This window comes from Nocardia mexicana NBRC 108244 (assembly GCF_001613165.1).
In the GTDB taxonomy this organism is placed as follows: domain Bacteria; phylum Actinomycetota; class Actinomycetes; order Mycobacteriales; family Mycobacteriaceae; genus Nocardia; species Nocardia mexicana.
Genome location: NZ_BDBV01000083.1, coordinates 1 through 54751 on the forward strand (window position 1 = coordinate 1; position 54751 = coordinate 54751).

Consider the following 54751-nt stretch of genomic DNA (forward strand, 5'->3'; position numbering starts at 1 on the left):
TTGCAGGTGACGTCGCTTGGCTTTCGCTTCGCGGCCGAGTCCCAGCGTACGGAGACGATCTGCCGGGGGCGAGTCGGCTCGCTCCTGCGTCGCATTGCCGGTGGGCTGGAGGTGAGCGGGTCGCCACGCATTTAATGGGAGGCATGAGCGAGGCGAGGCATGCGGTGATCTTGTTGACGCGGGCGGGGTGCGGTATGTGCACCGTCGCGCTCGAGCAGCTGCGGGGGATCTGCGCGGACTTCGGGATCGAACCGCAGGCCAGGGACGTGGATGAGGCGGCGGCGACCGATCCGGCGCTGCGGGCCGAATTCGGCGATCGCCTGCCGGTCGTGCTGCTCGACGGGCGCGAGCACAGCTATTTCGACGTCGACGAGGTGCGGCTGCGGGCGGACCTGAGCCGCTGAACTCCGGCGGGAACGGTCGGCCCGGGGCACGGCCCCGGCGCGTTGTGTGGAAACTCACCGGCAGTTGCGGGTTGAATGTGGCGGGTGAGGCCCGGGGCGGGTGCGCCCCCGAGTGACTGAATTCACCGACTTTGTGCAGGGCTTCACAAGCGGTTACGGTGGTGACACGCAAACCGACTGCTGCAGGCAGCGGAAGCACCCGACCCCCGATGTGCCGATACCGGCGTCTGCCCCCGGCGTCGGCGCGGTCAGCAGCGAACCGGACACCTATCCCCGGCCGGACGAGGAGCCGAACGACGTGACAGAGCAGCATGAGACGCCCAACGGTGGCGTCTCCGGCAGAGCTCTGCAGAAGGACATTCCCCAGGCGACTGTAGCTCGGCTGGCCACCTATCTCCGGGTGCTGGCCATGCTCGCCGACGAGGGTGTCCTCATCGTATCGAGTGAAGAACTGGCTGTCGCGGCGGGTGTCGGTTCTGCGAAGCTTCGCAAGGATCTGTCCTTCCTCGGGCCCAACGGCGTTCGCGGTGTCGGCTACGACGTGGCCAAGCTGCGGGCCCGCATCGAGGACGTGCTCGGCCTGTCCGAGGGGCACCGGGTGATCCTGGTCGGCGCCGGAAATCTGGGCCGCGCGCTGGTCGGCTACGGCGGCTTCCGGCGGCGCGGATTCAGCATGGTCGGCATCTTCGACTCCGATCCGAAGATCATCGGCGAGACCGTGAACGGGCTGGCGGTGCGCGACGTCGCGGAACTGCATGCCGCCGTCGCCGAGTTGGAGCCGACGATCGCGGTCATCACCGTGCCGGACGCGACGGCGCAGGAGGTCTGCGACGAACTGGTCGCGGCCGGTGTGCAGAGCATTCTCAGCTTCTCGCCGACCGCGCTCGGCGCCCCCTCGTCGGTCGAGGTCCGTCGCGTCGATCTCGCGGTCGAGATGCAGATGTTGTCGTTCGAGCGGGCGCGCAGCGCGGAGGCGGAAGCACAGGACGACGCACACGACGTGGCCGCGGGCGAGACCGTGACCGCCGTGTCCACCCCGATCGGCCGCCGCGTGGCGGACCGTTCGCACGTGGGCGTGAAGCATTCGGCAACGGAGCCAAACAGCAAGGGATCGGTGGTCGCACCATGAGTGTGCTTCTAGTCGGTATTTCGCATCGCAGCGCACCGGTCGCGGTGCTGGAGAAGGTCGCCGTCACCGAGGACGACCGGCCCAAGCTCACCGATCGAATGCTCGCGTCCCAGCACATCTCCGAGGCGATGATCGTCTCCACCTGCAACCGCGTCGAGGTCTACGCGGTCGTCGACGCCTTCCACGGCGGCCTGGCCGAGGTGGGCGACCTGCTGGCCAAGCACTCCGGGCTGCCGCTGCCCGAACTGACCAAGCACGCCTACGTGCGCTACAGCGAGGCCGCCGCCGAGCATCTGTTCGCGGTCGCGAGCGGCCTGGACTCGATGGTGGTCGGCGAGCAGCAGGTGCTCAGCCAGATCCGCGCCGCCTACGCCGCCGCCGACGCCCAGCAGTCGGCCGGGCGGACGCTGCACGAACTGGCCCAGCACGCGCTGCGGGTCGGTAAGCGGGTACACGCCGAGACCGGGATCGACCGGGCCGGCGCTTCGGTGGTGTCGGTCGCACTGGATCGAGCACGGACCGTGCTCGGTCAGGTGGACGGCCGCGCTGCCGTGGTGATCGGCGCGGGTGCGATGGGCGGTCTGGCGGTGGCGCATCTGGCGCGGGCCGGGGTCGGCCACATCACCGTCGTCAACCGGACCCTGGAGCGGGCGCAGCGGCTGGCCCACACCGCGGCCACCATGCACAATGCGTCGGCGTCGGCGGTCGATCTGTCCGGGCTCGTCGCCGCGCTGGCCGATGCCGACATCGTGATCACCAGCACCGGCGCGGTCGGCTCGGTGGTGACGCTGGCCGACGCGCACCGCGCGCTGAACGCCGCGCGGATCGGGCACCAGATGGTCATCTGCGATCTGGGCCTGCCGCGCGATGTGGACCCGGCGGTGGCCGGGCTGCCCGACGTCACGGTGATCGACATGGAGACGCTGCAGCGCGATCCGGCGGCCGGCGCGGCCGCCGACGACACCACCGCCGCGCGCGCCATCGTCGCCGAGGAACTCGCGAAATATCTTGCGGGCCAGCGCATGGCGGAGGTGACGCCGACGGTGGCGGCGCTGCGCCAGCGGGCCGCGGAGGTGGTCGAGGGCGAACTGCTGCGGCTGGAGTCGAAGCTGCCGAGCCTGGCCGATCCGGAGCGCGAAGAGGTGGCGCGCACCGTGCGGCGGGTGGTCGACAAGCTGCTGCACGCGCCGACGGTGCGGGTCAAACAGCTGGCCTCCACGCCCGGCGGCGATTCCTACGCCGAGGCGCTGCGCGAACTGTTCGCGCTCGAACCCGGTGCGGCACAGGCGGTGGCGGCGCCGATGGAGATCGCGGCCCTGGGCGAGCTGGCCGACGACTTCACCTCTGGTCATCACAGCGAAGGGCAAGGGCACACGGCATCATGACCAACGCAACGGTGCAGGAGCACACCATGACCGGACGCGGCACGGCCCAGGCGCCCTGGCGCATCGGCACCCGCGGCAGTCATCTGGCGCTGACTCAGGCGGGCACGGTCCGCGACGCGCTGATCGCGGCCGGGCAGCAGGCCGAACTCGTCATCGTGAAGACGGCCGGTGACAAATCCTCCGATCCGGTGGAGAAGATCGGCGTCGGCGTGTTCACCACCGCGCTGCGCGACGAATTGGCTTCCGGCGCAGTCGATATCGCGGTGCACTCGTACAAGGACCTGCCCACCGCGCCGGATCCGCGGTTCACCATCGCCGCGGTCCCGGTGCGGGAGGACCCGCGCGACGCGGTGGTCGCCCGCGACGGCATGGTGCTCGGCGAACTGCCGCCCGGTGCGAAGGTCGGCACCTCGGCGCCGCGCCGGGTCGCGCAGCTGCGCGCCCTGGGGCTCGGCCTGGAGGTCCTGCCGCTGCGCGGCAATATCGACACCAGAATCCGCAAGGTCGTCGACGGCGAGCTCGACGCCGTGATCCTCGCCCGCGCCGGACTGGCCCGTGTCGACCGGCTCGGCGAGGTCACCGAGGCGCTGGAGCCGGTGCAGATGCTGCCCGCCCCGGCGCAGGGCGCGCTCGCGGTCGAGTGCCGCGCCGAGGACACCGATCTCGTGACCATCCTGGCCGCCCAGGACGATGCCGCCGCCCGGGCCACCGTGCTGGCCGAGCGGTCGCTGCTGGCCGAGTTGGAGGCGGGCTGTACCGCCCCGGTCGGCGCACTGGCCGAGGTGGTCGAGTCGCTCGACGACGACGGCCGCGTTTTCGAGGAACTGTCGCTGCGCGGGTGCGCGGCGGCGATCGACGGCTCGGACGTGATCCGAGCATCCGTGGTCGGCTCGCTCGCGAATGCGGAGCAGCTGGGCCGCTCGTTGGCGCGTGAGCTCCTGGACCTGGGAGCCCGCGACCTGCTCAGCGCTGACGACAGCGCCCCTTCAGACCTCAGTAATCCCAGCCCAATGGAGAACTTCTAATGAGCCGAGCCACCAAGAAGCACCCCGGTCGGATCCTGTTCGTGGGATCGGGTCCCGGTGACCCGGCCCTGCTCACCGTCCGGGCCCGCGAGGTGCTGGGGCGGGCAACGCTGGCATTCACCGACCCCGATGTCGACAAGGGCGTGCTCGCCCTGGTCGGGACCGCGGTGGAGCCGAACCCGGACGGGGAGCTCCCGGTCGACGTGCGCCCGGCGCTCGGCGAACCGGCCGAGGTGGCCAAGACCCTGATCGCGGAGGCACGCAACGGCCACGATGTGGTGCGCCTCGTCTCCGGCGACCCGCTGACCACCGATTCGGTGATCGCGGAGGTCAATGCCGTCACCCGCTCCCATATGACCTTCGAGGTGCTGCCGGGGCTGCCCTCGGGCACCACCGTTCCGGCCTACGCGGGTATCGCGCTGGGCTCCAAGCACACCGAGGTGGATGTGCGCGGTGAGGTGGACTGGGCCGCGGTGGCCGCCGCTCCGGGGCCGCTGGTGCTGCACGCGACCTCCGGGCATCTGGCCGAGACCGCGAGCGCGCTGGTGGAGCACGGCGCCGCACCGCAGACTCCGGTCGCGGTGACGGTGCGCGGCACCACCCGCCAGCAGCGCACCATCGAGGCCACGCTGGCCACCCTGAATTCCGCCGCCTCCGAACTGGTCGGGCCCCTGGTGGTCACGGTCGGCAAGGAGGTCGAGAAGCGCTCGAAGATGTCCTGGTGGGAGTCGCGCGCGCTGTACGGCTGGACCGTGCTCGTGCCCCGCACCAAGGAGCAGGCGGGTGAGATGAGCGAGAAGCTCGTCATGCACGGTGCCATCCCGATGGAGGTGCCGACCATCGCCGTGGAGCCGCCGCGCAGCCCCGCGCAGATGGAGCGCGCGGTCAAGGGCCTGGTCGACGGCCGCTACCAGTGGGTCGTGTTCACCTCGACCAACGCGGTGCGCGCGGTGTGGGAGAAGTTCGGCGAATTCGGCCTGGACGCCCGCGCCTTCTCCGGCGTGAAGATCGCCTGCGTCGGCGAGGCCACCGCGGACAAGGTGCGCTCGTTCGGCATCAACCCCGAGCTGGTGCCCAGCGGGGAGCAGTCCTCGGAGGGCCTGCTGGCCGACTTCCCGCCCTACGACGACGTTTTCGACCCGGTCAACCGGGTGCTGTTGCCGCGCGCGGACATTGCCACCGAGACCCTGGCCGAGGGGCTGCGCGACCGCGGCTGGGAGATCGACGACGTGACCGCGTACCGCACGGTGCGCGCCTCGCCGCCGCCGGCCGAGACCCGCGAGATGATCAAGACCGGCGGTTTCGACGCGGTGCTGTTCACCTCCTCGTCGACGGTGCGGAATCTGGTGGGCATCGCCGGAAAGCCGCACGCGCGCACCATCGTTGCCTGCATCGGCCCCAAGACCGCCGAGACGGCCATCGAATTCGGCCTGCGCGTGGACGTGCAGCCGGAGATGGCACAGGTCGGCCCGCTGGTCGATGCGCTCGCCGAGCACGCCGCCCACCTGCGCGCCGAGGGCCTGCTGCCCCCGCCGCGCAAGAAGAGCCGCCGCAGTCGCTAGTTCTGGAGCGGAGCCCGTCCGGAGTCCGGCGGCACCGGCGAATACCGGACAGGCATGCTCCGGCCCAGCCGTCAGCGGCGAGCCCGCATCAGGTCGCGGACCAGGCGGCAGGTCTTGTCGGACGGTGGGCGGATGCCGACGATTTCCGCGGTGCGCCGGATCCTTTCGTTATCGGCCAGGCTTGCGCGATAGACCCCCGAGTCGAGCAGTGCGATGGCCAGCCGCATCGCCTTGAGCCGGCGGTTGTGCGTGACGTACCAAGATCGCGGCCGCCCCGGCGGCAGCGGCCGCTTGAGCAGTGGCACATAAGGCCGATCGATGATCGTCGGTGCGGTAGCCACGAGATCCTCCCCTCGCCATCGGAACCGAACCTCGGCGACACCGGGCCCGGAACCATCGAACACATCTTCGATTCTACCTCTCGGTACCGACAAAAACCGCTGGCCACAACGATTCCGAGGTCTGCCGAAATCCGCCCGCGGAGCGGGGCGTATCGTGCGGTTCATGACCGGAATGGACCGCCCGCGGCGGTTGCGTCGTACCCCTGCCATGCGGCGCCTCGTTGCCGAAACCACGCTCGAACCACGGCAATTGGTGCTGCCGATGTTCGTCGGTGACGGCCTCGAGGAGCCGCGCGAGATCGGTTCGATGCCCGGCGTGCACCAGCATTCGATGGATTCGCTGCGCAAGGCCGCCGTCGAGGCGGTCGCCGCCGGTGTCGGCGGGCTGATGCTGTTCGGCGTGCCGCGTCCGGAGGACAAGGACCCCACCGGCAGTCAGGCGAGCGCGCCCGACGGCATCCTCAACCGCGGCCTGCGCGCCCTCGCCGACGAGGTCGGCGACTCGACGGTGGTCATGGCCGACACCTGCCTGGACGAATTCACCGATCACGGCCACTGCGGCGTGCTGTCGGCCGACGGCGCCGTCGACAACGACGCCACCCTCACGCGCTATGTGGAGATGGCGCTGGCGCAGGCCGAGGCCGGGGCGGACCTGCTCGGTACCAGCGGAATGATGGACGGCCAAGTCGGCGCGATCCGCGCGGGCCTCGACGCGGCCGGTCGCACCGACACCGGCATCCTCGCCTACGCCGCGAAGTACTCCTCGGCGTTCTACGGCCCGTTCCGCGAGGCCGTCGGTTCCTCGCTGCAGGGCGACCGCCGCACCTACCAGCAGGATCCGGCCAACCGCCGGGAGGCGATCCGCGAACTGGACCTGGATCTGGCGGAGGGCGCCGACATCGTCATGGTGAAGCCCGCCATGTCGTATCTGGACATCCTGCGCGACGTCGCCGACCGCTCGACCGTGCCCGTCGCCGCCTACCAGATCTCCGGTGAGTACGCGATGATCACCGCCGCCGCCCAGCGCGGCTGGATCGACCGCCGCGGTGCGGTGATGGAGTCCCTGCTGGGCATCCGCCGAGCGGGCGCGGACATCGTGCTCACCTACTGGGCCACGGAGGCGGCGCATTGGCTGTCGTGATCGGTTGGCGCGGTCGTCGTGGCTCCGTCTGTCGGGGCCACGGAGGCGGCGCATCGGCTGTCGTGAAGCAGTCGGCCCGCGCGGTCGTCGTGGCTCCGTCTGTCGGGGCGACCGAGGCCGCGCACTGGCTGTCGTGAATCAGTGGAGTCCACCGGGGCGGCCCGGCCTCGTGGCGGTGCCCGACGATGTCCGCACCGCCGGTCAATTGTGGTGGGGCGTGGTCGGATTCGGTGTGGTCCGGCTGGTCGCGGGTGCCATCGACCGCTTCACCGGGCGGCGCAAGCTGGCGGAGGACCTCTACGACCAGGTGCACGCCCAGCAGCCGCAGGCCTCGCTCGCCCAGGTCGAGCTGATCGTCTCGGTGATGCAGGTGCTGATCGTGGTGTTCGGCCTGGCGCTGGCGGTGGGCGTGCTGGCGGTGGTGCACCAGCTGCGCCGCGGCAAGTTGTGGGCGCGCACGCTGCTCGATATCGCGGCCGCGGTGTTGGTGTTCGGGGCGATCGGGACGATGGTCGGTCTCGGCACGATGAACGGCATCGCGCCACTGCTCGCGGGAGCCGCCGCGATCCTGCAGGCCGTGCTGGCCGGCGGAGCGCTGTTCCTGTGCCGCAGAAAGGAATCCGAGGCCTACTTCCGGTTGAACGGCCGGTGAAGTGGGCACCGAATTTGCCCCCGACACGCCAGGATGTATCGTGAGGGCAGTCACAGAGGATTTGGGAACCGGATGTCGTTGCTCGGGCGTTGTACCCGGGATCGCGTTACGCGGATGGCTCCGGAGGAGCGGAGGCATCGATGCGCGTGGTGATTCAGCAGCCGCAAAGCCTTCGGCGAGATGTGCTGGTTCTGAGCCTGCTGATCCTGTTCGGATTGCTCACCCTCGCCGTTCTGCTGCTGCCGGGAGCGGTCGGCTGAACCCCCTCGCATGAACGAAGCTCAGGCCGCGCCCGAGGCGCTGTTCGCGGAGCCGGGCGCCCGCTGGCGCACGGTCGCCTACGGCCCGCTGCTGTGCCTGATCATCCTCGGCTTGGAACTCGGGTTGCGGGCGCGTGACGTGCACTGGTTCGGCTTGGCGTTCTGTGCCGCACTGTTGGCCGGTTTCGTGACCCTGCAGGTCGTGGCGGGTCGTCGGCACGTCAGCGTCGAACTCACCGACACCACCCTGCGCGAGGGCACCGAAACGCTGCCGCTGAGCAGCATCGCCGAAGTCCTCCCCGAGCACGACGAGGAGTCCTGGGACGAGGAGGACTGGCAGTCGGCTCGGGCGCTCGGCGAACTGACCGGCGTGCCCCGCCGCCGCAAGGGTATCGGCCTGAAGCTGCGGGACGGCGGCCTCGTGCAAGCGTGGGCGCGTGACCATCGCGGGCTGCGGGTGGCACTGAACGAGGCGCTCGATCGGCTGCCCGACTCCGGCGCCACCGTCCCCGATGCCTCCGGTTCTGCGGCGCCCGGTTCCGCGGCTCCTGGTTCCGCGGCTCCTGGTTCCGTCGAGTCCGGCCCCTCCGCACCCGAATCCGATGCACAGGAGGACGCGCGGTGATGCGTCGGTTGTGGATCGTCGTCGATCTCGTGCTGCTCGTGGTGTGCGTCGGCGCGGCCGTGCAGAGCTGGCGCCACGGGATCAGTACGACGTGGTTCGCCGCGGTGGGCGAGCAACCCGCCTTCGAGGCCACCCGCTATTCCGGTCCGTGGCTCGGCCTGGCCGCATTCCTGGTGGCGGTGGCCGGTCTGGCCGTCGTCGATCTGGTCGCCCGCGGCGCCCGGACCCGCTGACCCCCCGCCGGAGTTGATCTCGGCGCGGCGGCCCGCAGCGGTTGAGTGTCGCCGGAACCGGCGGACAATGGGCGGTATGAAGCGCACAGATCTCGTGAGACGGACCGCCCTCGCTGTGCTGGCCACGGGAGCCGTCGGCGCTGCCACCGTCGTCCCGGCCGCCGCCGCACCCGCGGTCCCGGCGCCCGCACCGCCCAGTGCCCCCGCGGTCTCGCCGCTGGACGTGCTGCCGACCCCGCTGAACTGCCTGCTGACCACGGGCTTCGCCGTGTTCTGCCTCGGCGTGCCGCTGTCGTGACCCGCGGGGCTCAGTTCCAGCGCTGGTAGATGTCGAGCACCCGGGAGCCGTGCGTGCCCGGCGCGTTGAGGTAGATCGTCACGGTGCCGTCCGGGTGGTCGGCGGCCTCGTTGATCACCTGGCGGAGCGAGGCGTGGATATTGCCGTTCTCGTCGCGGTAGAGCTGAGTATCGGGCTGCAGCCCCGCGCCCATGCGGCTCTGCGGAATCACCTTCGTGACGAGCGCGGGGACCGGACCGTCGGCCAGGGCCGCGGTCTCGTCGTGCGAGAGGTTCATTCCGATCCGCCCCTGATCGGGCTGTGCGACCGGGGTGCCCGCCGCGGCCGTAGTGGCACCGCCGAGCGCGGCGGCGATCCCGGCGATGAGCAGGGCTGTGCTGAGCAGGATGGTTCGCATGAAATCCCTCCCGGCCGTTAGCGAGTCGTACCTTCGAGCCTACGGACCAGCAATCGTTCAGCGACCGATATCGGGAGAAAGACGTCCCGGCGTGTTGCGCTTCCGGGCGATTCTTGTGAGAGCTGAAGGGGGTGGGAGCAAATCGCGGGAAACGCCCCCGGCCTCGGTGGACGCCGGAGTGCGGTGTGCCGTGGCTCACCCCACTACACCCTGTCGTCGACCGGCCCGGGCACAACTGCGACACTGGAGGCCGTGAGTTCCTCTCCGCGCGCGACCCAGCTGCCCGTGCCGGTCTCCGCCAGCCTCTTCGAACGCGCCGCCGCGATCATTCCCGGCGGCGTGAACTCGCCCGTCCGGGCCTTCAAATCCGTCGGTGGCACACCGCGATTCATCGCCTCGGCGCGCGGGTGCACGCTCACCGATGCCGACGGCAACGACTATGTGGACCTGGTGTGCTCCTGGGGTCCGATGATTCTCGGCCACGCGCATCCGGCCGTGGTGGAGGCCGTGCAGCGGGCCGCCGTCGACGGGGTGTCGTTCGGCGCGCCGACCGAGGCGGAGATCGAGCTGGCCGAGACCATCGCCGCGCGGGTCGATCCGGTGCAGCGGGTGCGGCTGGTGAACTCCGGCACCGAGGCCACGATGAGCGCGGTTCGGCTGGCGCGCGGCTTCACCGGCCGCAGCAAGGTCGTCAAGTTCGCCGGGTGCTATCACGGCCACGTGGACGCGCTGCTGGCCGACGCGGGTTCGGGCGTCGCGACGCTGGGGCTGCCGACCTCGCCGGGCGTCACGGGCGCGCAGGCCGCCGACACCATCGTGCTGCCGTACAACGATCTCGATGCCGTGGCCGCCGTCTTCGCCGAGTACCCGGACCAGATCGCCTGTGTCATCACCGAGGCCGCGGCCGGGAACATGGGCGCGATCGCGCCGGAATCGGGATTCAACGAGGGCCTGCGCGGCCTCACCTCCGCACACGGCGCGCTGCTGATCATGGACGAGGTGATGACCGGGTTCCGGGTGAGCCCGGCCGGGTGGTACGGCATCGACGGTGTCGCGGGCGACCTCTACACCTTCGGCAAGGTGATGAGCGGCGGACTTCCGGCGGCGGCCTTCGGTGGCCGCGCCGACATCATGAACCACCTCGCCCCGATCGGCCCCGTGTACCAGGCGGGCACGCTGTCCGGGAACCCGGTTGCCGTCGCCGCGGGCCTGGCCACCCTGCGCAACGCCGACGACGCGGTGTACGCCGCCCTGGATCGCAATGCGCAACGTCTCGGCACGCTGATCACCGAGGCCCTCACGGCCGCCGGTGTCGCCCATGTCGTGCAGTTCGCGGGCAATATGGTGAGCGTGTCCTTCGCCGACCGTCCGGCCACCGACTACGCCGCCGTCAAGGCCACCGAGACCTGGCGCTTCCCGGCGTTCTTCCATGCTCTGCTCGATCGTGGCGTGTATGCGCCACCGAGCGCATTCGAGTCATGGTTCGTCTCCGCCGCGCTCGACGAGGACGCATTCTCCCGCATCGCCGCCGCTCTGCCTGCCGCCGCCGCGGCCGCGGCGGCCGCCACACCCGAAGGATCCAGCGCGTGAGCGAACCCGAACAGCTCGAATCAACCCCCGCCGCGAAACCGACGTCCGATACGCCCGCCGCCGGCGCGGATTCCGATGCGGCAGTGACCCTTCCCGGCGATATCGCCTCCGACACCGAGACCATCGTGCACGTCATGCGGCACGGTGAGGTGCACAATCCGAAGGGGATCCTGTACGGGCGGCTGCCCGGATTCAGCCTGTCGGTGGCCGGCCGGTCGCAGGCCTCCAGCGTGGCCCGCGCCCTCTCCGAGCACGACATCTCGCTGGTCGTCGCGTCGCCGCTGCAGCGGGCGCAGGAGACCGCGGAACCCATCGCCGTCCAGCACGGTGTGGTCGTGCGCACCGACGACAACCTCATCGAGGCGGGCAATACCTTCGAGGGCCTGCGGGTGTCGGTCGGCGACGGCGCGCTCCGCAAGCCGCGGCACTGGTGGAAGCTGCGCGACCCGTTCACCCCGTCGTGGGGCGAGCCCTACCTGCAGATCGCGCATCGCATGCTGGCGGCGGTGAACAAGGCGCGGGTGGAGGCGGCCGGGCACGAGGCGGTGCTGGTCTCGCATCAGCTGCCGGTGTGGACGCTGCGCCGGTTCCTGGAGGGCAAGCGGCTGTGGCACGACCCGCGACACCGGCAATGCTCCCTGGCATCGCTGACTTCGCTGGTGTACCAGGGCGATACGCTCATCGACATCGTTTATTCGGAGCCTGCAGGGGAGTCGGATCCACGGGTGACCGGGGCATGAGACGGGGGCTGCCGGTCCTGCTGGCCTGCGCTGCCCTGGTGGCCGCGCTGGCCGGATGCTCCACCGGCTCGGACGCGGTGGTCTCCGGCGGCACCTTCGACTTCGTCTCGCCGGGCGGCAAGACCGAGATCTTCTACGATCCGCCCGCGAGCCGCGGCACCATCGGCAAGATGTCCGGCCCCGACCTGATGACCTCGGGTAAGAAGGTTTCGGTCGACGATTTCCCGAATCAGGTTGTGGTGCTGAATCTCTGGGGCCAGTGGTGCGGCCCGTGCCGTTCCGAGGCGCCCGCGCTGGAGCAGGTCTACGAGCAGTCCAAGGACCGGGGCGTGGCGTTCCTGGGCATCAATGTCCGTGATCCACAGCAGGACAAGGCCCAGGATTTCGTCACCGATGCCCGCGTCGGCTACCCGTCGATCTACGACCCGGAGATGCGCACCCTGCTCGCCCTCGGCGGCAAGTTCCCCACCAGCGTCATCCCCACCACCCTCGTCCTGGACCGCCAGCACCGGGTAGCCGCGGTCTTCCTCCGCCCACTCCTGGCCGAGGACCTCCAACCGGTAGTCGACCGCATCGCCGCGGAGGCCCCCCAGTGAGACCCTCCGCCGCGCACCACGCTTCACGCACGCCCTGCGTGTTCCCGCACCCCCTCCAGCGCCCTGCAGAGGGTGCGGGAACCCATAATTGGTACGGGAAAGCCACCCCCCTGCCTGGAAGCGCGGCGGCGCAGGACACTTCGCGCACCCTTTGCGTGCTCTCGCACCCTCTGCAGAGGCATGCAAGTGGTGCGGGAACGTGCAAGGGGTGCGTGGACCGGGGGTGGCGGGCGTGAGTGTGAGTGTGCTTGCGGGGGTGGGGGATTCGTTTCAGGAGACGGCGGCTTCGGGGCCGCTGGTGCTCGCGCTGGGGGCGTGCTTGCTCGCGGGGCTGGTGTCGTTCGCGTCGCCGTGTGTGGTGCCGTTGGTGCCCGGGTACCTGTCGTACCTGGCCGGGCTGGTGGGCGCCGAGGCGCCGCCGGTGACCGCTGCCGAGGCGAAGGGCGCGCAGACCACGTTGGTCGAGAAGGCCGGGCGGATGCGGGTCGCGGGGGCCGCGGGGCTTTTCGTGGCCGGATTCACGGTGGTCTTCGTGCTGGCCTCGGTCACCGTCTTCGGAGTCATCCAGACCCTGAACGTGAATCGTGAACTGCTGCAACGCATCGGCGGGGTCGTCACCATCGTCATGGGGCTGGTATTTCTCGGGTTGATCCCCGCGCTGCAGCGCGACACCCGGATGCATCCGCGGCGGTTGACCGGCGTCGTCGGCGCGCCCCTGCTGGGCGCGGTGTTCGCGCTCGGCTGGACGCCGTGCCTGGGCCCGACGCTGTCCGGTGTGATGGCCGTATCCGCCGGAACCGAAGGCGCCACGGCCGTCCGGGGCGTGGTGCTGACCGTCGCCTACTGCCTGGGGCTCGGACTGCCGTTCGTGATCCTGGCTTTCGGGTCGGCCAGCGCGCTGCGCGGCGTCGGCTGGCTGCGCTGCAATTCGCGCACCATCCAGGTGATCGGCGGGATCCTGCTCGTCGCCGTCGGCATCGCACTGGTCACCGGCCTGTGGGACCAGTTCGTCGGGTGGGTGCGCAATGTATTCGTCTCCCAGGTGACCCTCCCGATCTGACATGACAGCAACGATGACCCCCGCTCCCGCCCCGGCCCACCCGCCCCGCCAATCGCTCCCGCGCCGCGCATGGGCGCTGCTGCGCAACACCTGGCGCGGGCTGACCAGCATGCGCACCGCGCTGATGCTGCTGTTCCTGCTGGCACTCGCGGCCATACCCGGGGCATTGCTGCCGCAGCGCAGTCTCAACGCGCAGAAGGTCGACAAGTACATTGCGGACCGGGGCACGCTGGGGCCGTGGATGGATCGGCTGCAGCTGTTCGACGTGTTCTCCAGCTTCTGGTTCACCGCGATCTACGCGCTGCTGTTCGTCTCGCTGGTGGGCTGCATCGTGCCGCGGGTGTTCGACCACTACAAGGCCTGGCGCACACAGCCGGTCAAGGCGCCGCGCAACCTGACCCGGCTGCCGCACCACTACTCCACCACCGTCGACGGGTCGGCGCAGGACGTGATCGCCGAGGCCCGCAAGCAGTTGCGCGGGTGGCGGGTCGTCGAGCGCGACGGCCTCGCGGACGGTGAGCGGACGCTGTCGGCGGAGAAGGGCTACGTCCGCGAGCTGGGCAATATCGTCTTCCACCTGGCACTGGTCGCGCTGCTCGTGGCGATCGCCGCCGGGAAGCTGTTCGGCTACGAGGGCAACGTCATCGTCGTCGCCGACGACGGGCCGGGTTTCTGCACCACCTCGACCGCGGCATTCGACTCGTTCCGCGCCGGGCGGGTCAACGACGGCACCGGGCTCACGCCACTGTGCGTGCGGGTCAAGGATTTCCGGGCCGACTACCTGTCGAACGGGCAGGCCGAGATGTTCACCGCGGACATCTCCTATCAGTCGGGCGCGGACCTGGCGAACGACACCTGGCGTGACACCACGATCCAGGTGAATCACCCGCTGCGAGTCTCGGGCGACCGCGTGTACCTGGGCGGCCACGGGTACGCGCCGACCTTCACCGTCACCTACCCGGACGGTCAGACCCGCACCGAGACGACACAGTGGCGTCCCGACGACCCGACCACCTTCCTGTCCAGCGGTGTCATGCGATTCGATCCGCCCGGCGGCATGTTCGGCAGCGAGCAGGAGCGCCGCAAGCACCAGATCGCGGTCGAGGGCCTTTTCGCGCCCACCGCCCTGCTGCACGGCAACCTGCTGACCTCGTCGTATCCGGGGCTCACCGATCCCGCGGTGGCGATCGACATCTACCGCGGCGAGACCGGCCTGGACACCGGCCGGGCGCAGTCGCTGTTCGCGCTGGACTCCGAGATGATCAAGCAGGGCCGGCTGGCCAAGGAGCAGCGGGTGAATCTGCGCCCGGGCGAATCGGCGACGCTGTCCGACGGCACCAAGGTGACCTTCGACGGCGCCAAGGAGTACGCGAGCCTGCAGGTCTCGCACGACCCGGCGCAAGGCTGGGTGCTGGCGAGCGCGCTCACGATGATGGCCGGACTGCTGGTATCGCTGCTGGTGAAGCGCCGCCGGATCTGGTTGCGCGCCTATCCGGACTCCCGCGGCGAGGATGAACGACGTACTGTAGTAGAAATGGGCGGCCTGGCCCGGACCGACCAGGCGGGCTGGGGCAGCGAATTCGACCGCTTGCGGACCCGGCTGCTGGACAGTGACGCCCCCACCGCGCGGACCGACAGCACGAGAGAGTGACCATGCCGATCGACGAAACTCTCACCGGATACAGCAATCTCGCCTTCAAGACGGCGTTCGTCATCTACGTCTTGGTGCTGGCGATGCTGATCGTGCAATACGCGTCGGCGCGCAGTAAGCAGACGGCCGAGCGTGAACTCGTCACGGTCGGCGGCTCCGGGAGCGGTCCGGCCGCACCGGGCCGGGTGGAGGCGCCGCCCGCGCGTTCGCTGCCGGAGCGTTTCGGCAATATGGCGTTCTCGGTGCTGTTCGTCGCGATCGGTCTGCACCTGGCGTCGATCGTGTTGCGCGGCTTCGCGACTCACCGGTTCCCGCTGGGGAACATGTACGAGTTCATCACCATGGCGACCGCCGCGGCCGTCGTCACGGGCATGGTCTTCATGCACGACCGGCGGTATCGCTCGATGTGGGTGTTCCTGCTGGCGCCGGTGTTGATCCTGATGTTCCTGGCCGGTCAGGTGCTGTACGCCGAAGCGGCCCCGGTGGTTCCGGCGCTGAAGTCGTTCTGGCTGCCGATCCACGTCACCATCGTCAGCATCGGCAGCGGCATCTTCATGCTGTCCGGCGTGGCGAGCCTGCTGTTCCTGCTGCGGGTCCGCCAGCCCGAGGGCGGCGAATCGAACAATGTGCTGGGCGCCCTGGCCCGCCGCCTGCCGGACGCCCGCACTCTCGACCGCCTCGCCTACAAGACCACCATCGTCGGCTTCCCGCTGTTCGGCACCGGCGTCATCCTCGGCGCGATCTGGGCCGAATCGGCCTGGGGCCGTTTCTGGGGCTGGGACCCGAAGGAAACGGTCTCCTTCATCGCCTGGGTCATCTACGCCGCCTACCTGCACGCCCGCGCCACCTCGGGCTGGCGCGACACCAAGGCCGCATGGATCAACGTGGCAGGCTTCGTAGCCATGCTGTTCAACCTTTTCATTATCAACATCGTGGTGAGCGGGCTGCACAGCTACGCGGGATTGAACTGAGCGAGAGACGGTATAGCTTCGGCTGAGCCCGGCCTGGGCTCGCTGAGTTTCAGTCCTTCTTGTCGATGCGGAACACCGGACAGCGCGGGGCTGCGGCGGCGAAGGCGTCCGGGTCGGCGGATTCGACTACGCCCGTCTTGACGAAGAATTGGACGCCGTGGGGGACCTCGCGGGGGAAGGCGCGGAGGATCGGGGCGCGTTCCTCGAGGGGTAGTTCGACCAGGGTGACCCGCTCGCGCTTGCGGCCCTTGGCCAGTTCGCCCCAGCCTGCGGCGCGGGCGTTCTTCACCCAGTCGGCGGTCTCGAAACCGCCTACGACATAGGTGATTCCGTCCACGGTGAGTGGCGATACCGGGGTGGTGCGCAGTTCGCCGGACTTGCGGCCCGGCACCGACAGCACCCGCATGGTGCCCAGGGCCAGCCCGGCCCGCTGCAGGGTGATGATCACCTTGTTGAACGGCTTCAGCCGTCTGCGCATCCGGTCGATATCGGTTCTGCTCATGATTCCTTCTCCTTATTCTTTTGCGCCGAAGGCGTTTTCGGGTTCGGGCCACGGCACTCCGCCGTGCTCGATGTCAGTGGCGGTTTGCCTCAGCCAGTCGATCTCGCAGGCACGCATTCGCTGGAGGTACTCGGTCTCCAGCAGCACGACCCGCGGCAGGCCGTCCGCGACGGCCTCGAGTTCCATTGCGGCCCGCTCCGACTCGGCCGCCAGGTGGTCGGCCCGTTTGCGCAGCAGTGCAGCTGCATCGACCGGTCGCAACCCCGCCAGGTGCGCGAGTCCGGCTACGAACCGCGGGAATTCGTTCACCGGCTCACCGATGAACTCGTTCATCAAGTCGCGTAGCGTGTCTCGGCCCGCGTCGGTGATCGCATAGATCGTCCGCTCCGGCCGCGCACCGGCACGCGACGTCTCCGTAGGGGTGAGCAGCCTCGCCCGTTCGAGTCGCCCGATGGTGTCGTAGAGCGACCCGCCGCGCATCTTGACCGTGTCGGCAATGCGCCGCTCCCGCATCGTCACCTTCATCTCATACGGGTGGCGCGGTTTCTCCGCCAGCAACGCCAGCACCGCCAAGGTCAGCGGCGACCCCACGGCCCGCAGCGGTCGCTCCATGAATCCTCCATATAGTCGAACTCGTTTAGTCGAGTTCGACTATAAGGCGTCCTGCGTGTATCGGCAAGGTGTGCTTCGGGCGGTTCGCCGGTTCACGGCTAGGCTGCGGTTCCATGCAGACGGCCGGGTCGCGCCATGTGTGGTACGCCGCATACGGCTCCAACCTGTTCCAGCGGCGGTTCGACTACTACCGCGAGGGCGGCAACCCACCGGGTACCACCCGGACCTATCCGGGTTTCCGCGATCCGGCTCGACCGCGTGCGAGCCGCCCCTTGAAGCTGCCGGGGACCATCTACTTCGCGTGGGAGAGTCCCGTGTGGACGGGTGGGATCGCGTTCTATGCCCACAATCCTGCCGGCGGGTGGCCCGCCGGCGCTGCCGCGCGGGGATATTTGCTGACCGCTGAGCAGTTCAATGATCTACTCGCGCAAGAGATGTATCGGGTTCCCGGGGCGAAGCCGGATCTGGATCTGGGTGAGGTGGTGCGGAACGGTGCGGCCCGGTTGGGGGATGGGCGATACGAAACCCTGCTTCACGTGGCGGATTCGGACGGAATTCCGGTCCTGACCTTTACCTCGCCGTGGGATCCCGAGGTGGTGGAGCTGAACAAGCCGACACCGCGGTATCTCGGCATGCTGGCGGCCGGGCTTCGGGAATCGCACGGGTGGACGTCGGCGCGAATTCTGTCGTATCTCTCGGAACTACCTGGAGTGCAGGGTTTTTGGGACATCGATCAACTTGCTGAGGTGGTGAACGGTAGCTCATCGCGTGGGGCATAGATGCCCCACGCGAGAGTCACTCAACTGACCTCGAGGACGATCTTGCCGCGGGCCCGGCCCTTCTTGCTGAGTTCCAGGGCCGCGGCGGCCTGGGCAAGCGGCAGCACCGTATCGATGGGGACGGTGAGCTTTCCGGCGTCGGCCAGGTCGGCTAGTGCGGTGAGATCGGCGGCGGAGGGCCGGACCCAGACGAGGTGACCGCCCTTGTCCCGCACGGTGCCGTCGGCGATCGATGCGATGCGCGAGCGGTCCCGCAGGAGTTCCTGCGACGCGTCGATTACCCCGCTCCCGGCGAAATCGACTGCGGCGTCGATACCTTCGGGGACGAGCGCGCGGACCCGGTCCGCCAGGCCGTCGCCGTAGGTGACCGGCTCGGCGCCGAGGGAGCGCAGGAAATCGTGGTTGCGTTCGCTGGCGGTCCCGATCACTCGGGCGCCGCGGGCGACGGCGATCTGCACGCCGAGCGATCCGACACCACCGGCGGCGGCATGCACCAGCACCGTGTCGCCGGAGGACAAGCCGACGCGTTCGAACGATTGGTGGGCCGTGAGACCCGCGAGCGGCAATCCCGCCGCCTGCTGCCAGGTCAGCGCGGCCGGTTTGCGGGCCAGCGTGCGCACCGGCGCGGCGACCAGCTCGGCATAGGTGCCGTGCTGTACCTCGTCGCGACGGACGTATCCCGTCACCTCGTCGCCGACCTGATATTCGGGCACGTCCTCGCCGAGCTGCTCGATGACGCCCGCCACATCCCAGCCCGGAATCAGCGGGAAATGCGCGTACATCATCGGGTCCAGGTATCCGGCCAGAACCTTCCAGTCCACCGGGTTGACACCTGCGGCCTTCACCCGGATCAGCACCTGGTCCGGGCCCACCTTGGGGGTCGGCAATTCACCGAATTCCAGCACACCGGGTTCGCCGTAGCTGTCGGCAAGGATCGCTTTCACATGTCAGCCCAACGCCGCATTCTCGCTGGTAATTCCCCATGCCACCGCGTGAGACCGGCGACACTCGGGTATTTGCAGCCTGTGTCCCGAGGGCCGGCGGGCTCGTGCACATCGCCGCCGCGGACCTGTCGCCCGAAATTCGGTCGCTTCGATCCGGCCGCACTCGTTAGCGTCACGACCATGGCCTACGAACAGCCGCTGGCTTACGCCCTGGGATTGGAAGGCGTTGCGCTGCTTCGTGCTTTCGCCGGGGAGCACGGGCGGGAATTCACGCAGGAGCGGATCGCGGAGATTCGCCGGTTGCTCGACGACGAGACGCTAGGCCACGGCGTCGACGTCGACCATGTGGACACCGTCGAAGGCTACGGAATCTGGGCCGAGACCTACGACGGCCCCAATCCGGCCTTCGGATTCGACGAGCCGATGGTGCGCGAGGTCGCGGGGAGCCTGCCGCCCGGTACGGCGCTGGATGCGGCCTGCGGCACCGGCCGGTCGGCGGCGGTACTTGCCGATTGCGGACATCGCGTCATCGGCGTCGACAGCTCGCCGGACATGCTCGATCATGCGCGAAAGCGATTGGCGGACGCGGATTTTCGGGTCGGCGACCTGGATCGGCTGCCGGTCGAGGACGACGCGGTGGAACTGTTGACCTGCGCGCTCGCACTGTCCCACGTCCCCGACCTGGATCCGGTGCTGCGCGAATTCGCCCGCGTCCTCCGTCCCGGCGGGCACGTGCTGATCACCGACATGCACCCCGAGCAGGTGGCCCGCACCCACGTCCCGACGGTGCGCCGCCCCGATGGATCGGGTGCCCGGGTACGCGTCCACCAGCATCGGACCGGCGACTACGTGCGCGCCGCACTGGCCGCCGGGCTGGTCATACGCCGTTGCGAGGAACCATCGCTGCCGCCACCGGCCGACCTGCCCGAACCCACCGCCGACCCCGGCCCGTGGGAGGCCTGGCCCTGGTCCCTCGCCGCCCTGGTCCCCGAGGCCACCCACGCAGCGAACACCGGAGTCCCCGCAGTCATCCTCCTGCACCTCCAACTGCAGTAGCCCACGCCCAACTTCACGCACGCCCTGTTCGTTCCCGCACGCCCTGCAGGCCCACGAAGGGGGTGCGGGAACCAGCAGAGGGTGCGGGAAAAGTGGGGACCGGACCCGGAGGCGAACCCTGTGTGAAGGGCTCGTGCTCAGAGGGGGTGCTGGCCGAGTTCCGTGTTGGCGATGCGGACGGCGTCGGCGCCCGCGGCCTTCGCGTCGCGGCGGTCCCGGTTCGGGGTTGCCTCCCGCTCGCGGTCGACCCGGCCCTGCATGCGCTCGGTGTACGGAGAGGTCGCAGGGCCGGTGCCGGAGGCCGCCTGCGCCGCCTCGCGCGCGGTGTCGCGGTCGCGGCGGTCCTGGCGGCGGGCCGCGGCCTGCTGGCCCGCCCGCTTTCGACGCGCATCCTGCGACATGTGCTCCTGCTCGTGCATCGGTCACCTCCGGTCGCGTAGGGACCGATTCAGTATGCGCCGGATCAGCCGATCGCAGGACCGTGCGGCGGAATTACCGCCCTGGCGTGCGGAATCGTCGCACAGGCGGTGTGCAGGGCGGCGCGGGCGGCCGCGATGGCCGGATGCGTGCCGGTGCCGCGACGATAGGCCAGCCGGGTGCGGCGGCGCGTGGGCAGCGGGGTCAGAACGACGTCGCCGGGCGATTCCAGTGCGCCCAGTTCCGGGACGAACGCCACGCCCTGACCTGCGGCCACGAGGGCGAGCACCGTGCCGAAGTCGTCGGCCTGGTGGCGGATGTGTGGCGTGAAACCCACTGCCTCGCAAGCTCGTACGGTCATGAGGTGACAGAGGGTGCCGGGTGTGCTGGCAATCCACAGTGAGTGTCGGTGTGCCACAAGCGGTTCGGTAGACAGTGAAGCCAGGTAGACCGTTTCTTCCAGGAAAGGTTCGGTGTCCAAGCCGGTTTCGGGTGCGGTGGGCACATAGTCGTATTCCTGCACCAGGGCGATATCGAGCGACTCGGCGCGCAGTGCGGCCGGTGCACTCACCGGATCCAGCTCGGAGACGAGAAGTTCCAGGCGCGGGTGGTCGCGGCTCAGGGCCACGAGCGCGGGCGACAGCAGCGTGCGCACCGCGGTCGGGAACGCCCCGATGCGCAGGATTCCGGTGAGTTCCGTTCGGGCCGTGGCGAGTTCGGCGGAGGCCTGTTCCAGCACCGCCAGAATGGTTTCCGAGTGTTCGACCAGGCGCAGCGCCGCGGGAGTCAGGGTGACGCTGCGGCCGGTCCGCTCCAGCAATGCCACCCCGGCCTCGCGTTCCATGGCCGTCAACTGCTGTGATACCGCCGAGGGGGTGTAGGCGAGGGCCTCGGCGACCGCCGCGATGGTGCCGCGCTGGGAGAGTTCGCGCAGCAGGCGCAGCCGCCGGACCTCGAGCATCAGTTCATCTTACGCTCGGCGGCAGAAACCTGAAATAGACGTGAATCCCAGGATCGTCCAGGCTGGAGGTATGACGCTCTCCGGCCTGTTTGTTCCGTTGATCACACCGTTCACGGCCCGCGGTGATCTGGCGACCGACGCGCTGGAACGACTCGCGCACGAGGCAATCGATGCCGGTGCCTCCGGGCTGGTCGCCCTCGGTACGACCGGTGAGCCCGCGACCCTCACCGGGGACGAGCGCCGCCGCGTCGTCGAGGTGTGCGCGACCGTCAGCCGGGAGCGGCAGGTGCCGCTGGTGGCCGGGACCGGATCGAATTGCACGGCCGATTCGGTGCGGGCGTTCGCCGCGCTGGACGGTCGCGTCACCGCCGCGCTGGTGGTGGTCCCGTATTACACGCGGCCGTCCGAGGACGGTGTGGTCGAGCACTTCCGCAGGCTCGCCGCTGCCAGTCCCGTGCCGCTGCTGATCTACAACATTCCCTACCGCACCGGTCGTCCGCTCGGCGTCGAAACCCTGTGCCGCCTGGCCGATTTGCCCGGTGTCATCGGATTCAAGCACGCCGTCGGCGGTATCGATGCCGCCACGGTCGGATTCATGAGCAGATGCCCCGTCGACGTGTGCGTCCTCGGTGGTGACGATCTGTACGCCGCGCCGCTGCTGGCGATGGGCGCCTCGGGGGCGATTCTGGCCAGCGCCAATGTCGTGCCGGCTGCCTATGCCGAGATGACCGCCGCTTGGCGGCACGGGCCGCTGGAGCGGGCCCGGCATCTCGGCAATCTGCTCGCGTCGGTGTCGGAGACGCTGTTCGCCGAGCCGAACCCGGTGGTCATGAAGGGTGTTCTGGCCGCACAGGGACGCATTCCCAGCCCGGCGGTCCGGCTACCGCTGCTGCCCGCCACCGATACGGCGGTCGATGCCGCGCTGGCCGCACTGGACCGCAGCTATGCGGCTCCGATCTGATTCGTCACATAGGCGCCGCGATTACGCCGCGCAGAGACCTCGCGCAAGGAGTGAGGTCAGCGTTCGGTGCCGGATTCCCCGTCCCGATGCTGATGGTCGATGCGCCAGAGAAATTCGGGGTCGTCGTCCGGGCCGATGACCTTTCGCTGCGTGGGACCGGCACCGAGTCGATGCGAACGCTCGGGTCCGAACGCCTTCCAGCACAGCACCGCGACAGCTACGACCGCGATGAGTGCCAACAGGTACGTCACGTCACTCACCTCCTGTCATCGAGAGTAATCCGTGTCCGTACCTGCGGCACCGCACTCACGAGAAATCGGAGCTAGGAGTGGCTCGCCTCCGTGGTCAGGGACCTCAACAGCTGCATCACCTCGGACTCACGGAAACGACGGTGGCCGCCCGGGGTGCGCAGCGAGCCGAGTCGCCCGGCGTGCGCCCAGCGGGTGACGGTCTTCGGATCTACGTGGAACAGTGCCGCTACCTGGCCGGGGGTCAGGAGGCTCTCCTGGCCGTTGACGGAACCCAACGTGCGGCTCGCCGCGGTGATCGCAGTCATTCGCAAACCTTTCCGTAATCGACAGTTCCCTCATCAGATAGCGACATCGTTGCACTGACACCCCCAGGTACTCGAACGATCTAACGTTGGTAAAGGGGAAGTAATAGACAAATCGGATATGCGTACGGCTTGGCGGCGTACCCGCAGCGACTGTCCAGCGAATATGCGGCGATTTCTCTCGAGGCGGACAGCGGGCGGGGCGGTGATCCGGCGCGGCCGTCGCTTAGGCTGGTCGGCGTGAGTGATCCATCCCGACCGGACGGCGCTCCGGCCGATCGCGCCCAGGACTCGGCGGGCCGGCGGCTGGCGCGCAACCTGGTGCTGTACACCCTCGCCCGGCTGCTGCTGGTCGCGGTCATCGCCGCGGTCATCGTCGTGCTGGCGCGTTTGCTGGCGGTGGATATTCCGCTGATCGTGGCGCTGCTGTTCGCGTTGATCGTCGCCATGCCGCTGTCGCTGGTGCTGTTCAGGCGGTTGCGGACGCGGGTGAACCAGGACATTGCGGCCGTCGACGAGAAGCGCCGCACCGACAAGGCGCAGCTGCGGGCGCGAATGCGCGGCGAGGAGCCGCGGTGAAGTACTGCGATCGCAGTACTTCCCGACACTGGGTCGACAACGCGGTGCGGCTCATCGAGGCCGACGCCCAGCGCAGCGCCGACACCCACCTGCTGCGCTATCCGCTGCCGCGAGAGTGGGGCGTGCAGCTGTATCTGAAGGACGAATCCACCCATCCCACAGGCAGTCTCAAGCATCGGCTGGCGAGATCGCTGTTTCTGTATGCGATCTGCAACGGCTGGATCACCGCGGGGACGACCGTGGTGGAGGCCTCGTCCGGGTCGACCGCGATCAGCGAGGCCTATTTCGCGAAGCTGCTCGGCCTGGAGTTCGTCGCCGTGGTACCGGCCAAGACCTCGCCGGAGAAGATCGCTTTGATCGAGGCGCAGGGCGGGCGTTGCCATTTCGTGCAGCGGCCGCCGGAGATCTACACCGAGGCCGTGCGCCTGGCGGCCGAATCCGGCGGTCACTACATGGACCAGTTCACCTACGCCGAGCGCGCCACCGACTGGCGCGGCAACAACAACATCGCCGAATCCATCTTCCAGCAAATGGTGCTGGAGGATCATCCGGTGCCGGAGTGGGTCGTGGTCGGCGCCGGGACCGGCGGCACCAGCGCCACCATCGGGCGGTATCTGCGGTACCGGCGCCACGCCACCAGGCTGGCGGTGGTGGACCCGGAGAACTCCGCGTTCTACGGCGGATACGAGACCGGCGATGCGGGCTATGAGACCGGAATGCCCTCGCGCATCGAGGGAATCGGCCGCCCGAGGGTCGAGCCGTCGTTCCTGGACACGGTCGTCGACCGCATGATCGAGGTGCCCGACGCCGCCTCGGTCGCCGCCTGCCGGGTGGCGAGCGAGGTGCTGGGCCGCCGCGTGGGTGGCTCCACGGGGACCAACCTGTGGGGTGCGTTCGCGCTCATCGGCGAAATGCTGGCCGACGGCCGCACCGGCAGCATCGTGACCCTGCTGTGTGATGGCGGAGATCGTTACGCCGGAACGTATTTCGACGACGAGTGGGTCGCGCGCCAGGGTCTGGACCTTGCCGAGCCCGATGCGGTGCTCGCCGAATTCCGCCGAACAGGGCGCTGGGCGGGTTGAACCCGACCGTCCCGCTGCTGTAGCTCGAATGCGCCTCGCGTCTGTGCGGGCCCGGCGGAGCGCTGACTCGTGGCCTATGGGTCGGCTGTCGCGAGCCTGCGTGCGGATGGCCGCCAACTTTTGCTGGTAGCGAACGTTTCCCGCGATATGTCAATTTTTGTTGACGCGCCCGGGATGTCAACGTAAATTGACGTACATGAGTGAAGCAACAACGCTGGCGGCCGCCGCAGGCAGTCCCGACCCCAAGGTCGGGCTGCGCGCGGTGCTCGCGCTGCGCCGGTTGCTCGAGCGACTGGAGGCGATCCAGGTGGCCAATGCCCGAACCCAGGGCTGGTCCTGGCAGGCGATCGCCGACGCGCTCGAGGTCAGCCGCCAGGCGGTCCACCAGAAATACAACCGGAGAGGCGGGATCCGCTGATGTTCGAAAGATTCGACAAGGCGGCGAAATTCGCGGTCGTCGACGCCCAGGAGGAGGCGCGCGAGTTGCGGTCGCCGAGTATCGAGGTCGAGCACGTGCTGCTGGGCCTCGCGGCGAGCCCCGATGAAGCCTTGCGAAAGGTGCTGTCCGCCAAGGGCGTCACCGCGGAGGGCATTCGGGAGACCCTGTACGACAGGCTGGCCGGCGGCAGCAAGGTAACCGACGAACCGCTCGGCGAGGAGGATGCCGCCGCGCTGCGTTCCATCGGCATCGATCTCGATGCCGTCCGCGACAGCCTGGAGGCCACCTTCGGCGAGGACGCGCTCGACCGGGCCGTACCGGCCGAGGAGCAACCGCGCCGCGGCCGGTTCCGCCTGGGCGGCAGCATGAAGTTCGGGCATATCCCGTTCACCTCGGGTGCCAAGAAGGTGCTGGAACTTTCCCTGCGCGAGGCGATCTCACGCGGCGACGACCGTATCGAGGCCGGGCACGTCCTGCTCGGTGTGCTGCGCGCCCCGAACGCGACGACCCGGGAACTGCTGGGCGGCGCCGACGGAATGGCGGGATTGCGCCAAGCGGTGCACGACCTGCTCGATCGGGCAGCCTGACGACATGCAGGTGGGCCCGGTGGCCGCTACGCCCGGTCTTCGGGCGCGGCGGCCATTAGCATGTCGCCATGGTCCTCTTGCTACGCCTGATCATCAACGCGGTCGCGATCTGGCTCGCCGCCGCCTGGGTCGGCGACATCGAGCTGGTCAGCCCGGACGATCAGGGCACCGGCGCCAAGATCGTGGTGGTGCTGGTCGTGGCGGTGATCTTCGGCCTGATCAACGCCCTGGTGAAGCCGATCGTGAAGCTGCTGTCGCTGCCGCTGGTGATCGTCACGCTGGGCCTGTTCCTGCTGGTGATCAACGCCCTGATGCTGTGGCTCACCGCCAAGATCACCGAAACCACGGACTACGGCCTGCGGGTGCACGGATTCTGGGCGGCGGTACTCGGCGCCATCATCATCACCCTGGTCAACTGGGTGCTCGGCATCCTGGTGCCCGACAAGGACTAGGACAGCGCCAGGGCGATTGCGGTGAGGATCGACCACACCAGCATCGCCAGTCCGGTGTCGCGCAGCGACGGGATCAGGCCCGGCCCGTTCTGCCCGCCCCGCACGGGCGCGTTGGAGCGCACGGCGAGGGGCAGTGCCAGCAGCCCCGCCAGCGCCCACGGCGAGCGGACCACCAGCAGCAGCGACGCCGCGAACGGGACCATCAGCAGCACCAGATGCAGTGTGCGGGTGTGGGCGTCGCCGAGGCGCACGGCCAGCGTCGTCTTGCCGCTCACCGTATCGGTCGGGATATCGCGCAGGTTGTTGGTGACCAGCACCGCGCTGGAGAACGCGCCGACCGCCACCGCGCCGACGAGCCCGGCCCAGTCGAGCCGTTCGGCCTGTACGTATTCGGTGCCGAGCACCGCGATCAGGCCGAAGAACACGAACACCGCGATCTCGCCGAAGCCGCTGTAGCCGTACGGCTTCGCGCCGCCGGTGTAGAACCACGCCCCGGCCAGGCAGGCGGCGCCCACCAGCAGCAGCCACCACGCCGTGGTGAACACCAGCACCAGGCCGATCACCGCGGCCACCGTGAGGCTCGCGATCGCCGCGGTGCGCACCGCCGCCGGGCTCGCCACCTTCGAGCCGACCAGCCGCAGCGGTCCGACCCGCTCGTCGTCGGTGCCGCGGACGCCGTCGGAGTAGTCGTTGGCGTAGTTGACCCCGACGATCAGCGCCAGTGACACCAGCAGGCTGAGTACCGCCTTCCACCACACCGCGCCGCCCAGTGACGCGGCCGCGCCGGTGCCGACCAGGACCGGGGCGATCGCATTGGGGAGGGTGCGCGGACGGGCGCCTTCGAGCCATTGTGCAGCACTTGCCATGTTGGAAGCCTAATGCGCGCAGCGGACTCGGCAACCGGCCGCGGGTGGTGACACGTGATGTCGGTCGGTTGCGGTGGACCGCGCCTTGCGGAGTCGTTAGAATTACGTCGATATATCGACAATCTTCGAGGGGTTGGCGGACAATGAATGCGAGTGGTCGCGACTCTGCGTACCCGAAAACCACTCGACCGGTCACATACGATTGCGACGGCATGTTTCCTGATCACAACGGCTCTGCGGGCGCCGGGTCGGCGCACACCCGGCCGGATACGGGCCGGGATATCGAGCTGCCCGCCGCCGGTCGGATACAGGTGGCCCTGCTGGGCGAGGTCGCGGTGTGCCGCGAGGGAGAGCTGGCCCCGGTTCCCGGAGCGCGGGCGCGGCTGCTGGTCGCGGCGCTGGCCGTGCATCCGGGCCGCAGCCGCAGCGCGCAGGCGCTGATCGACGATATCTGGGGCGAACAACCGCCCCGGGCGCCGATGAACGCGCTGCACACGCAGGTTTCGAGGTTGCGGTCGGCGCTGCCGGAAGGGGCTCTGGAGATCGGCCCGGCGGGATACCGCCTGGTATTGCCGGAGGATCGCATCGACCTGTCCCTGGCCCGGCGGCTGCATCGCCGGGCGGCGGAACTGCTCGACGACGGTGATGCGCAGGGTTGTCTCGACCGGGTGGCGCAGGCACGGGCACTGTGGCGGGGCGAGCCGGGGTCGGATCTGCCGCCGGGGCCGGTGGCAGACGAACTGGCCGAGGTGTCGGCGGCGCGGTCGGCGGCCCTCGACACACTGGAAATCGCCGCTCGCGAGGCCACGGGGGACGTGTCCGGCGCGGTCGGGGTGGCCCGGCGGATCGCCGCGGCGGAACCGCTGGACGAGCCCGCCCACACCGCCCTGATGCGCCTGCTCGCCCTCGACGGCCGGGCCAACGAGGCGCTGGATGTGTTCGCGACGTTGCGGGCACGGCTGGGCGACGAACTCGGCACCGACCCGGGGCCCGCCCTGGTGGCGCTGAACACCGCCATCCTGCGCGGAGATCCGCTGCCCGGAGGCGATACGAGACGGGCACCGCGGCCCGAACGTAATCCCGCACAGCAGGTTTCCACGGCGCAACACGCGCTACTGCCGGAAGGCAGCCGGGAATCGTCCGCGCCCCAGGCGCTTTCGGCGATCGGCCTGCGAGCCGCGCCGAATCCGCTGCTCGGCCGCGACGCCGACCTGAACGCCCTCGAACGCCTGCTGCACACCTCGCGAGTGACCACGATCCTCGGTCCCGGCGGCACCGGAAAGACCAGGGTGGCCAATGAATTGGGCTCCCGGGTGGCGAAGGCTCAGGGGGTGGCGCTGGTCGAGCTGGCATCTCAGCGTCCCGCCCCGGAGGGACTGGACGCCACCTGCGCCGAGATCGAGGCCGTCATCGGCACCACGCTGGGGGTGAGCGAATACTCCCGCGACACGAATGTTCTGCGTCCGAATCAGGCCATCGACGGTCGTCGCCGACTGCGGGAGGCGCTGTCGCTGCGGCCGATGCTGCTGATCCTGGACAACTGCGAGCACCTGATCGATGCGGTGGCCGAGGTCGTCGCCGATCTGGTCGGCGCCTGCGACCAGCTGACCGTGCTCACCACCAGCCGGGCGCCGCTGGCGATCACCGCCGAGACCGTGTACCCGCTGCCGCCGTTGGCCATCGACGCGCACGGCTCGCCCGCGACCGACCTGTTCGCCGCCCGCGCTCGCGCGGTCCGGCCGTCGGTGCGCCTGAATCCCGAAGTGGTGGCGCGGTTGTGCCGCACTCTGGACGGCCTGCCCCTCGCCATCGAGCTGGCGGCGGCGCGGGTGCGCACCATGAGCGTGGAGGAGATCGAAACCAGGCTCGAACATCGGTTCACGTTGCTGCGCAGCGGCGATCGCACCTCACCGGAGCGGCATCGGACACTGCACGCGGTGATCGAGTGGAGCTGGAATCTGCTCGAACCCGAGCAGCAGGTGGCGCTGCGGCGGCTGTGCCGGTTCCCGGCCGGATTCACCTTGGCCGCAGCGGAATCCGTGGCCGGTGGAGCCGACCTGATCGATCCTGCCGGTGCGGTCGAGGGTTTGGTGAGTCAGTCCCTGCTCACCGTCCTCGCCGACGACGGTGCGACGCCGACGCGCTATCGAATGCTGGAAACGGTGCGCGAATTCGGCGAGGAACAACTGGCCGCCACCGGTGAGGCCGATCTCGTCATGCATCGGATGTGTTGCTGGGCACGGGAATTCGCACTGGATGCCGCGCAGCAGTATCACGGCGACGAGCAGGTCCGGACCGTTTTGTCGGTGGCGGCCGAGATGGACAATCTGGTCGCCGTGCTCCGGTACGCTCTCGATCGCGCCGACCCGGTGACGGCCTACGCGGTTTTCCCGGTGCTGGCCACCCTGTGGGTGATGCGCGGCGCGCATCTCGAGCTGACGAACTGGGCCCCCAGGGTCCTCGCGGTGCCGCCCGGACCGGTCCACACCCAGAGCGAGGCGGACCTGCAACTGCAGACCTGCGTCCTGATCGGTGCGCATCTCATGTTCATCGATGCGGAGCTGCGCTCCTTCGCGACGCTGCGCATCCGCGCCCGGCGGGTGCTGCGCTCGGGGGTGCCACTGACCCCGATGTTCCGATACCTCGGCGAACTGATCTGCCTGCGAACCTCTGTCACCGCATTGGCCCGCAAGCTCGCGGCGGGCACCCGCGATGCCGACGAGGGCGTGCGGACGGTGGCGTTCATGCTGCGCGCCAACATGCGCGAGAACAACAGCGACGTCCACGGCTCGACGCAGGACGCGGCCCGGGTTCTGAAACTGGTCGAATCCCACGACGTGTGGGAGACCGCGATGGCCTGCCAGCATCTGGGGCAGATGTCCGCCCAGGCGGCCAACTATTGGGATTCGGCGGGCTACTACCGCCGCGCGGCCGATCAGCTGCAACTGCTGCACTCCTACGAGGAGAGCGTGGAAATCCGCAGCTACCTTGCGGTCTCGCTGATCGGCGCCGGAATGCCGGAGCAGGCCCGGGCGGAGCTGGAACAGGCGCTGGGCATGGTGGACGACGGCACCGACCTCGACGACCCGGGGCCGCGGCCCAATCAGCGCCGCGGAACCGTGGCCGCGGGCCTCGGCGAACTCGAGCTGAGCGAGGGCGATATCGATCGCGGTCTGCGGCTGTTCCGGCGGTCGCTGGAGCTGTTCTCCTGGCCGACCCAGGCCTCGTCGCCGGGGCCGGGCGACATCATGGTGGCCAGTGCGGTCCTCGACGCGCACCTTCTCCACGGCCGCCTGGACCTGATCCCCGAGCTGCCGGAACAGCTGATCGAGGCCGCGCGGTCGCGGCTCGCCCACTACATCGATCTGCCGCAGATCGGCGCGGTCGCATGTGCGATCGGCTCGTATCTCGTTGCCGCCACGGCAGCTCCCGAGCCGGGCCTGACCCTGCTCGCGCTCGGCCCGAAGGTCGGTGGGCGCCAGGACTTTCCGTCCATGCGCTGGGAACGGCATCTGGAACTGCACCGGCCCGTCGTCGGTGACGCGGCGATAACGTCGGCGCGGCAGGCGGTGGCCGGGCTGAATCGGCGTCGCGCGGCGGAACGGGTCATGCGGCTGCTGGACGAGATCTCCGGCGACCGGGACGAATAAGGCTGTCCGCCGGTCGCTTTCGCGTCCGGCGGACAGCCTCGATGTGGTGTGGCTCACGCCCGGCGCATGTACGCCCGGATGGCCAGCGGTGCGAAGATCGCGATCACGGCGATCGAGCCGATCAAGCACCAGACCAGGTTGGCCGAGTAGACGTTGCCGTTCATCAACTCGCGGCAGGCATTGACCATGTAGTAGATGGGGTTGACCTTGTTCAGGCCCTGCATCCAGCCCGGCATCGTGCTGACCAGCGCGAAGGCGCCGGACATGAATGTCAGCGGGAACATGATCATCATCGAGATGCCCTGCACCGACGCGGCGCTCTTGCCGGTGACGCCGACCAGCGCCCAGATCCAGCTGATCGCGAACGAGCAGGCCACCACGACCAGGCCCGCGACCACGACACCGAGCACGCCGCCCTCGGGCCGGTAACCCAGGATCAGGCCCACCACGATGGTGAGGGTGGTGGCGATGCCGTAGCGCACCATATCGGCGATCAGCGCGCCCGCCAGGGCCGAAACCCGGGCGATGGGAAGGGATTTGAACCGGTCGAAGACGCCCTTGTCCATATCCTCACGCAGCTGCGTGCCGGTGACGACCGAGGTGAGCACCACGGTCTGCACCAGGATGCCCGGAATCAGCACCGGCAGGTAGGCCTGCACGCTGCCGCCGATGGCGCCGCCGAAGATGTAGGCGAACAGCGCCGTGAACAGGATCGGCTGGATCGTGACGTCGAACAGCTGCTCGGGGTTGTGCTTGATCTTCAGGATGCCGCGGTAGGCCATGGTGAACGAGTTCGCCACGGTCTGCCGGAACGAAATGTGGTTGCTTACTTCGGGAATCGCGGCACGTGCCGCGTGGCGCCCGGTCGGTGCGGGCGCGGTGAGTGTGGTTGTCACGCCGCACTCCTTTCGGTGTTGTCGGTGTCCTCGGCGCCGTGCCCGGTGATCGCGAAGAACACCTCGTCCAGGCTCGGCTTGCTGACGGTGATCTCGTCGACCCGGATGTCGTTGTCGCGCAACCGGATCAGAAGGTCGGCGGTGATGCCGGGGTCGTCCAGCGGGGCGGTGATGCGCCGCGCCTCGGGGCTGATGCTGGCCTCGACGAGCCGTCCGGCCGAATTCGACAGGAACTCGCCGATGAGCGTGCGCCCCTGCTCGATCCGCTCCGGATCGGCCAGCGTGACCTGCAGCGCCGACAGTCCGACCGAGGCCTTCAGCTCGTCGGAGGTGCCGTCGGCGATGACCTTGCCGCGGTCGATGACCGCGATCCGGTCCGCCAACTGGTCGGCCTCGTCCAGGTACTGCGTGGTCAGCAACACGGTCGCGCCCTCGCGGACCAGCCGCCGGATGGTCTCCCACATCTGGGCGCGAGTGCGCGGGTCCAAGCCGGTGGTCGGCTCGTCGAGGAACAGCAGCGGCGGGGTGGCGATCAGGCTGGCGGCCAGATCGAGACGGCGCCGCATGCCGCCGGAGAAGTTCTGCAGCGCCTTGTCGGCGGCCTCGGCCAGGCCGAACTCCTCCAGCAGCTCGGACGACCTGCGCTTGGCGTCGGCACGGCTCAGGCCGAGCAGGCGGGAGAAGATCACCAGATTCTCGGTGGCGCTCAGCTTCTCGTCCACCGAGGCGTACTGCCCGGTGACACCGATCAGCGACCGCACCGCGGTCGGTTCGGCCACCACGTCGTGGCCGAAGATTCGGGCGCTGCCCCCGTCCGGGCGCAGCAGCGTGGCGAGCATGCGGATGGTGGTGGTCTTACCGGCTCCGTTGGGACCCAGCACGCCGTACACGGCGCCCTGCGGCACCGCCAGGCTCACGCCGTCGACGGCTCGCTGCTCCCCGAAGACCTTGACCAGCCCGTCCGCCTCGATCGCGAGAGCATCAGCAGGTGCATAAGAAGTCATGACACACACTCTGGGACCCGCGTCTTGCACGCCCCTTGCACCGCTGTTGCACGCCCACGCAAGCCCACTTGCACGCCCGTCACCAGGTAGTTTCCGGCCAAAGCATGCCGGAAATGACAGGTGCGGTGCCGTCCGGCGTGCTTTCGGCCGGAATCAGTGTGGGGAGGCGGAGAGCAGATGTTCGCGGAGCTTGGCGCGGTCGGGCTTGCCGGGGCCGCGCATCGGGAGTTCGTCCAGTACGGCCAGTTCGCGCGGGGCGGCGATCGAGTCCAGGTCGCCGGCCACGTGTTCGCGCAATTCGTCGAGGGTGGGGACGGATCCGGCGGTCGGCACCACGGCTACCGCCACGCGCTGGCCCAGCCGCTCGTCCGGCAGACCCAGCACCACCACCTCGGCGACCGCCGGGTGGGTGGCGAGCACGGCCTCCACCACCTGCGGTATCACCAGCAGACCGCCGGTCATGATGGCCTCGTCCAAGCGGCCCTGGATGGCGAGCACGCCGTTCTCGTAGACCCCGGCGTCCTCGGTGCGGAACCAGCCGGGCTCGGCGAAGGCGGGATGGTCGGGCAGCCCGCGGTAGCCCTTGGCGAGCATGGCCCCGCCGAGCAGCACGCGGCCATCCTCGATGCGGACCCGGGCGCCGGTCAGCGGCACGCCCTCGTAGACACAGCCGCCACAGGTCTCGCTCATGCCGTAGGTGCGCACCACCGTGATCCCGGCCGCGCGAGCGCGGTCCAGCACGGGTTTCGGGGTCGGCGCCCCGCCGATCAGCACCGCGTCCAGCGAGGCCAGTGCCTCCGCACCGGCGGGCTCGTCCAGCGCCTTGATCAGCTGGGTGGGCACCAGCGAGGTGTAGCGGCGCGGACCGGTCATCCCCGCGATCGCGGTGGCCAGCCCACCCGGCAGGAACCCGCCCGAGACGTCCAGCACCACCGGATCGGTCCCCGCCTGAATGCCGCGCAACAGCACCTGCAGCCCGGCGATGTGATGGGTGGGCAGCGCCAGCAACCACTGTCCCGGGCCGCCGAGCCGCTCGTGCGTCGCATCGCCGCTGGCTCGCAGGGCGGCCGCGGTGAGCATCGCGCCCTTCGGCACCCCCGTGGTTCCGGAGGTCGTCACCACCAGCGCGACGTCGTCCTCGATCGGCTCGCCCGGGCCCAGGGCGCTCGACAGCCGGTGTGACTCCCGGCGATCACCGGTCGGCACCGGCAGCCATGCTGAACCGCTGCCCTCCAAGGCTTCTCGCAGATGCGGCAGGACATCCCCCACCGCGGCTCCGGTGGGCATGGGGAGGGTCCGCAGGGTGGTGCTCACGTTCGCGATCGTGTCATGTCATGGTCGGCGACCCGCGAACGGGTCCGCGCTTCCTTCGCTGGAGTAGGGAGGGAATCAGTCCGACGTCGGTGTCGCCAGCGGCCAGCCGCCGGCTGCCAACCGGGAGGCCACACGGGCGATATCGTCCTCGCCCGGCTGTTCCTTGGCAACTCGGGCGATCGCGTCCTCGATCTCGTGCCGGGCGATCTCGTCGTCCCCCGCGCGCTCGCGCACCAGCTCCTCGACGATGAGATGGACCTCGTAATCGGTGAGGCGGCGGTGCAGCACCGCCAGCAGCGCGACGTAGTCCGACTGCGGAATGCCCTGTGGATAACCGGCCTTCAGCCAGCCGAGGACCTTGCTCAGCACCGACCTCTCGGCCTCCGACCGGTCCGAGGAGGTATCCCTCGTTGTCCCGGCGTGCTCTTGGCCGGGATCTCGCGGTTCTGTGGTCACGGGATGTCCTTTCGGCGGTCAGCCCTGTCCGAACAGGTGGATGCCGAGCCGGGCAGCGAGAAAAGCCTTGGCGACGTACAGCACTCCGGTGCCGACGGCCGCCAGTACCACTGCGAAGCAGATCGCGGCGGCGGCCGTGGACGTTCGGCGGCGGGTGGCGGACAGCGTGGTCCCGGCGTCGCTGCCGGATGTGCTGCGGGACTGGAATCGTACGCCGAGCGCGAAGATCGCGGGCAGGCCCGCACCGAAGACGAGCGCGGCCAGGGTGACCTGCCACAGTTCGTTCGCCACCGTCAGAACCGTCTGCATCACGACCTCCTCGCCGATTCGCGCTGCGCCGCCGTGCCTTCGGACGCGGCGTGACCGTCGGACGAGTTGACCCGCGTCGTGTCGCCGGAGGGAGCGTCGGCTGTTCTCTCATCCGAGCGAGCGTCGGGTGCCGCACCGTCCGAAGGCGCATCGGGTGCGGTGCCGTCGGACGAGGCCGTGGGCGTCGTGCCGTCGGGCGGCGGGGGAGACCACTCGTCGTTGACGTTGGCGGCATGCACCGGTGCCCGCCGCGCCCGCAGCCACATGAATGCGGCCAGCGCCACCAGCAGCCCGAATACCACCAGCACGCCGGGCAATCCGCCGATGCCGTGGGCCAGCGCCCAGCAGATCGCACCGGCCAGCCCGGCCAGGGGCAGGGTGAACACCCAGGCCACCACCATCCGGCCGAGCACCGGCCAGCGCACCTCGGCGCCCGGCCGCCCCAGCCCCGTGCCGAGGATCGCGCCGGTCACCGTTTGGGTGGTCGACAGCGGCAGGCCGAAGTGGGCGGAGGTGAGAATGATCGCGGCGCTGGTGGATTCGGCGGCCATGCCCTGCGGCGGGGTGATGTCGACCAGGCCCTTGCCGAGTGTGCGGATGATGCGCCATCCTCCCAGCGAGGTCCCCGCCGCGATCGCCACCGCGCACGCCACGATCACCCACAGCGGCAGCGGATCCGACGGCGTGAGCGAGCCGTAGGCGATGAGCGCCAGGAAGATGATCCCCATCGTCTTCTGCGCGTCGTTGGTGCCGTGCGCCAGCGACACCAGGGAGGCCGATCCGACCTGACCCCAGCGGAAGCCGCGGGTGACCGATTTCTCGTCGCTGCCGCGGGTGATGCGATAGACCAGCCAGGTCGCGATCGCCGCGACCAGCGCCGCCACCACCGGGGCCAGCACCGCGGGCAGCACGATCTTGCTCACCACGCCCTGCTTACCGGCCGACCAGATGACGCCGTTCCAGCCCAGCGCGGCGATCGTGGCGCCGATGAGGCCGCCGAACAGCGCGTGCGAAGAACTCGACGGCAGGCCGAACAGCCAGGTCAGCAGGTTCCACAGGATCCCGCCGACCAGCCCGGCGAAGACGATCTCCAGCAGATCGGGACCACCGACCTCGTTCAGCCGGACGATGCCCTCCGCCACCGTGGCCGCGACCTCGACGCTGAGGAAGGCACCGATGAGATTCAGCCCGCCGGACAGCAGGACCGCCGTGCGCGGCCGCAGCGCGCCGGTGGCGATCGAGGTGGCCATCGCGTTGGCGGTGTCATGGAAGCCGTTGGTGAAGTCGAAGGCCAGTGCAGTGACGACGACGATGAGCAGAACCAGTAGTTCGGCGGTCACGTCTCCAGTGTGCGTTATTGATCCGTTAACGCGCTTGCCAGGTCGCCGTGAAAGTTGATACGTCGAGATGGTAAGGCGGCGTGCGTAGCCCGGAATTCGCCGATCGCGCCGATCAGTCCTGCGGCGGCCGGGTGTCGCGGCGGATCGGGTGTTCCGCCGGCACCTCCACCAGCACGATCGGCACGCCGTCGGGGTCCTGCACCCACATCTCGATCAGCCCCCACGGCTCCCGCACCGGCGCGCGATCGATGGCGATCTCGCGCCGCGCGAGTTCGGCCGCCGCATCGTCCGCGCTGCGCACCTGCAGCCAGATCGCGCCCGCGAAACCGGCGGGCGCGTCGGCGGCGCGGCCGTGCGCGGCCACCTCGATCAGCGACTGTCCCGCGAAGAACACGGTGCCGCCCGGGTACTCCCGCGCGATCGCCAATCCCAGCCCGTCCCGATAGAACGTCAGTGTTCGCTCGTAGTTCGCCGGTCGCAGGATGACGCGGCTGCTGAGAATATCCACAGCCTCGAGCCTAGGTCGAGACGCGGGACCCCACCGTCATTCCGGCGTGAAGAACCCGCCGGGACGACGCGTGGCTATCAGAAGTACCAGGGGTACGGCGACCAGTCCGGCTTCCGCTTCTCCAGGAACGCGTCGCGGCCCTCGACCGCCTCGTCGGTCATGTATCCGAGCCGGGTGGCCTCGCCCGCGAACAGTTGCTGGCCGACCAGGCCGTCGTCGGTGAGGTTGAACGCGTACTTCAGCATCCGCTGCGCCTGCGGGGACTTGCCGAGGATGTCGGTGGTCCACTCCAGCGCCTCGTCCTCGAGCCGGTCGTGGTCGACGACGGCGTTCACCGCGCCCATGTGATGCATCTGGTCGGCGGTGTAGGGGCGGCCGAGGAAGAAGATCTCGCGAGCGAACTTCTGGCCCACCATCTTCGCCAGATACGCACTGCCGTACCCGGCGTCGAAACTGCCCACATCGGCGTCGGTCTGCTTGAACCGGGCGTGCTCGCGGCTGGCCAGCGTGAGGTCGCACACCACGTGCAGGCTGTGCCCGCCGCCCGCGGCCCAGCCGTTCACCAACGCGATGACCACCTTCGGCATGAAGCGGATCAGCCGCTGCACCTCGAGGATGTGCAGCCGCCCGGCGCGGGCCCTGTCCACCGTCTCGGCGGTCTCGCCGCTGGCGTACTGGTAGCCGCTGCGACCCCGGATGCGCTGATCGCCGCCGGAACAGAACGCCCAGCCGCCGTCCTTGGGGCTGGGGCCGTTCCCGGTGAGCAGTACGGCGCCGACGTCCGACGTCATCCGTGCGTGATCGAGCGCGCGGTACAGCTCGTCGACGGTGTGCGGCCGGAATGCGTTGCGCACCTCGGGCCGGTCGAACGCCACGCGCACGGTGCCCTGGTCCACGTGCCGGTGGTAGGTGATATCGGTCAGGTCTTCGAACCCGGCGACGGGCTCCCACAGCTTCGGATTGAACGTCACGGGAGCCACAGTAATCTTTGGCGCCGCCTCCGGCGTCGCCGAAAACCTCCCAGGTGCGTCTCCTACTGGTGAGTTCGGTTGGACGGTGTAAGAACACGGGTTACCGTGCAGGTATGAGCGAGCGGGTAGAACCGGTTATCGACCGGAGCGCGATCGACGATGATCGCTACGAGAAACACGGTGGTTTCCCCAAGATCGCCGAGGCCGAACCCGGCCCGAATTTCGGGGCTTTCGTGGAGGCCATGCGCACGCTGCAGGACCTGGCGGTCTCGGTGGACTGCACCGATGAGGAGTACGGGCAGGCACTGGCGCAGGCGCGGCAGCTGATCGACTTCCTCGAGCCGTACCGGGCGCCGGAACTGCAGGGCCCGGCCGGGCGGGTCACGAAGCTGCCCGGTCGCGGCAGCCTGCTCATGCCGCCGTGGCGGGTGGTCGAGGCCGGGCCCACGGGTGTCCGGATGCGCGGACAGTTCCGCCGGTTCCACCTCGGCGGCAACAACGCGGTGCACGGCGGCGTGTTGCCACTGTTGTTCGATGATCTCTTCGGCTCGCTGGTGCACTATGCCGGACGCCCGATCAGCCGCACCGCATTCCTGCATGTGAATTACCGAAATGTCACTCCGCTGGAGACGCCGCTCCAGGTCGAGGGCACCGTGGATCGCATCGAGGGCCGCAAGACCTTCGTCTCCGCCCGCCTGCTGGACGAATCTGAAACATTGCTGGCCGATTGTGAAGGGCTCATGGTGCAGTTGCTGCCGTGGCAGCCGTAGCGGGTCGGACCCGTGTGTCAGGTTCGTCCGATGCGTATAGTTGCGTGCGCTCGCTCATCGTAAAACTATCCGGAGGAACCTGAAAGTGGTTGCAGCACTGTCTGAATCCCTGCTCGATGACGCCAAGCGTCCGGCCTTCATCGCCGATGCCCAGGAGGTTCTGGAAGCGGAGGTGTCGGGCAAGGGCGGCGCGTCCGGCCTGGCCGTGAAGGGTGCGTATGCGGCGGCGAAGAAGGTCAGCCCGACCATCGTGTCGGACGCGCTGGAGTCGTTCGCGCCGAAGTTCGTCGAGCAGCTCGAGCCGTACTGGGCCGAATACCAGGCCTCGGGTAACGGCCAGTTCGCCGACCTGCTGGTCAGCAAGCAGGACGAGGTCGCCGAGGCGCTGCTCTCGGTGACCGATGCCCGGGCCGAGAGCTCGTCGCGCCCGGCCCTCAAGAAGGCGTACTCCGCCGTGCGCTCCTCGGCGAAAAAGCACGTGACCGAGGCACTTCCGCGCGTGGGAGACCTGGTCCAGCGCCACGCCGGCTGATACGGCCGCGGGCCTTGTCGCCCGTCGTCAGGGCACTTGTTGCCCCGTCGTCCCGTAGGGACGACGGGGCCTACATCTCGCCCGCGGCCTTGCCGATGCGCCAGTAGCCGGTGAACGTGATGTCCGCCTTGGGAACTCCGCGTTCGTTGGCCAGGTGCCGACGCATCCCCGCGGCCAGCTTCTGCTCGCCCGCCACGAAGGCGTAGACGTCCTTCGCGGGCAGTTCCGCGGCGCGCACCGCCGCCAGGGCCGGTCCGCCGATCTCGGTGGTGGGGTCGGTGCGTGCCAGCCAATGCACCTGCACGCCTTCGGGTTCGCCCAGTTCCTGTTCGTCGTCCGGATGGGCGATCTCGATGAATGCCGCGCCACGCAGGTCCCGGGGCGCCGATCGCAGCACGCCCGCGATGGCGGGTAGCGCGGTCTCGTCGCCGACCAGCAGCGACCACGAACTGTATTGCGGCGCTTGGTACATGATGCCCTCGTCGAGCAGGCCCACCGGACTGCCGACGGCGGCGCTGCTCGCCCATTCGCACGCGGGCGTGTCCTCGCCGTGCATGGCGAAATCGATGTCCAGCTCGGCGGTATCGCCGAACTGTCCCCGTCCGGCCGGGCGGAACTCGCGCACGGTGTAGTTGCGCACTACCGGGCGGTGTTCCTTGCGCATCGCCAGATACTGCGCGTACCAGAGATTGCTGGCCGCGGTCGGTAGCCGCAGGCCGTTGCGGCCCGGCAGGAACAGCCGGAACCACTGATCGAATCCCATCGGCGTGAACCCGCTCAGCCCCGCGCCGCCCAGGGTGACGCGGACGAAATTCGGGCTGACCCGCTTGCTCGCTAGGACCTCGGCGGTGAGGATTTCCCGTTCCTCGGGCTTGAGGTGTTTGGTGCGCTTGGCCATGAGGGTTAGGTTAGCAAAACCTAACTTCTGGGTATAGGTGTGAGCGGGTCGACTCCCCACGGCAACTCACTGTCTGAGAGGCTGGGGGTGTGAATCCTTCGACAGCACAGGCGCAGGTCGTCGTGGACGAACTGGCGCGCGGGGGTGTGCAGGATGTCGTGTTGTGTCCCGGTTCGCGAAATGCCCCGCTGGCCTTCGCTTTACAGGCCGCCGACGCCGCCGGTCGGCTGCGGTTGCATATGCGCATCGACGAGCGCACCGCAGGATTCCTGGCGATCGGCCTGGCCGTCTCCAGCGGCCGCCCGGTGCCGGTGGTGATGACCTCGGGCACGGCCGTGGCAAACCTCGGACCCGCCGTGCTGGAGGCCAACTACGCCCGCCAGCCGCTGATCGTGCTGAGCGCGAACCGCCCCTACGAGATGCTGGGCAGCGGCGCCAATCAGACCGTCGAGCAGTTCGGCCTGTTCGGTAGCCAGGTCCGCGCCGCCATCAGCCTGGGCCTGGCGGAGGTCGAGGACGACTACCGGCGGCAGAACAGCGTGTGGCGCGCGGCGGTGTGCCGCGTGCTGGCCGCGGCCCGCGGCACCCGGTCCGGGAACGCCGGGCCCGTGCATTTCGATATTCCGCTGCGGGAGCCGCTGGTGCCCGACGCGCTCCCGGACGAGGTCTTCCCGGACGGGCGTGCCGAGCGGAGGCCCTGGACCGCAACGCAGTACGCGACGCTGGACGTGCCGCTGGACATCGACCTGACGCCGGACACGGTGGTCGTCTCGGGCCACGGCGCGGGGCACCGGCCCGAGCTGGCGCAGCTGCCGACGGTCGCCGAGCCCACCGCGCCGATGCACGGCCCCGCGCTGCATCCGATGGCGCTGTCGCTGCTGAAGCCGCGCCAGGCCATCATCACCGGGCGCCCCACCCTGCATCGGCAGGTGTCGAAGGTGCTCTCCGACCCGGATGTGACGGTCTTCGCGCTGACCACCGGACCGCGCTGGCCCGACGTGTCCGGCAATGTGGTCGGCACCGGGACCCGCGCGATCACCAGCGGTGCGCCGCGGCGCGAGTGGATCGAATTCTGTGCCGAGATGAATGCGAAGGCCTGCCAGGTGGTGCGGTCCGAGCTGGCCAACCACCCGAAGCCGACGGGGCTGCACGTAGCGGCCGTGGTCATGGACTCGCTGCGCGAGGGCGACCAGCTGCTGCTGGGCGCCTCGAATCCGGTGCGCGACGCCGCGCTGGTGTCACACCCGCGGCCGGGCGTGAAGGTGCTGTCCAACCGCGGCGTCGCCGGTATCGACGGCACCGTGTCGACCGCGGTCGGCGCCGCGCTGAGCCATCCGGGGCGGACCGTCGCGCTGATCGGCGATCTCACCTTCCTGCACGACGCGTCCGGCCTGCTGCTCGGTCCCGGCGAGCCGCGCCCGACCGATCTGACCATCGTCGTCGCCAACGACGACGGCGGCGGCATCTTCGAACTCCTGGAACAAGGTGACCCGCAGTACGCGGGGGTTTTCGAGCGCGTGTTCGGGACGCCGCACGGCATGGATCTCGCGGCGCTGTGCGCGGCCTACCGGATCCCGCATCGGCAGATCGACTCGGACGAACTGGCCGTCGAACTGGCCGGGCATGCGCACGGCATCCGAGTGCTGGAGGTGGCGACCGAGCGTTCCAGCCTGCGTGAGTTGCACGCGATGGTGCGCGCGGGGATCGATCGGTGACGCGGGCCGCTCGTCAGTAGGCGGCGCCCTCGTCGCCGTTCTCGTAGTCGTCGTCGATCGGCACCGGGATGGACTGGTCGATCACGTCGGCCTCGGCGGCCTCCCGTTCGGCCGTGCCGACCGGTGTATCGGTTTCGGTGTCGTCGTCCTCGGCACCGGGGTACGCGGGGACGGACTGTTCCATGTAATCGGCTTCCGGAACTGTGTCGATGGCGTCGGCATCGAGAGTGCGATCGGTCATCGGATGCTCCTTTCCGCTGGCGGGCCGATATGCCAGGCCGTGTGGTCGGCACCATCGAGAATGCGCCGACCGGACGGGACTGGCAACCTTTCCGCCAATTGTCCTCGGTCACTCGCCGGGGCGCGGTCCGCCGTCGGCCGGATACTCGACCAGCGCCAGCGTGCGCCCGGCCATGAACCGCGCGGTCCGCACGGCCGTGCCGGAACGTGTGATCTCACTGACCTCCACGACCCCGCGCGCGATGCGGACCTCGACCCGTCGCCCGGCCCGGGTCGCGGTCACCTCGTATTGACGCGACCCGTCGCCGGTATCGACGACGATTTCTACTCGATCACCCTTCATCCTCCAATTCTCCTCGCTACCAGCGGCTTTCGCTGCTAACGAGTGGGTTGCGACATCGGTCTGCACATGCAGGCGCAAGGCCGCCGGGCGCCGGAGCGATGAATTCCGGCGACTCGGCCCGTCTCTTCGAGCGAGTGCCCGCACAGCGGGATGTCATGTCGAGCAGGAGGAAATCATGACCGATCCGGTGTTCGATCTGGAGGCGGCCGCGACGGGACTGGAGGCGGTGGTCGCCGGTATCACCGACGATCAGTTGACGGCCCCGACGCCGTGTGAAGGTCTCACCGTGCGCGATGTGCTGATCCACGTGCTGGACCTGGCCGAGGCGTTCCGGCAGGCGGCGACGAAGGAGGCGGTCGGTCGCTCGGCGGCGCCGGAGACCGGGCCGCACCGGGCGCTGGCAGACGACTGGCGCACCCGAATTCCCGCGCAGCTGAAGGCCCTGGTGGCCGCATGGCGCGAACCGGGCGCCCGCGACGGAGACACCGAGGCGGGCGGAGTGGCGTTGCCCGCCGCCGTGATGGCCGTGATCGCCCTGGACGAGGTCGTCATCCACGGCTGGGATCTCGCTCGCGCCACCGGGCAGCCCTTCCGGCCCGCGGACAAGGATCTGACGATGCTGATGGAGTTGCTGCGCGACACCCCGCCCGAGGGCACGCCCGGCATGTTCGGCCCGACCGTGGGCGTCGCCGAGGATGCGCCGCTGTGGGATCGCGTGCTCGGACTCACCGGCCGCGATCCGTCGTGGACCGCCGCCTGAGCTGTCCCGCCGTCGCGCGGGCGGGGCCGTGGAAGTGCGGCGATTCGTACGGGCCCAGTAGGGAATCCGCCAGGCGCGCGGCGATGTCCGCGGTCAGCGGCAGGCGGGCGACGGCCAGGCGGTACCACAGGACGCCGTACGCCTGATCGACCAGTAGTTCCGGATCGGCACCTTCGCGCAGCTCGCCGCGGGCGCCGGCGCGGTCGAAGATGCGGTGCAGGATCGCGCGGCGGTCGCGGGCGAACTCTTCGAGCAGATCCGTTGTGGCCGGATCGGTCTGGGCCTCGGCGAGCACGGCGCGCAGCAGCGCTGCGGCCGTCGGTGTGGCCGCCGCGGTGAACGTCGCGGTCAGGAAGGTTGTCAGGTCGGCGCGCACGGCGCCGGTGTCGCGGTCGGGGGCGCTGCTGCGGGCCCACTCGGTCATCGCCTCCAGGAGCACCGCCCCCTTCGAGGGCCACCAGCGGTAGATCGTCTGCTTACTGACTCCCGCGGCGGCCGCGATCTCGGCCGTCGTCACCGCGGTTCCGCCCGACCGGGTCAGCAACTCGGTGGCCGCGTCCAGGATGGCCCGGCGGGCGGCATCGTTGCGGCGGCGGCCGGTGTGCGTGCGGGGGGAGGGGCTCGGCATGCGACCAGCCTAATGGTTGACGGAACCAATGGTACCCATAAGAATGTTTGTCGAGACTATTGGTACCTATACGAGTGGTGGCAGCATGACCTCGACAACCGCCAAGCGGCGCCGCGTGAGCTGGTATCACCGGCGCATCGCCAACCCCCTGATGCGACGACTGGTCGGCCATCTCCCCGGCCAGGCCCTGCTGGAAACCATCGGACGGCGCAGCGGTGGGCCACGGCGCACGCCGATCGGCGGCCGTGTCGTCGACGGCTCGTTCTGGATGGTCAGCGACCACGGCTTCGCCTCCGACTACGTGCGCAATATCGAGGCGAACCCCCGTGTGCGGCTGCAGATCCGCTCGCGCTGGTACAGCGGTACGGCACATCTGCTCCCGGAAGACGATGCCCTCGCTCGGCTGCGTCGGCTCCCGAAATTCAACAGCTGGAACGTACGGATTCTCGGCACCGACCTACTCACCATCCGGGTTGACCTGGATTGAGCTTGTGGTGAACAGGCCCGCGCGGGCGGCGACAGCGGCGGCGTCGGCGGCCGCTGTGGCGGCGTTGTCGTCTATCGGGTCGCCGCTGGCCAGGAGGCGGTAGTAGAGGGGGGCGGAGACGGCGGAAAGGACTGCGCGGGGGTTGGTTTCGGCGGGGAGTTCGCCTCGCTCGATAGCCGCGTGGACGCACGGTGACCACTCGGTGAGGCGGGTGTCGTAGAAGCGGTGCAGGGCCTCGGCCGTCTCGGGGTCGGAGGTGGCCGCCGCGACAAGGGATTTGAACAGGGGGCCCTGGCGGGGATCGGTGAGGGTCTCGGCCACCAGGCGGGCGTTGGCGAGTAGATCGCCGCGCAGTGAACCGGTATCGGCATGGGGGAGCGAGGTTTCCGCCATCTCCGTCAGGACGTCCGCGACCAGGCCCGCGGGTGTGCGCCAGCGCCGGTAGACGGTGGTCTTGCCGACGCCCGCCCGGGTCGCCACCTCGGCCAGGTCCAGGGCGGCGAAGCCGTGCTCGGCGAGCAGATCGCCCGCGGCGCGGAGCACGGCCTCGCGGACGCGGGCGGTGCGCCCACCGGGACGTAGTGAGCCGGGGGTCGTGTCGTAGGTCATAACGGGTCTCCAGTTCCATTAAGTCACTGCCTCGTGTACGGTCAGTGTAGTTAATGAAACACGGGTTCCGTTAGGAGAGTGTCATGGAATATCGGCGGCTGGGTAACTCGGGTCTGCTGGTACCGGCGTTGAGCTTCGGCGCGGGCACCTTCGGTGGTCGAGGCGAGCTGTTCAGCGCGTGGGGCGACACCGATGCGCAGCAGGCTCGCAGGCTGGTCGACATCAGCCTGGAGGCGGGCGTCACCATGTTCGACACCGCGGACGTCTACTCGGGCGGCGCCTCGGAGGAGGTGCTCGGTGCGGCCATCGAGGGCCGCCGCGACGAGGTGCTGCTCTCGACGAAGTCCACGCTGCCCATGGGTCCCGGGCCCTACGACGCCGGGTCGGGGCGTGCCCGGCTGATTCGTGCGGTGGAGGCTTCGCTGCGGCGGCTGGGCACCGAGTACATCGACCTCTTCCAGCTGCACGCCTTCGACGCCGCCACCCCGGTCGAGGAGGTGCTGCACGCCCTGGACGACCTGGTCCGGTCCGGCAAGATCCGCTACGTCGGCGCCTCCAACTTCGCGGGCTGGCAGCTGATGAAATCGCTTGCGGCAGCGGACGAGCACGGCCTGCCCCGCTACATCGCGCATCAGGTGTACTACTCGCTCGTCGGCCGTGACTACGAGTGGGAGCTGATGCCGCTCGGCCGCGATCAGGGCGTCGGGGCGATGGTGTGGAGCCCGCTGGGGTGGGGTCGGTTGACCGGCAAGATCCGTCGCGGGCAGCCGCTTCCGGAGGGCAGCCGCCTGCACAAGACCGCCGACGCCGGTCCGCCCGTGAACGACGAACTGCTCTACGACGTGGTCGACGTGCTCGACGAGATCGCCGCCGAGACCGGGCGGACGATCCCGCAAGTCGCGCTGAACTGGCTGCTCTCGCGGCCCACCGTCGCCACGGTCATCGTCGGCGCCCGCAACGAGGACCAGCTGCGCCAGAACCTCGGCGCCGTGGGCTGGCAGCTGACCGCCGACCAGATCGCCCGCCTGGACAAGGCGAGCGCCGTTACCCCGCCCTACCCCTACTACCCGTACTACCGCCTGCCCGACTTCGCCCGCCTCAACCCGCCGGCCGTCTGACTCCCGCCTCAGTACACGTCGCGCACGTATCGCTTCTCGGCCACGAGGCGCTTGCGGAAGGCCAGGGCCTCCTCTTCGTCCAGCTTGCCGTGGATCTGCGCGATGGTCAGGAGCGCCTCGTCGACGTCGCGGGCCATGCGGCTGGCGTCGCCGCAGACATACAGGTGTGCGCCCTCGGACAGCCAGGCCCACAGCTCCGCACCGTGCTCGATCATCCTGTGCTGCACGTAGATCCGCTCCCGCTGGTCGCGGGAGAAGGCCAGGTCCAGCCGGGTGAGGAAGCCGGTGCGGAACATGTCCTCGAGCTCGTCGCGGTAGTAGAAGTTGTCGGCCGCGTGCTGGTCGCCGAAGAACAGCCAGTTGGCGCCGCGGCAGCCGAGGGCCCGGCGCTCGTGCAGGAACCCGCGGAACGGCGCGATGCCGGTGCCCGGCCCGACCATGATCATCGGCGCGTTCGGATCCAGCGGCGGGCGGAAATGCGGTGCGCGCTGCAGGAATACGGGTACCGCCGCATCCTGGCAGCGGTCGGCGAGGAAGGTCGAGCAGACGCCGCCGCGGTCGCCGTAGCGCAGCACGCCGACGGTCAGCTGCACCTCGTGCCGATCGACGAGCGGGCTGGAGGAGATCGAATACTGGCGCGGCTGCAGCCTTTTCAGCGCGCCCAGCCATTCGACGAGGTCGGCCCGAACCGGGAAGTCGCGCAGCACGTCGACCGCCTGCCGGTCCCACAGGTAGCGCTCGAGTTCGTTGCGGTTGTCGCGGCGCAGCAGCTTGGCCAGCCGGGGGTTGGGATTGTGTTCGGCGACGAAGGTCAGCAGGTCGCGGCTGACCTTGGCGATGTCGTAGTGCGAGCGCAGTGCCTGTGCCAGCGGCACCTCCCGGTCGTCCAGCTCGACGCCGTGCCGTCCGTCCAGTCCGGTGACCTCGAGCCATTCGCTCACCAGCTCGTCGCCCACGGTCGGCCACACGCCGAGCGAGTCGCCGACCTCGTAGGAGGCATCGAGGCCGCGCAGGTCGAAACCGAACTGCCGCACCTCTTTTCCGGCTCCGGGGCGAGACAGCAGGGTGTTGCGGACCAGCGGCGCGGCCAGCGGCGAGTTGCGCGTGAACGGTGCGATGGTCCGCCGAGCGCGGCCGGGAGCGGGCGCGGCGGTGGAGCGCGCCAGCACCACGGCCGAGGCGCTCGAACCTCCGCCCGGGATTCTGGGTCCCGCAGCCGGGGCATTCGAGCGCACAGCGGGGGTACCCGAGCCCATAACCGGTGTGCTCGAGCCCATTGCTGGTGTGTTCGAGCCCATTACTGGGGTGCTCGAGCCCGTAACCGGGGTGCTCGAGCCCGTAACCGGTGTGTTCGAGCCCATCACTGGGGTGCCTGAGCCCATCACTGGGGTGCCTGAGCCCGTAACCGGGGTGCCTGAGCCCGTAACCGGGGGGCCCGAGCCCGTAACTCGGGTGCCCGATCCCGTAGCCCGGGCGCTCGGTCCCGAGCCGGGCGATCCTGTGCGTCCCGGGTCGCTGCCCGGTGCGGAATCGGAACCCGTTGTGGCGGAACCGTCCTCGAAACCGCCCCCGAGCGTGGCCAGCACCTCGTCGAGCCAGCGCGCGGACACCTCATCGTGGTCGGGCTCGCTGTCGACGCGCGGCAACAGGCGGGTGGCGCCCCGCTCGGACAGCGTCCGGTCCAGCGTGCGGCCGTGTCCGCAGAAGTCGTCGTAGGAGGAGTCGCCCAGGGCGAAGACCGCGAACCGCAGTCCCGTCAGCCGGACCGCGCTGTCGTGCAGGCGATCCCAGAAGTCGGCCCCGTTGTCCGGCGGGCCGCCGTCGCCGAAGGTGCTGGTGATCACCAGCGTGTCACCGGTGAGGTCGGTCAGCTCGCAGGAGTCCATATCGAGTAGCCGTGGGGCATAACCGGATTCGGACAGCCGAGCCGCGGTCGATGCGGCGAGCTCCTCGGCCGTGCCGGTCTGCGACGCCCACAGCACGGTGATCGGGCGTGGCGTCGGGTCGCCGTCGGCCGTCTCGAATTCTCCGGTCCGCGAGTACATCCCGGCCAGCAGCCCGTTGATCCACAGCCGACTGTGCGCGGACAGCGGAGCGGTCTCGGGCAGCGTCGGCTGCCCCTGCACCGGCAGGGCGTGCAGCGCCGCCAGATAGCCGCCGAGATAGATGCGTTCGGTCTCGGAGAGCGTCGGCGGTGTCGCCGTGTCCAGGCCGAGCATGGCGGACAGCGGATGCCCGGACCCGTCGGCGAGCGGGAGCGCGGGTTGCCCGGTGTCGGTCGAGTCCGCGGGCTCCGGCACGGTCGCGACCCGGCGCAGGGCGACCGCGCACGCCTTGAACTCCGGCTGCAGCGAATCCGCGTCGACCGCGTCGTTGGTCACGGCGTTGACGGTGAGGTATTCGCCCTGCTCGTCGTTCCAGTGGAAGGGTGCGAAGCAGTCGCCGGGCCGCACGCGATCGCTGATCTGCACGGGCAGCACGGCCCGCCCGCGGCGGGAGGCGATTTCGACCTGGTCACCGGCGGCCAGCCCCATCCGCTCGGCATCCTCGGGATGCACCTCCACGAACGGCTTTCCGTTCAGCTTGTTCAGCTTCGCCACCCGGCCGGTCTTGGTCATGGTGTGCCACTGGTGCGGCAGGCGGCCGGTGTTGAGCACGAACGGGTAGTCGTCGTCGGGCATTTCGTCGGGCGCCATATGCGGCCGCGGCCAGAACACCGCGCGGCGGCTCGGGGTGGCGAAGGCCAGCGCGGGCCGGTGTCCGTCCTGGTCGGTGAACAGCTCCTGGCTGACGCCGTCGTTGAGATAGCGGATGGGATTGCGGGGCCGCGCCGGATCGGGGCACGGCCACTGCGCGGGTCCCTCGCGCAGCGTGTCGTAACCGATGCCGCGCAGATCGTAACCCGTTGCCGGATTGGCGAATCGCCGGATCTCGTCGAACACCTCGGCGCTCGAGGAGTAGTCGAACCCCTCGAAGCCCATGGCCGTGGCCACCTGGGCGATCAGCAACCAGTCCGGCCGCGCGTCGCCCGGCGGATCGATCGAGCGCTGCAGCAGCGTGACGGTGCGCTCCGAATTCACCATCGTGGCATCGGATTCGGCCCACAGCGTGGCCGGGAGCAGGAGGTCGGCGTAGGCGTTGGTGGCCGTCTCGGTGTAGACGTCCTGCGCGATCACCAGGTCCGCGGCCTCCAGGCCCGCGATCACGGTCTTGCGATTCGCCACCGACGCAACGGGATTGCTGCAGACGATCCAGCACGCCTTGATCCGGCCCTCGGCCATACCGCGGAACATCTCGATGGTCCCGGGCCCGGACCGGTCGCGGATCGTGCCGGGCTCGACGCCCCATTCGGTCTCGACGAAGGCCCGGTCGCCCGCCGAGAGCACGCTGCGCTGGCCGGGCAACCCCGGGCCCATATAGCCCATTTCCCTGCCGCCCATGGCATTCGGCTGCCCGGTCAGCGAGAACGGCCCGCTGCCCGGACGGCAGATGGCGCCGGTCGCCAGGTGCAGATTGCACAGCGCGTTGGTGTTCCAGGTGCCGTGCGTGGACTGGTTCAGCCCCATCGTCCACAGCGACATCCACTCGCCCGACTCGCCGATCCACCGTGCGGCCGTGCGGATGTCGTCCTCGGACAGGCCGGTGATCTCCGCGACTCGGTGCGGCGGATAGTCGGCGAGGAACTCCTCCATCGACGCCCAGCCCTCGGTGTGCTCGGCGATGAAATCCTTGTCGATGTCGCCGTTTTCGACCAGCAGGTGCAGCAGACCGTTCAGCAGCGCGAGGTCGGTGCCGGGTGCGATCTGCAGGAAAAGATCCGCGTGCGCGGCGGTTTCGGTGCGCCGGGGATCGACGACGATCAGTTTGGCGCCGGCCTTGCGGCGGTCGGCCATGCGCAGATACAGGATCGGATGGCAGTCGGCCATATTGGCGCCGATCACGAAGAACAGGTCGGCCCGGTCGATATCGTCGTAGGAGCCGGGCGGCCCGTCGGCGCCCAGCGACTGCTTGTATCCGGTGCCGGCGCTGGCCATGCACAGCCGCGAGTTCGCCTCGATGTGCACGGTGCGCAGATAGCCCTTCGCGAGCTTGTTCGCCAGGTACTGCGCCTCCAGCGACATCTGGCCGGAGACGTACAGCGCGATGGCGTCGGGGCCGTGCTCGTCGAGGATCGACCGCAGACGCGCCGCGGCCTCGCGGACCGCATCGTCGACCGGTATCGGCACGGGGGATTCACCGCGTTCGGGCCGCCGGTGGGCCGTGGTCATCCGCCCCGGTGCCCGCATGAGGTCGGCGTGGGTGGCGCCCTTCGTGCACAGCCGCCCGGCATTGACCGGATGCAGCTTGTCGCCCTGGACCTTGGCGATCACCGGCGCGCCCTGCTCGTCGGTCGTGGTCTCGACGACGATGCCGCAGCCCACCCCGCAGTACGAGCACGCCGTTCTGGTCGTGCTCGAGCTGCCCGCGGCTGCATCCGACATGTATCCGATGATGTCCAGCCGGGATTGCGGCGAATTTACCGAAGGTTATCGCCAGGTGACGAAAGTGCTCACTCTTGGATAAGGCCGCTGTGAGATCGGCGAAATGCCTGGTCGGAAGCCGGTTCCAGCGTGCCGTGCGGCTGGTGCCGGTGCGGCGTGAGCAGTGTCACCCCAGCTTGTACGCCCGGTGCAGCGCGACGATTCCGTTGGTGAGATTGCGCCACTTCACCGCCGACCACCCCGCGTCGGCGATCCGCATGGCCAGCTGCGGCTGGTTCGGCCACGCCCGGATCGACTCGGCGAGATAGACATAGGCATCCGGATTGCTGCTCACCGTCCGCGCCACCCGCGGCAGCGCCCGCATCACGAACTCCATGTAGATCGTGCGGAACGGCGCGAACACCGGCGTGGAGAACTCCGCGATCACCAGCCGGCCACCCGGCTTGGTGACGCGCAGCAGCTCACGCAGGGCCTCGTCGGTATCGGCGATATTGCGCAGCCCGTAGGAGATGGTGACGGCGTCGAACGAATCGTTCGCGAACGGCAGCGCGGTGCCGTCGCCGGCCACCATCGGCACCTCGCGGAACCGCCCCGCGGCGAGCATCCCCTGGGAGAAGTCGGTGGCGACGCACCAGGCGCCGGACTTGGCCAGCTCCAGCGTGGACACACCCGTCCCGGCCGCCAGATCCAGCACCCGCTCACCCGGCCGCAGCTCCAGGGCCCTGCGGGTGGCCCAGCGCCAGTAGCGGTCCAGGCCGCCGGTCATCACCGTATTGGTCAGGTCATACCGCTTCGCGACCCCGTCGAACATGGACGCGACCTCGTGCGGCTGCTTGTCCAGCGATGCCCGAAACGACTCTGTTTTCGCCACGATCTCAGACACTAACGTGCACGTGCCGACGCGCGCACGAGACATCCGTCGCAGTCCCGGGTGCACCGCTGTCTCGGCGGCAGCACAGTTCCGGCGGCGACCGGTCAGCGCGACAGGATCCGGAACAACGTGGTCCAGGCATCCGGAGGGACACGACCCACCACCTGGTCAGCGTCGACTTCCGCTGCGGCACAGGCTCTTCGAACCGCGCCCGCCGGATACTCCCGGCGTAGCGAGGCGGCGAGCGAGCCGCCCACACCGGAGAATCCGAGCTCCACCATGCGGCGATACTCCCCGTCGGCGGCGTGCGGGAGGAGTGGCTCGGCGCGCCGCCGCATATGCAGCACGGCGGCATCGACCCGGGGCACCGGATGAAAACTGGTGCGCGCGACCTCGTCTCCCAATGCCATCGACACCCAGGGCCAATGATCGACGGTGAGTTTGGACCAGCGTCCGTAGGCGCCGGAATGCTTGCGGGCGAACTCGCGCTGGGTCAGCAGCGTGGCGCTGGTGAGGCGGCGTGCGGCCAGGCACCAGCGGACGATATCGGTGGTGCTGCCGAACGGCACATTGGCGACCACCGCGAAGGGTTCGCGCGGCGGCCGGACGGTCCGGAAATCCGCGTGGTAGAAGCTGGTTCGATCATTCGATGCGTAGCGTCGGCGCAGTCGCCCGACGTATCGGCCGTCCTTCTCGTAGCCGCGGACGCGGCCACCGGCCGCGAGAATGTGCCGGGTCAGCATGCCGTCGCCGGGGCCGATCTCGACGATCAGGTCGCCGGGCGCGGTGCCGGAGGCGCGCACGATCATCGCCGCGGCGCGGGCGTCGATCAGGAAATTCTGGGACAGCGTCTTGCGCGGGTTACGGACGCGCGACAGTGAGCGGGACATGGGTGTCCTCCGAACGGAGCGGTCGAATCAGGAAGAGTTGATTCGCCCGGACCCACGCCGAGGCGCACGAGAATCGGCCGATCGGCCGTCAGTGAGTTCTCCGGATTATCGGATGCGGAGAGCGATGCGATGCGCGGGCAGGGTCCAGGCTGCAACGCGCAGCCGCACGAAGTACGCGCCGACCGCGCATGCGCCGCTCACGCCTGGACCTCCCATGTCGCACAGCGTAAACCGCCGCCGTTATCAACCGCCACCGAATTTCCGACGATCATCGCTCCCACCGTCATCCCCGGCGCGCTCACCGTCATCTCGGCGTGCTCACCGTCATCTCGGCGCGCTCACTGTCATCCCCGGCATGCTCTTGGCCGGGGTACATACTCGGCAGTGGATTCCGGCCAAAGCCTGTCGGAAATGACGGTGGGGACGGGGGAGTGGTCAGGCGCTGCGGTACAGGCTGTCCGGGCCGGTGCCGAGCACATCCGCGTAATGGCCCAGCAGCTCCGTGCAGATCGCGGGCCAAGTGCGGTGCAGTACGGATTTGCGGGCGGAGGCGGAGAATCGCGATCGCAACTCCGGATCCCGCAGGGCCGCCACCGCACTGGGCAGCAGTTCGGCGAACCGATCCACCGGCAGCAGATATCCGTTGCGGCAGTGCGAAATCAGGTCCCGGGGGCCGCCCGCGTCCGGGCCGACGACCGGCAACCCGCAGGCCAGCGCCTCCTGCACGCCCTGGCAGAACGTCTCGTGCTCGCCCGGATGCACCATCACGTCGAGGCTGGCATAGGCCTGGGCGAGCTCCGCGCCGCCGAGTTCGCCGGTGAACACCGCCGACGGCAGCAGCCGGGTCAGTCGGGCACGCTCCGGGCCGTCGCCCACCACGACCAATCGGATATCCGGATCGTCGGCGAGCACGGCCAGCCGGTCCACATGCTTCTCCGGCGCCAGGCGCCCGACGAAACCGACGATCAACCGGCCGTCCGGCGACCACGCCTGCCGCAGTGCCGCGCGCCGCGCGGACGGCGTGAACCGCACCGTGTCGACCCCGCGTGCCCAGCGATGAACACGTGGAATGCCGTGTCGCGCAAGATCTTCGGCGGCAGCGGTGGAGGGCGCCAGGGTGCGCGCCGCGCGCATGTGGATGCGCCGCGTCCACGCCCACGCCGCCCGCCGCGCGGGGCCGAGCCCGTAGCTGGCGGCGAACCCGGCGACATCGGTCTGAAATACCGCCACGGCGGGCAGATCCAGCCGCAGCGCCGCCGCGACGCCCCCGGCGCCCAGCAGGAACGGCGATGCCAGATGCACCACCTCCGCGTCGAATTCGTCGATGGCCGCGGTGATCCCGGGCTGCGGCAGGCCCACCGGCAGCGAGCTGACCTTCGGCACCATCACCGCCGGGACCCGCAGCACCGGGAACCGGCCGTGCTCGCGCGGCGCGGGCGGCAGATTGCCGGGGGTGTCCGGCGCGATCACGAGCGCCTCGTGGCCATGGCGATCGAGGTGCTCGAGCACCTGCAGCACGGAATTGACGACGCCGTTCATATTCGGCAGAAACGACTCCGCGACAATCGCTACACGCACACTTCGAGTGTGATCACCGCAGGACGCAGGGCCGCCACGCCGACGTGACACGTACTCGAAGATCGAGCAAACAGTGCACGACGCGCGTCCGATTCAGTCCGGATCGCGCCGCTCCCACCGCCGCACCAACCACAGCGCGGGCAGCGCCAGCGCCCAGGCCACCACGATCACCGACAGCGCGGGAATGATCGCGACCCTGGCATCGCGCCCGGCGACGCGCACCAATTCCGGATCCTTCTTGCTGTATTCGACATTGATGCGTTCGCCCGCGGTCAACTTCGTCGGATACAGCACACCCACCTTCGGATTGCGCGTCACACCGTCGGGCGTCACGTAAGTGACCGCCGAACGCAGCCGCCCCGCCGACAACACCTCGGCGCTGGTGACGCCCTTGTCGGAGTTGATCAGCATGTCGTCGCGCCAGGCCGCCAGCACCAGCAGCACCGCCAGCACGCTCACCGCCGTCGCGGCCACCAGGACGCCGATCCTGGTGCGCCGCAAGCGCACCGGGCGACGCCCGATCCGCTGATCAGACTGGGTGGTTTCCGACACCGCACAAGGCTATGGCATGGCTCGGATAGCGTGTGCCCCATGTCCCGTAAATTCAGCTTCACCGTGTCCTACAGCGTTCCGGTAGAAGAGCTTCACCGGGCGATCACCAGCGACGACATGTGGCAGGCCAGGTTCGACGGCGCCGAAACCGCCACACTGGACCTGTCCCATCCCGACGGTCCGGGCACCATCCGCGTGCATATGACCGAGCGCGCACGTCAGGACAAGATCCCGACCATCGTCAGCAAGGTCCTCAAGAGCGAGCTCGAGCTCGAGCGCGTCGACAACTGGGGCCCGCTCGAGGGCGACACCGCCAAGGGCAGCTTCACGGGCGCCTCGAAGGGCGTCACCACCGAGATGGAGGGCACCTACGAGCTGCGGCCCACCGCGGAGGGCTCCCAGGTAGAGGTCGCCGGCACCGTCTCGGTCAAGGTTCCGCTGGTCGGCGGTGCCATCGAACCGCTGGCCGAGCAGCTGCAGCACCGGGTGGTCAACAGCGAGCGCAAGTTCATCGAGCAGTGGCTCGGAGCCAAGACCGACGCCTGAGCGCACCTACGAACAGGGCCGCGAACACGTCTGCAGGCATCGCCTGCGGAAGCTCGCGGCCCGCACGGGTCCTACTCCTGCGACCAATCGACCGTCGCGGGGTCGAACTCCCGCTTCTCCACCAGCACCAGCCAGTTCCCGGAGTTGTCACGCATGACCGCCTCGACCCCGTAGGGACGCTCGGACGGCGGCTGCACGAATTCCACACCCTTGGCCGACAACTCCTCATAGGCCTTCTGACAGTCGTCGGTGTTCAGGCCGAGCGCGCCCATGGTGCCGTTGCCGAGCGACCGGCGGATGGCATCGGCCATGGTGTCGTCCAGCGGCGGGCCGGGCACCATGAGCGTCACCTCCAACTCCGGATGCTCCGGCTGCGTCACGGTGACCCAGCGAAAGCCGCTGTCGCCCATGGAAACATCGGAGGACTCCACGAAT

60 protein-coding genes and 1 pseudogene (1 of these 61 cut by a window edge) are annotated in these 54751 nt (G+C 69.4%); 32 read left to right on the plus strand and 29 right to left on the minus strand.

Annotated features, from left to right (window positions below):
* Window positions 1-143 precede the first annotated feature (143 nt).
* From NM1_RS30610 to NM1_RS30630, 5 genes are all read left to right on the plus strand, one after another.
* Complete coding sequence (locus NM1_RS30610; RefSeq protein ID WP_068027943.1) at window positions 144-404, plus strand: glutaredoxin family protein; 261 nt, start codon at window positions 144-146, stop codon at window positions 402-404.
* Window positions 405-702: 298 nt separating this feature from the next.
* Window positions 703-1533: a redox-sensing transcriptional repressor Rex gene (locus NM1_RS30615; protein WP_068027946.1), complete on the plus strand. Its 831-nt coding sequence runs from the start codon at window positions 703-705 to the stop codon at window positions 1531-1533.
* The gene (locus NM1_RS30620; protein WP_068027794.1) at window positions 1530-2918 is read left to right on the plus strand and encodes a glutamyl-tRNA reductase; all 1389 of its coding nucleotides are present in this window, start codon (window positions 1530-1532) and stop codon (window positions 2916-2918) included. The genes NM1_RS30615 and NM1_RS30620 overlap by 4 nt, the downstream gene beginning before the upstream one ends.
* A gap of 26 nt (window positions 2919-2944) precedes the next feature.
* Entirely contained in the window at window positions 2945-3943 is a 999-nt protein-coding gene (hemC, locus tag NM1_RS30625) for a hydroxymethylbilane synthase (protein WP_068027952.1), read from the plus strand.
* Window positions 3943-5505 carry a bifunctional uroporphyrinogen-III C-methyltransferase/uroporphyrinogen-III synthase gene (locus tag NM1_RS30630; RefSeq protein ID WP_068027797.1) on the plus strand — a complete coding sequence of 521 codons (1563 nt, stop codon included), beginning with the start codon at window positions 3943-3945 and terminating at the stop codon, window positions 5503-5505. Before hemC ends, NM1_RS30630 begins: the two co-directional genes overlap by 1 nt.
* Before the next feature lie 71 nt (window positions 5506-5576).
* On the opposite strand, the gene NM1_RS30635 is transcribed toward NM1_RS30630, so the two are convergent.
* Window positions 5577-5846 (minus strand): hypothetical protein, encoded by a 270-nt coding sequence (locus NM1_RS30635; protein ID WP_068027955.1) that lies wholly within the window; start codon window positions 5844-5846, stop codon window positions 5577-5579.
* 163 nt (window positions 5847-6009) lie between these two features.
* On the opposite strand from NM1_RS30635, the gene hemB reads away from it, so the two are divergent.
* The 5 genes and pseudogenes from hemB to NM1_RS30660 all read left to right on the plus strand — a co-directional run bounded on the left by hemB (window position 6010) and on the right by NM1_RS30660 (window position 9055).
* A complete protein-coding gene (gene hemB / locus NM1_RS30640) occupies window positions 6010-6987 on the plus strand; it encodes a porphobilinogen synthase (RefSeq protein WP_068027958.1) in 978 nt (325 codons plus the stop codon).
* Between the two features lie 133 nt (window positions 6988-7120).
* The gene (locus NM1_RS30645) at window positions 7121-7639 is read left to right on the plus strand and encodes a hypothetical protein (protein ID WP_068027800.1); all 519 of its coding nucleotides are present in this window, start codon (window positions 7121-7123) and stop codon (window positions 7637-7639) included.
* Between the two features lie 270 nt (window positions 7640-7909).
* Window positions 7910-8377: pseudogene (mce1N, locus tag NM1_RS30650) on the plus strand (transport-regulating membrane protein Mce1N); the annotation flags it as partial.
* Window positions 8378-8520: 143 nt separating this feature from the next.
* Window positions 8521-8757: a hypothetical protein gene (locus tag NM1_RS30655; protein WP_147288957.1), complete on the plus strand. Its 237-nt coding sequence runs from the start codon at window positions 8521-8523 to the stop codon at window positions 8755-8757.
* A 76-nt stretch (window positions 8758-8833) separates the two neighbouring features.
* Window positions 8834-9055: a hypothetical protein gene (locus NM1_RS30660; RefSeq protein WP_068027808.1), complete on the plus strand. Its 222-nt coding sequence runs from the start codon at window positions 8834-8836 to the stop codon at window positions 9053-9055.
* A 10-nt stretch (window positions 9056-9065) separates the two neighbouring features.
* Here the strand turns inward: NM1_RS30660 and NM1_RS30665 are convergent, their stop codons facing one another.
* Window positions 9066-9452 (minus strand): hypothetical protein, encoded by a 387-nt coding sequence (locus tag NM1_RS30665; RefSeq protein WP_068027811.1) that lies wholly within the window; start codon window positions 9450-9452, stop codon window positions 9066-9068.
* Between the two features lie 252 nt (window positions 9453-9704).
* On the opposite strand from NM1_RS30665, the gene hemL reads away from it, so the two are divergent.
* From hemL to ccsB, 6 genes are all read left to right on the plus strand, one after another.
* Entirely contained in the window at window positions 9705-11042 is a 1338-nt protein-coding gene (gene hemL / locus NM1_RS30670; RefSeq protein ID WP_068027813.1) for a glutamate-1-semialdehyde 2,1-aminomutase, read from the plus strand.
* Window positions 11043-11176: 134 nt separating this feature from the next.
* The gene (locus tag NM1_RS30675) at window positions 11177-11782 is read left to right on the plus strand and encodes a histidine phosphatase family protein (protein ID WP_068027959.1); all 606 of its coding nucleotides are present in this window, start codon (window positions 11177-11179) and stop codon (window positions 11780-11782) included.
* Window positions 11779-12378, plus strand: a complete 600-nt coding sequence (locus tag NM1_RS30680) for a TlpA disulfide reductase family protein (protein WP_068027816.1) — start codon at window positions 11779-11781, stop codon at window positions 12376-12378. The genes NM1_RS30675 and NM1_RS30680 overlap by 4 nt, the downstream gene beginning before the upstream one ends.
* Before the next feature lie 238 nt (window positions 12379-12616).
* Complete coding sequence (locus NM1_RS30685) at window positions 12617-13438, plus strand: cytochrome c biogenesis CcdA family protein (RefSeq protein WP_068027960.1); 822 nt, start codon at window positions 12617-12619, stop codon at window positions 13436-13438.
* Between the two features lies 1 nt (window position 13439).
* On the plus strand, window positions 13440-15089 hold the full coding sequence (gene resB, locus NM1_RS30690; protein ID WP_068027818.1) for a cytochrome c biogenesis protein ResB: 1650 nt from the start codon (window positions 13440-13442) through the stop codon (window positions 15087-15089).
* Between the two features lie 2 nt (window positions 15090-15091).
* Entirely contained in the window at window positions 15092-16060 is a 969-nt protein-coding gene (gene ccsB, locus NM1_RS30695; RefSeq protein ID WP_068027821.1) for a c-type cytochrome biogenesis protein CcsB, read from the plus strand.
* Between the two features lie 49 nt (window positions 16061-16109).
* On the opposite strand, the gene NM1_RS30700 is transcribed toward ccsB, so the two are convergent.
* Together NM1_RS30700 and NM1_RS30705 are read right to left on the minus strand one after the other, a co-directional pair.
* Window positions 16110-16562, minus strand: coding sequence for a nitroreductase/quinone reductase family protein (locus NM1_RS30700; protein WP_068027824.1), 453 nt, complete (start codon window positions 16560-16562; stop codon window positions 16110-16112).
* 12 nt (window positions 16563-16574) lie between these two features.
* A complete protein-coding gene (locus tag NM1_RS30705; RefSeq protein WP_068027827.1) occupies window positions 16575-17174 on the minus strand; it encodes a PadR family transcriptional regulator in 600 nt (199 codons plus the stop codon).
* A gap of 113 nt (window positions 17175-17287) precedes the next feature.
* Here NM1_RS30705 and NM1_RS30710 point away from each other — a divergent pair, with 113 nt between their 5' ends.
* Entirely contained in the window at window positions 17288-17953 is a 666-nt protein-coding gene (locus NM1_RS30710) for a histone deacetylase (RefSeq protein ID WP_068027829.1), read from the plus strand.
* 20 nt (window positions 17954-17973) lie between these two features.
* On the opposite strand, the gene NM1_RS30715 is transcribed toward NM1_RS30710, so the two are convergent.
* Complete coding sequence (locus tag NM1_RS30715) at window positions 17974-18897, minus strand: NADP-dependent oxidoreductase (RefSeq protein ID WP_068027831.1); 924 nt, start codon at window positions 18895-18897, stop codon at window positions 17974-17976.
* Between the two features lie 180 nt (window positions 18898-19077).
* Between NM1_RS30715 and NM1_RS30720 the strand changes: the two genes are divergently transcribed.
* Window positions 19078-19953 carry a class I SAM-dependent methyltransferase gene (locus NM1_RS30720; protein ID WP_068027833.1) on the plus strand — a complete coding sequence of 292 codons (876 nt, stop codon included), beginning with the start codon at window positions 19078-19080 and terminating at the stop codon, window positions 19951-19953.
* Window positions 19954-20090: 137 nt separating this feature from the next.
* Here NM1_RS30720 and NM1_RS30725 read toward each other — a convergent pair whose 3' ends face one another.
* Complete coding sequence (locus NM1_RS30725) at window positions 20091-20372, minus strand: hypothetical protein (RefSeq protein ID WP_068027835.1); 282 nt, start codon at window positions 20370-20372, stop codon at window positions 20091-20093.
* A gap of 44 nt (window positions 20373-20416) precedes the next feature.
* Window positions 20417-21331 carry a LysR family transcriptional regulator gene (locus tag NM1_RS30730; RefSeq protein WP_068027836.1) on the minus strand — a complete coding sequence of 305 codons (915 nt, stop codon included), beginning with the start codon at window positions 21329-21331 and terminating at the stop codon, window positions 20417-20419.
* 70 nt (window positions 21332-21401) lie between these two features.
* Here NM1_RS30730 and dapA point away from each other — a divergent pair, with 70 nt between their 5' ends.
* Window positions 21402-22292, plus strand: a complete 891-nt coding sequence (gene dapA, locus NM1_RS30735; protein WP_068027840.1) for a 4-hydroxy-tetrahydrodipicolinate synthase — start codon at window positions 21402-21404, stop codon at window positions 22290-22292.
* A gap of 56 nt (window positions 22293-22348) precedes the next feature.
* Here the strand turns inward: dapA and NM1_RS30740 are convergent, their stop codons facing one another.
* Both NM1_RS30740 and NM1_RS30745 read right to left on the minus strand, forming a co-directional pair.
* Entirely contained in the window at window positions 22349-22543 is a 195-nt protein-coding gene (locus tag NM1_RS30740; RefSeq protein ID WP_068027844.1) for a hypothetical protein, read from the minus strand.
* Between the two features lie 71 nt (window positions 22544-22614).
* Window positions 22615-22848 carry a BldC family transcriptional regulator gene (locus NM1_RS30745; protein WP_068027847.1) on the minus strand — a complete coding sequence of 78 codons (234 nt, stop codon included), beginning with the start codon at window positions 22846-22848 and terminating at the stop codon, window positions 22615-22617.
* A 237-nt stretch (window positions 22849-23085) separates the two neighbouring features.
* Here NM1_RS30745 and NM1_RS30750 point away from each other — a divergent pair, with 237 nt between their 5' ends.
* From NM1_RS30750 to NM1_RS30770, 5 genes are all read left to right on the plus strand, one after another.
* Window positions 23086-23424, plus strand: a complete 339-nt coding sequence (locus tag NM1_RS30750) for a DUF4229 domain-containing protein (RefSeq protein WP_068027961.1) — start codon at window positions 23086-23088, stop codon at window positions 23422-23424.
* Window positions 23421-24506, plus strand: a complete 1086-nt coding sequence (gene cds1, locus NM1_RS30755) for an L-cysteine desulfhydrase Cds1 (protein ID WP_068027850.1) — start codon at window positions 23421-23423, stop codon at window positions 24504-24506. Before NM1_RS30750 ends, cds1 begins: the two co-directional genes overlap by 4 nt.
* A 196-nt stretch (window positions 24507-24702) precedes the next feature.
* Window positions 24703-24924, plus strand: a complete 222-nt coding sequence (locus NM1_RS30760; RefSeq protein WP_068027854.1) for a helix-turn-helix domain-containing protein — start codon at window positions 24703-24705, stop codon at window positions 24922-24924.
* Window positions 24924-25532 carry a Clp protease N-terminal domain-containing protein gene (locus tag NM1_RS30765; protein ID WP_068027856.1) on the plus strand — a complete coding sequence of 203 codons (609 nt, stop codon included), beginning with the start codon at window positions 24924-24926 and terminating at the stop codon, window positions 25530-25532. The genes NM1_RS30760 and NM1_RS30765 overlap by 1 nt, the downstream gene beginning before the upstream one ends.
* Before the next feature lie 68 nt (window positions 25533-25600).
* Window positions 25601-25984 (plus strand): phage holin family protein, encoded by a 384-nt coding sequence (locus NM1_RS30770; RefSeq protein ID WP_068027865.1) that lies wholly within the window; start codon window positions 25601-25603, stop codon window positions 25982-25984.
* On the opposite strand, the gene NM1_RS30775 is transcribed toward NM1_RS30770, so the two are convergent.
* The gene (locus NM1_RS30775; protein WP_068027867.1) at window positions 25981-26850 is read right to left on the minus strand and encodes a 1,4-dihydroxy-2-naphthoate polyprenyltransferase; all 870 of its coding nucleotides are present in this window, start codon (window positions 26848-26850) and stop codon (window positions 25981-25983) included. The two genes, NM1_RS30770 and NM1_RS30775, sit on opposite strands and share 4 nt — an antisense overlap.
* A 212-nt stretch (window positions 26851-27062) precedes the next feature.
* Here NM1_RS30775 and NM1_RS30780 point away from each other — a divergent pair, with 212 nt between their 5' ends.
* Entirely contained in the window at window positions 27063-30500 is a 3438-nt protein-coding gene (locus NM1_RS30780) for an AfsR/SARP family transcriptional regulator (protein ID WP_169814349.1), read from the plus strand.
* 53 nt (window positions 30501-30553) lie between these two features.
* On the opposite strand, the gene NM1_RS30785 is transcribed toward NM1_RS30780, so the two are convergent.
* The 8 genes from NM1_RS30785 to NM1_RS30820 form a co-directional block, all read right to left on the minus strand.
* The gene (locus NM1_RS30785; RefSeq protein ID WP_068027868.1) at window positions 30554-31396 is read right to left on the minus strand and encodes an ABC transporter permease; all 843 of its coding nucleotides are present in this window, start codon (window positions 31394-31396) and stop codon (window positions 30554-30556) included.
* Window positions 31393-32400: an ATP-binding cassette domain-containing protein gene (locus NM1_RS30790; protein ID WP_068027965.1), complete on the minus strand. Its 1008-nt coding sequence runs from the start codon at window positions 32398-32400 to the stop codon at window positions 31393-31395. Before NM1_RS30790 ends, NM1_RS30785 begins: the two co-directional genes overlap by 4 nt.
* 153 nt (window positions 32401-32553) lie before the next feature.
* Entirely contained in the window at window positions 32554-33687 is a 1134-nt protein-coding gene (menE, locus tag NM1_RS30795; RefSeq protein ID WP_068027969.1) for an o-succinylbenzoate--CoA ligase, read from the minus strand.
* A gap of 102 nt (window positions 33688-33789) precedes the next feature.
* The gene (locus tag NM1_RS30800) at window positions 33790-34083 is read right to left on the minus strand and encodes a DUF3349 domain-containing protein (RefSeq protein ID WP_068027869.1); all 294 of its coding nucleotides are present in this window, start codon (window positions 34081-34083) and stop codon (window positions 33790-33792) included.
* Window positions 34084-34188: 105 nt separating this feature from the next.
* A complete protein-coding gene (locus NM1_RS30805) occupies window positions 34189-34479 on the minus strand; it encodes a hypothetical protein (RefSeq protein ID WP_068027873.1) in 291 nt (96 codons plus the stop codon).
* On the minus strand, window positions 34479-35819 hold the full coding sequence (locus NM1_RS30810) for an inorganic phosphate transporter (protein WP_084520199.1): 1341 nt from the start codon (window positions 35817-35819) through the stop codon (window positions 34479-34481). Before NM1_RS30810 ends, NM1_RS30805 begins: the two co-directional genes overlap by 1 nt.
* 112 nt (window positions 35820-35931) lie before the next feature.
* On the minus strand, window positions 35932-36327 hold the full coding sequence (locus NM1_RS30815; RefSeq protein ID WP_068027876.1) for a VOC family protein: 396 nt from the start codon (window positions 36325-36327) through the stop codon (window positions 35932-35934).
* 77 nt (window positions 36328-36404) lie between these two features.
* On the minus strand, window positions 36405-37298 hold the full coding sequence (locus NM1_RS30820) for a 1,4-dihydroxy-2-naphthoyl-CoA synthase (RefSeq protein ID WP_068027972.1): 894 nt from the start codon (window positions 37296-37298) through the stop codon (window positions 36405-36407).
* A 113-nt stretch (window positions 37299-37411) separates the two neighbouring features.
* Between NM1_RS30820 and NM1_RS30825 the strand changes: the two genes are divergently transcribed.
* Together NM1_RS30825 and NM1_RS30830 are read left to right on the plus strand one after the other, a co-directional pair.
* Entirely contained in the window at window positions 37412-38068 is a 657-nt protein-coding gene (locus tag NM1_RS30825) for a PaaI family thioesterase (protein ID WP_068027880.1), read from the plus strand.
* Window positions 38069-38153: 85 nt separating this feature from the next.
* Window positions 38154-38600 carry a DUF6918 family protein gene (locus NM1_RS30830; protein WP_068027883.1) on the plus strand — a complete coding sequence of 149 codons (447 nt, stop codon included), beginning with the start codon at window positions 38154-38156 and terminating at the stop codon, window positions 38598-38600.
* 70 nt (window positions 38601-38670) lie between these two features.
* Here the strand turns inward: NM1_RS30830 and NM1_RS30835 are convergent, their stop codons facing one another.
* On the minus strand, window positions 38671-39498 hold the full coding sequence (locus NM1_RS30835; RefSeq protein WP_068027886.1) for a siderophore-interacting protein: 828 nt from the start codon (window positions 39496-39498) through the stop codon (window positions 38671-38673).
* 89 nt (window positions 39499-39587) lie between these two features.
* Here NM1_RS30835 and menD point away from each other — a divergent pair, with 89 nt between their 5' ends.
* On the plus strand, window positions 39588-41213 hold the full coding sequence (gene menD / locus NM1_RS30840) for a 2-succinyl-5-enolpyruvyl-6-hydroxy-3-cyclohexene-1-carboxylic-acid synthase (RefSeq protein WP_068027889.1): 1626 nt from the start codon (window positions 39588-39590) through the stop codon (window positions 41211-41213).
* Between the two features lie 13 nt (window positions 41214-41226).
* On the opposite strand, the gene NM1_RS30845 is transcribed toward menD, so the two are convergent.
* Both NM1_RS30845 and NM1_RS30850 read right to left on the minus strand, forming a co-directional pair.
* Window positions 41227-41454: an Rv3202a family protein gene (locus tag NM1_RS30845; RefSeq protein WP_068027901.1), complete on the minus strand. Its 228-nt coding sequence runs from the start codon at window positions 41452-41454 to the stop codon at window positions 41227-41229.
* 108 nt (window positions 41455-41562) lie between these two features.
* Complete coding sequence (locus NM1_RS30850; RefSeq protein WP_068027904.1) at window positions 41563-41796, minus strand: DUF8836 family protein; 234 nt, start codon at window positions 41794-41796, stop codon at window positions 41563-41565.
* 175 nt (window positions 41797-41971) lie between these two features.
* On the opposite strand from NM1_RS30850, the gene NM1_RS30855 reads away from it, so the two are divergent.
* Window positions 41972-42556 carry a TIGR03086 family metal-binding protein gene (locus NM1_RS30855; protein WP_084520200.1) on the plus strand — a complete coding sequence of 195 codons (585 nt, stop codon included), beginning with the start codon at window positions 41972-41974 and terminating at the stop codon, window positions 42554-42556.
* Here NM1_RS30855 and NM1_RS30860 read toward each other — a convergent pair.
* Window positions 42522-43184 (minus strand): TetR/AcrR family transcriptional regulator, encoded by a 663-nt coding sequence (locus NM1_RS30860; RefSeq protein WP_068027907.1) that lies wholly within the window; start codon window positions 43182-43184, stop codon window positions 42522-42524. The two genes, NM1_RS30855 and NM1_RS30860, sit on opposite strands and share 35 nt — an antisense overlap.
* 85 nt (window positions 43185-43269) lie before the next feature.
* Here NM1_RS30860 and NM1_RS30865 point away from each other — a divergent pair, with 85 nt between their 5' ends.
* On the plus strand, window positions 43270-43671 hold the full coding sequence (locus NM1_RS30865; RefSeq protein ID WP_068027910.1) for a nitroreductase/quinone reductase family protein: 402 nt from the start codon (window positions 43270-43272) through the stop codon (window positions 43669-43671).
* On the opposite strand, the gene NM1_RS30870 is transcribed toward NM1_RS30865, so the two are convergent.
* On the minus strand, window positions 43642-44280 hold the full coding sequence (locus tag NM1_RS30870) for a TetR/AcrR family transcriptional regulator (RefSeq protein ID WP_068027912.1): 639 nt from the start codon (window positions 44278-44280) through the stop codon (window positions 43642-43644). The two genes, NM1_RS30865 and NM1_RS30870, sit on opposite strands and share 30 nt — an antisense overlap.
* 83 nt (window positions 44281-44363) lie before the next feature.
* On the opposite strand from NM1_RS30870, the gene NM1_RS30875 reads away from it, so the two are divergent.
* The gene (locus NM1_RS30875) at window positions 44364-45398 is read left to right on the plus strand and encodes an aldo/keto reductase (protein WP_068027914.1); all 1035 of its coding nucleotides are present in this window, start codon (window positions 44364-44366) and stop codon (window positions 45396-45398) included.
* A gap of 8 nt (window positions 45399-45406) precedes the next feature.
* Here NM1_RS30875 and NM1_RS30880 read toward each other — a convergent pair whose 3' ends face one another.
* From NM1_RS30880 to NM1_RS30900, 5 genes are all read right to left on the minus strand, one after another.
* Window positions 45407-49879 (minus strand): bifunctional nitrate reductase/sulfite reductase flavoprotein subunit alpha, encoded by a 4473-nt coding sequence (locus tag NM1_RS30880; RefSeq protein ID WP_084520201.1) that lies wholly within the window; start codon window positions 49877-49879, stop codon window positions 45407-45409.
* Between the two features lie 166 nt (window positions 49880-50045).
* Complete coding sequence (locus tag NM1_RS30885; RefSeq protein WP_084520204.1) at window positions 50046-50750, minus strand: demethylmenaquinone methyltransferase; 705 nt, start codon at window positions 50748-50750, stop codon at window positions 50046-50048.
* A 104-nt stretch (window positions 50751-50854) separates the two neighbouring features.
* Entirely contained in the window at window positions 50855-51640 is a 786-nt protein-coding gene (gene erm, locus NM1_RS30890) for a 23S ribosomal RNA methyltransferase Erm (protein WP_068027923.1), read from the minus strand.
* Between the two features lie 435 nt (window positions 51641-52075).
* Window positions 52076-53218, minus strand: a complete 1143-nt coding sequence (locus NM1_RS30895; protein ID WP_174556935.1) for a glycosyltransferase family 4 protein — start codon at window positions 53216-53218, stop codon at window positions 52076-52078.
* Between the two features lie 93 nt (window positions 53219-53311).
* Window positions 53312-53770 (minus strand): DUF3592 domain-containing protein, encoded by a 459-nt coding sequence (locus NM1_RS30900; RefSeq protein WP_084520202.1) that lies wholly within the window; start codon window positions 53768-53770, stop codon window positions 53312-53314.
* Window positions 53771-53809: 39 nt separating this feature from the next.
* On the opposite strand from NM1_RS30900, the gene NM1_RS30905 reads away from it, so the two are divergent.
* On the plus strand, window positions 53810-54316 hold the full coding sequence (locus tag NM1_RS30905) for a DUF2505 domain-containing protein (RefSeq protein WP_068027925.1): 507 nt from the start codon (window positions 53810-53812) through the stop codon (window positions 54314-54316).
* 71 nt (window positions 54317-54387) lie between these two features.
* On the opposite strand, the gene NM1_RS30910 is transcribed toward NM1_RS30905, so the two are convergent.
* Window positions 54388-54751 carry the 3' portion of a VOC family protein gene (locus NM1_RS30910; RefSeq protein WP_068027926.1) on the minus strand. Its footprint extends 86 nt past the window's final position, so the window shows 364 of its 450 coding nt (coding positions 87-450); the start codon falls outside the window, past its right edge — the gene reads right to left on this strand; it ends in the stop codon at window positions 54388-54390.

What these genes read in the sequence shown, in the direction of transcription:
- NM1_RS30610 (WP_068027943.1), top strand. Translation starts at nt 144, where the DNA reads ATGAGCGAGGCGAGGCATGCGGTGATCTTGTTGACGCGGGCGGGGTGC.
- NM1_RS30620 (WP_068027794.1), top strand. Translation starts at nt 1,530, where the DNA reads ATGAGTGTGCTTCTAGTCGGTATTTCGCATCGCAGCGCACCGGTCGCG.
- hemC (WP_068027952.1), top strand. Translation starts at nt 2,945, where the DNA reads ATGACCGGACGCGGCACGGCCCAGGCGCCCTGGCGCATCGGCACCCGC.
- NM1_RS30630 (WP_068027797.1), top strand. Translation starts at nt 3,943, where the DNA reads ATGAGCCGAGCCACCAAGAAGCACCCCGGTCGGATCCTGTTCGTGGGA.
- hemB (WP_068027958.1), top strand. Translation starts at nt 6,010, where the DNA reads ATGACCGGAATGGACCGCCCGCGGCGGTTGCGTCGTACCCCTGCCATG.
- NM1_RS30660 (WP_068027808.1), top strand. Translation starts at nt 8,834, where the DNA reads ATGAAGCGCACAGATCTCGTGAGACGGACCGCCCTCGCTGTGCTGGCC.
- NM1_RS30665 (WP_068027811.1), bottom strand. Translation starts at nt 9,452, where the DNA reads ATGCGAACCATCCTGCTCAGCACAGCCCTGCTCATCGCCGGGATCGCC.
- NM1_RS30675 (WP_068027959.1), top strand. Translation starts at nt 11,177, where the DNA reads ATGCGGCACGGTGAGGTGCACAATCCGAAGGGGATCCTGTACGGGCGG.
- NM1_RS30680 (WP_068027816.1), top strand. Translation starts at nt 11,779, where the DNA reads ATGAGACGGGGGCTGCCGGTCCTGCTGGCCTGCGCTGCCCTGGTGGCC.
- resB (WP_068027818.1), top strand. Translation starts at nt 13,440, where the DNA reads ATGACAGCAACGATGACCCCCGCTCCCGCCCCGGCCCACCCGCCCCGC.
- ccsB (WP_068027821.1), top strand. Translation starts at nt 15,092, where the DNA reads ATGCCGATCGACGAAACTCTCACCGGATACAGCAATCTCGCCTTCAAG.
- NM1_RS30700 (WP_068027824.1), bottom strand. Translation starts at nt 16,562, where the DNA reads ATGAGCAGAACCGATATCGACCGGATGCGCAGACGGCTGAAGCCGTTC.
- NM1_RS30705 (WP_068027827.1), bottom strand. Translation starts at nt 17,174, where the DNA reads ATGGAGCGACCGCTGCGGGCCGTGGGGTCGCCGCTGACCTTGGCGGTG.
- NM1_RS30710 (WP_068027829.1), top strand. Translation starts at nt 17,288, where the DNA reads ATGCAGACGGCCGGGTCGCGCCATGTGTGGTACGCCGCATACGGCTCC.
- NM1_RS30720 (WP_068027833.1), top strand. Translation starts at nt 19,078, where the DNA reads ATGGCCTACGAACAGCCGCTGGCTTACGCCCTGGGATTGGAAGGCGTT.
- NM1_RS30725 (WP_068027835.1), bottom strand. Translation starts at nt 20,372, where the DNA reads ATGCACGAGCAGGAGCACATGTCGCAGGATGCGCGTCGAAAGCGGGCG.
- NM1_RS30730 (WP_068027836.1), bottom strand. Translation starts at nt 21,331, where the DNA reads ATGCTCGAGGTCCGGCGGCTGCGCCTGCTGCGCGAACTCTCCCAGCGC.
- dapA (WP_068027840.1), top strand. Translation starts at nt 21,402, where the DNA reads ATGACGCTCTCCGGCCTGTTTGTTCCGTTGATCACACCGTTCACGGCC.
- NM1_RS30745 (WP_068027847.1), bottom strand. Translation starts at nt 22,848, where the DNA reads ATGACTGCGATCACCGCGGCGAGCCGCACGTTGGGTTCCGTCAACGGC.
- NM1_RS30760 (WP_068027854.1), top strand. Translation starts at nt 24,703, where the DNA reads ATGAGTGAAGCAACAACGCTGGCGGCCGCCGCAGGCAGTCCCGACCCC.
- NM1_RS30765 (WP_068027856.1), top strand. Translation starts at nt 24,924, where the DNA reads ATGTTCGAAAGATTCGACAAGGCGGCGAAATTCGCGGTCGTCGACGCC.
- NM1_RS30770 (WP_068027865.1), top strand. Translation starts at nt 25,601, where the DNA reads ATGGTCCTCTTGCTACGCCTGATCATCAACGCGGTCGCGATCTGGCTC.
- NM1_RS30775 (WP_068027867.1), bottom strand. Translation starts at nt 26,850, where the DNA reads ATGGCAAGTGCTGCACAATGGCTCGAAGGCGCCCGTCCGCGCACCCTC.
- NM1_RS30780 (WP_169814349.1), top strand. Translation starts at nt 27,063, where the DNA reads ATGTTTCCTGATCACAACGGCTCTGCGGGCGCCGGGTCGGCGCACACC.
- NM1_RS30790 (WP_068027965.1), bottom strand. Translation starts at nt 32,400, where the DNA reads ATGACTTCTTATGCACCTGCTGATGCTCTCGCGATCGAGGCGGACGGG.
- menE (WP_068027969.1), bottom strand. Translation starts at nt 33,687, where the DNA reads ATGCCCACCGGAGCCGCGGTGGGGGATGTCCTGCCGCATCTGCGAGAA.
- NM1_RS30805 (WP_068027873.1), bottom strand. Translation starts at nt 34,479, where the DNA reads ATGCAGACGGTTCTGACGGTGGCGAACGAACTGTGGCAGGTCACCCTG.
- NM1_RS30825 (WP_068027880.1), top strand. Translation starts at nt 37,412, where the DNA reads ATGAGCGAGCGGGTAGAACCGGTTATCGACCGGAGCGCGATCGACGAT.
- NM1_RS30835 (WP_068027886.1), bottom strand. Translation starts at nt 39,498, where the DNA reads ATGGCCAAGCGCACCAAACACCTCAAGCCCGAGGAACGGGAAATCCTC.
- NM1_RS30845 (WP_068027901.1), bottom strand. Translation starts at nt 41,454, where the DNA reads ATGACCGATCGCACTCTCGATGCCGACGCCATCGACACAGTTCCGGAA.
- NM1_RS30850 (WP_068027904.1), bottom strand. Translation starts at nt 41,796, where the DNA reads ATGAAGGGTGATCGAGTAGAAATCGTCGTCGATACCGGCGACGGGTCG.
- NM1_RS30855 (WP_084520200.1), top strand. Translation starts at nt 41,972, where the DNA reads ATGACCGATCCGGTGTTCGATCTGGAGGCGGCCGCGACGGGACTGGAG.
- NM1_RS30860 (WP_068027907.1), bottom strand. Translation starts at nt 43,184, where the DNA reads ATGCCGAGCCCCTCCCCCCGCACGCACACCGGCCGCCGCCGCAACGAT.
- NM1_RS30865 (WP_068027910.1), top strand. Translation starts at nt 43,270, where the DNA reads ATGACCTCGACAACCGCCAAGCGGCGCCGCGTGAGCTGGTATCACCGG.
- NM1_RS30870 (WP_068027912.1), bottom strand. Translation starts at nt 44,280, where the DNA reads ATGACCTACGACACGACCCCCGGCTCACTACGTCCCGGTGGGCGCACC.
- NM1_RS30875 (WP_068027914.1), top strand. Translation starts at nt 44,364, where the DNA reads ATGGAATATCGGCGGCTGGGTAACTCGGGTCTGCTGGTACCGGCGTTG.
- NM1_RS30880 (WP_084520201.1), bottom strand. Translation starts at nt 49,879, where the DNA reads ATGTCGGATGCAGCCGCGGGCAGCTCGAGCACGACCAGAACGGCGTGC.
- erm (WP_068027923.1), bottom strand. Translation starts at nt 51,640, where the DNA reads ATGTCCCGCTCACTGTCGCGCGTCCGTAACCCGCGCAAGACGCTGTCC.
- NM1_RS30905 (WP_068027925.1), top strand. Translation starts at nt 53,810, where the DNA reads ATGTCCCGTAAATTCAGCTTCACCGTGTCCTACAGCGTTCCGGTAGAA.